This is a genomic window from Pseudomonas sp. PD9R (assembly GCF_019200975.1).
Taxonomy (GTDB): Bacteria; Pseudomonadota; Gammaproteobacteria; order Pseudomonadales; family Pseudomonadaceae; genus Aquipseudomonas.
The window spans coordinates 1-55824 of the sequence record NZ_JAHTMR010000002.1 but is presented as its reverse complement, the minus strand read 5'-3'; the positions used below and the strand labels follow the sequence as shown (position 1 = coordinate 55824).

Here is a 55824-nt window from a genome sequence, read left to right as displayed (position 1 = left end):
AGAGCGGTTTCGCCCAGTACGTATGGCAGTTCGAAGATGTCGTGGCCCGACGGGCCACCCGCTACGTTGTTAACCAGTACCGCGTACGCTGCGAAGATCGACGCAAACAAAATGCAGTCGGTCATCAGGTAGAGCCAGAAACCGAATACGGTCATCTCGCCCGAGTCGTGGTGATGGTCATCGTGCCCATGTCCATCGACATGGGTGTGTCCAGCATTGGTCACTAAGTTCGACATGATTTAAGCCTGTTCCAACGAGGTTTCAACACGGGTGGCAGTGGCTGGGACTTTCCCGGCTGCTACCAGACGCTTGTGCTGCTCGGCTTCGATGCGCTCGATCACGTCGACCGGCACCATATAGCCTTGATCATCACGAGCCGCGTGGATCACGAAGTAGATCACGGTGCCGGCAAGTCCAGCGATTGCCAGCCACCAGATGTGCCAGATCATCGCGAAACCGAACACGGTCAACAGAGCACCCATGACCAGACCGGTCGCGGTGTTGTTTGGCATGTGGATCGGTTCGTACTTGGCCGGGGCCTTGTACGCAGTACCGTTTTCTTTGGCTTCGGTGAACGGGTCGATACCGTCAGCTTTTGGCAGTACAGCGAAGTTGTAGAACGGTGGTGGCGACGAGGTCGACCATTCCAGGGTATGGGCATTCCACGGGTCGCCGTGTTCGCACATGTTTTCTGGCTTGTTGCGGTCACGCACGCTGACGTAGAGCTGGATCAGCTGGCAAGCGATACCCACGGCGATCATCACCGCACCGAACATGGCGACGTACAGGTACGGCACCCACTCAGGGTTGGTAGTGGCGTTCAGACGACGGGTCATGCCCATGAAGCCCAGTACGTAGAGCGGCATGAACGCGACGAAGAAGCCGGTGATCCAGAACCAGAACGCTGCCTTGCCCCAACCTTCGTGCAGCTTGAAGCCGAACGCTTTAGGGAAGTAGAAGCCGAAACCAGCGATGTAGCCGAATACCGCGCCGCCGATGATCACGTTGTGGAAGTGAGCGATCACGAACAGGCTGTTGTGCAGAACGAAGTCAGCACCCGGAATGGCCAGCAGTACGCCGGTCATGCCGCCGATGGCGAAGGTCACCATGAAGCCCAGGGTCCAAAGAACCTGGCTGGTGAAACGCAGACGGCCTTGGTAGATGGTGAACAGCCAGTTAAATAGCTTCACACCCGTCGGGATAGAAATCAGCATCGTCGCCAGACCGAAGAAGGCGTTGACGCTGGCACCCGAACCCATGGTGAAGAAGTGGTGCAGCCAAACCATGAAGCCCAGGATCGAGATTGCGCCCGATGCGTAGACCATCGAGTGGTGACCGAACAGACGCTTGCCAGTGAAGGTCGAGATGACTTCGGAGAAGATCCCGAACGCCGGCAGAATCAGGATGTAAACCTCGGGGTGACCCCAAGCCCAGAACAGGTTGACGTACATCATTGGATTGCCACCAAGTTCATTGGTGAAAATGTGGAAATCCATGTAACGGTCAAGCGTCAGCAAAGCCAGGGTAGCGGTCAGGATCGGGAACGAAGCCACGATCAGAACGTTTGCCCAGGTGCAAGTCCAGGTGAAGATCGGCATGTCCATCAGCTTCATGCCAGGGGTACGCATTTTCAGCACGGTGGCCAGGAAGTTGACCCCCGTCAGCGTCGTACCTAACCCGGATAGCTGCAGTGCCCAGATGTAGTAATCCATCCCCACGCCAGGGCTGTATTGCAGGCCCGACAGTGGTGGGTAGGCAACCCAACCGGTCTTGGCGAATTCGCCGACGCCCAGGGACAGGTTGATCAGTACCACGCCGGAAACCAGCAGCCAGAAGCTCAGGGAGTTCAGGAACGGGTAGGCAACGTCACGCGCGCCGATCTGCAGCGGCACTGCAAGGTTCATCAGGCCGGTGAAGAATGGCATCGCCATGAAGATGATCATGATCACACCGTGAGCGGTGAAGATCTGGTCATAGTGTTCAGGTGGCAGGTAGCCAGGCGAACCCTCGGTGGCCATGGCCAATTGGGTACGCATCATCATGGCGTCGGCAAAGCCGCGCAGCAGCATGACCATGGCGACGATGATGTACATCACGCCGATTTTCTTGTGGTCGACCGACGTCAGCCACTCGGTCCACAGGTAGGTCCACTTCTTGAAGTAGGTGATTGCAGCGAACAGCGCCAGACCACCCAGCGCGATCATGGCGATGGTCACCATCACGATCGGCTCGTGGAACGGGACCGCTTCCCAACTTAATTTACCAAACATCGTTTACTCCTCTGCCCCGGCAGCTGAATGCGAGTTCATGTCCGTAGCGGCCACTTCTTTCTCTTTCTTCTCGTGCTTCACCTTAGGACCCGGTTTCATGCCTTCGTACTTGTCGACGATGGTCTGGAACAGGTTCGGCGTAACCGAGGAGTAGAGCTCGACTGGGTTGTTCTGGCTCTGCTTGGCAAGGGCTGCGTATTCAGCTTGTTCAAGCTGTTTAGGTGCCTTTTTGACTTCACTTACCCAGGCGTCGAAATCTTCCTGGGAAGTTGCGATCGCTTTGAATTTCATACCGGTGAAACCGGCGCCGCTGTAGTTGGCGGAGATACCGTCCATTTCAGCGTTCTCGTTGGCGATCAGGTGCAGTCTGGTCTGCATGCCCGCCATCGCGTAGATCTGGCCGCCCAGCGCAGGGATGAAGAACGAGTTCATCACGGCGTCGGAGGTGATCTTGAAGTTGACCGGCGTGTGCGCCGGGAACACGATCTTGTTGACCGTGGCAATGCCTTGTTCCGGGTAGATGAACAGCCACTTCCAGTCCAGCGCGACCACTTCAATGGTGATTGGCTTGACGTCGGATTCCAGCGGCTTGTACGGGTCCAGGGCGTGGGTCGACTTGTAGGTGACGTAACCCAGGGCAATGATGATCAGCACTGGCACAGCCCAGACCGCGATTTCGATCTTGGTGGAGTGCGACCACTTCGGCGTGTAGGTGGCGTTAGTGTTGGACGCGCGGTACTTCCAGGCGAACAGGAAGGTCATGACGATGACCGGGATCACGACCAACAGCATCAGCAGCGTTGCGGTGATGATCAGGTTTCGCTCGTCCAGGCCAACCTGGCCCTTGGGATTGAGCAAGGTCATGTTGCAGCCTGACAGCAACAACGTGCCGATCAGGGGCAATAAGCCTAGTAGTCTGGGGTACCTGTTTTTACTCATCTCACGACCTCTAAAGCAGCTTGCGCAATGCAGTTGGGTTTTGATCGCCAACACTTCACCCTGCCAAGGGTTGGCATTTTTCTTGGATTGAATAAGGGCTGGCCCGTCGTGCGTCAGACGCGTTTCGACAAATCCTGGGCTAGCGTTGAGTTCTTATTCGAATACGTGGTCAAAGGCCTTGTTACAGACCAATTCCATTTGGTGCGGATAATTCGAGGCACCGACACCAGGGGGTCGCATGAAGCCACCCGGCCTCTCGACACCCGGTTTCTGCCCATGCACCTGAGTAAGCGCGAACAGAGTCGGGATTTCAGTGCGGCGATTGTAGATATGTAGCGTTTTTTAAACCATGTCTCATCCCGAAATAATTTATATCCCAACAAGTAACAATGCTTACCGGTTTTCGCAAAAGTGGCGCATCTTATCGAAATTAATTCTCAACAAAAACACCAAAAATAGTAGGTCTACCGCCCTCAATTCAGACAGTATCCGTGGCGTTCGAAGTGCTGCCGACCTGGCGTCAGCCCCGATATGACAAGGGCTCTGGCAAATTGCCAGGGCCTGTTAAAACTGCCTGTTCCTGCGTCAGTAGTCCAATATTGGCATTCTGTAAAACAGGCCAATTCCGTGGCTGCACCGCTTACCAATCCGGTGCCTTCGAACCTGCGGCGACACTCAAGATGTGACAACATGTCGCACACGTGCCGCACCTCGATTTCCGCCTGCTCCGGTGTTTTCAGATAGCTTCTGATATGCAAAAAAACGCCCCGATCCTCTCATCAAGGACCGGGGCGTTTTTATGGCTTCAGCGCAACGCTTTACGGTTACGGCTGATAAGCAGTGGCACCAACACCACCACCAGCACAAAAGCGACCAGCGCCCACTGTGCCAGCGACAAACCGAGGATCGGCGGGTATGGCGTGGAGCAAAAACCGTCGACCTGGAAGCCCAGCGGGAAGATCTTCGCCAGCGGCAAACCATCGACAATCGGCTGCAGTACATCGATGCCGCAACTGACCGATGGGTAGAATTGCGTGAAGACGTGATGCCCGGCTACGGCGACGCCTGCCAGCGCGGAGATCACCACCAGGGTTTCAAATATCGTGATGCTGCGACGGGTGCGCATGGCCGCGCCAATGAAGGCGAAGATCGCGATCAACAGCAAGGCATAACGTTGCAGGATGCAGAGCGGGCAAGGTGCCTCGTCCAGAACGACTTGCATGTACAGAGCGCCGCCGATCAGCGCCAGGCAGATGACGCCCAGCAATACCAGATAGCGTCGTTCACGCCCCAACCGCATTGTTTCCTCGCTCATCGCGTTTCCCTTCAAGATATCGATTGCCCGCCAGTCTACACGTTGATCCTGACCTTTGAGAGCCTGGCGCGTATTGCGGGATGTCGCAGGGAATAGACGATAAGCGGGTTAAGAAGGGATTAACTTTTGACGCGGATTTAGCAGATCACTCTTCAAAATCAAAAGATCGCAGCCTCCGGCAGCTCCTACATTGGAATGGAGTTCATCCTGTAGGAGCTGCCGAAGGCTGCGATCTTTTAGGGGGGTTACTCCAGCGCCGAAGCCGGCCCGAAGAACTCATAACGGCTTTGCTTCTCCGGCACACCCAAGGCTTTCAGGTGTCGCTTGATCGCCGCCATAAAGCCTTTCGGACCCAGGAAGTAAGCATCCAGGTCGCGCTCTTCCGGCAACCATTGGCCCAGTTGCTCCAGGCTCAACAGCCCGACCTTGTGCGCTGCCGGGCTGACACCATCGTCTTCGGCGTAGCAGTAGAAGCGCTGGAGTTGCGGGTGACGCTCGGCCAAACCATCAATCCAGTCGCGGAAAGCATGAACGCTGCCATTGCGCGCGCAGTGGATGAAGTGCACCGGGCGTTCGGTTTCCAGCGCCGCTTCGAGCATCGCCAGGGTCGGGGTGATGCCGACGCCGCCGCTGATCAGCACCAGCGGTTTTTCACTGGCGGTCAGGGTGAACTCACCCGATGGCGGGAACAGCTGGATGCTCGACCCCACATGCAGTTGATCGTGCAGGTGATTGGAAGCACGACCGCCGCTTTCACGCTTGACGCTGATGCGGTACTGGCCTTTGTTCGGCAGGGCTGACAGCGAATAGTTACGACGAATTTCTTCGCCATCGAGGATCAGTTTCATGCCAATGTACTGGCCTGGTTCCGCCGCCAGAATCGGACCTTTATCAGCAGGTTCGAAGTAGAACGAGATGATTTCCGCGCTTTCCTCGACCTTGCCCGCCACGATGAATTCCCGCGCCCCGCGCCAGCCGCCCAGCGCTTGTTCTTTCTGGTCGTAGATGCTGGTTTCGGCACCGATCAGGATGTCGGCCAATTGACCGTAAGCCGCGCCCCATGCCGCGATCACTTCCGGGGTGGCGATTTCGTCACCCAGTACTTCAGCGATCGCACGCAGCAGGCAGGTGCCGACAATCGGGTAGTGCTCCGGCAGAATCTGCAGGGCGACGTGCTTGTTGATGATCTTGGCCACCAGGTCGCCCAACTGGTCGAGTTGGTCGATGTGGCGGGCATACATCAATACGCCGTTAGCCAGCGCACGCGGCTGGTCACCGCTGGCCTGGTGAGCCTGATTGAACAGCGGGCGAACTTCCGGATATTCGGAGAGCAGCATGCGATAGAAGTGAGTGATCAGAGCCTCGCCACCGCTTTCCAGCAACGGCACAGTGGATTTGACGATGGCACGGTCTTGGACGCTAAGCATAAAGTGACTCCTGAGCAACGAGGGTTTATTAAGTAATGCTCTATGCTTATCAGTTTCCGTGCCAAGTAATAAACCTTTGAAAATCAACTAGTTAAAAACATGATAGTCATATCGACACAGGCTGATTTATAGTCACACCGACTACATGGAGTCACTATGACTGCAAAATCCCTGCTTACCGCTTTGTTGCCACTGGTCTCGGACCTGTCCCGCGAACTCCCCGAAGGCGAACGCTATCGGCGCCTGCTGGAAGCCATGCGCGCCTTGCTCCCCTGCGATGCCGCCGCCCTGCTGCGCCTCGATGGCGAGTGGCTGGTGCCGCTGGCCGTCGATGGCCTGAGCACCGATACCCTCGGCCGACGTTTCAAGGTCAGCGAACACCCGCGTTTCGAGGCGCTGCTGAGCAGCCAAGGCCCGACCCGATTCGCCGCCGACAGTGAGTTGCCCGACCCCTACGACGGCCTGGTCGATGGCCTCGATGACCACCTGGAAGTTCACGACTGCATGGGCTGCCCGCTGTTTATCGACGAGCGCCCATGGGGGTTGCTGACCCTCGACGCCCTCAATCCGGAGCAATTCGAACCGATCGAACTGGGCGCACTGGAGGCCTTTGCCAGCCTCGCCGCAGCCACAGTCAACGCGGCAGAACGCATCGAACGCCTGAACAACCGCGTCGAGGACGAGCACCAGCGCGCCGAGGTGTACCGTCAGGCCAGCGGCCAGCAGAATCGCGAGATGATCGGCCAGAGCAAAACCCACAAACGCCTGGTGGAAGAAATCAACCTGGTGGGCGGCAGCGACCTGACCGTGCTGATCACCGGGGAAACCGGGGTCGGCAAAGAGCTGGTGGCCCAGGCCATCCACGCCGCCTCGCCCCGCGCCGACAAACCGATCATCAGCCTTAACTGCGCCGCATTGCCGGACACGCTGGTAGAAAGCGAGTTGTTTGGCCACGTGCGTGGCGCCTTCACCGGCGCGATGAATGATCGGCGCGGCAAGTTTGAACTGGCCAACGGCGGCACGCTGTTTCTCGATGAAGTCGGCGAACTGTCACTGACGGTGCAGGCCAAATTGCTGCGCGTGCTGCAAAGCGGTCAGTTGCAGCGACTGGGTTCGGATAAAGAGCATCAAGTCGACGTGCGACTGATCGCGGCAACCAACCGCGACCTGGCCGAAGAAGTGCGCAGCGGCCGTTACCGCGCCGACTTCTATCACCGTCTCAGCGTCTATCCATTATTAGTACCGGCACTGCGTGATCGTGGGCGGGATGTGCTGTTGCTCAGCGGTTACTTCCTGGAACAGAACCGCTCGCGCATGGGCCTCAACAGCCTGCGCCTGAACGCCGATGCCCAGGCCGCATTACTGGCCTACGACTGGCCTGGCAATGTGCGGGAGCTGGAACACTTGATCGGCCGCAGCGCGCTGAAAGCGCTGGGTAATTGCAAAGAGCGACCGAAGATTCTCAGCCTGAGCGCCGCCGACCTGGATTTGCCCAATGGCAGCGTCGAGGTCAGCCCCGAGCAACCGGCCGCAGCCGCGGTGGCGTTGGTATCGGGCGACTTACGCGAGGCCACCGAGCGTTATCAACGCCTATTGATCAGTGCATGCCTGGAACGCCACCACAACAATTGGGCGAGTGCGGCGCGGGAACTGGGCCTGGATCGGGCGAACCTTGGCCGGATGGCCAAGCGATTGGGGATGAAATAAAGCAAAAAGATCGCAGCCTTCGGCAGCTCCTACACATAACGCGGCCCATGTAGGAGCTGCCGCAGGCTGCGATCTTTTGATCCACCTATTAAAGCCTGCACCCAACAAGTCGATAACCCGGCATTGATGCTATTGGCGACCCCACAATCGCCCACCACCTTTTTCAACAGAAGGTTTTTATGTCCACCACCAAAGCTCGCGCAGATTCACTTTCGCTTCTGCTGTTTACCTTGCGCAGCGGCAAGTTGATGGCGATCAACCTGCTCAAAGTCAGTGAAATCATCCCTTGCCCGCCGCTGACCAGACTCCCGGAGTCACACCCTCACGTCAAAGGTATCGCCACGTTGCGCGGCGCGTCGCTGTCGGTGATCGACCTCAGCCGCGCCATTGGCGAGCGTCCGCTGGAAGACCCGAACGGTGGCTGCCTGATCGTCACCGACGTCAGTCGCTCCAAGCAAGGCCTGCACGTTCAGGCGGTGAGCAAGATCGTGCACTGCCTGACCACCGACATCCGCCCTCCACCCTTTGGTTCCGGTGGCAAAAGCGCGTACATCACCGGCGTGACCTCGGTCGATGGCACCCTGGTGCAAGTGCTGGACATCGAAAAAGTCATCCACGGCATCGCCCCCGTCCAGATCGAAATGGCGCCGACCGAACTCAGCATGGAAGACGCTGAAATATTGGGCAACGCGCGGATTCTGGTGGTGGATGACAGTCAAGTCGCCTTGCATCAATCGGTCCACACGCTGCGCAATCTCGGCCTGCAATGCCACACGGCCCGCAGCGCCAAGGAAGCCATCGACTGCCTGCTGGATTTGCAAGGCACCGCCCAGCAGATCAATCTGATCGTCTCCGACATCGAGATGTCCGAGATGGACGGCTATGCCTTTACCCGCACTCTTCGCGAAACCCCGGACTTCGCGCACATCTACGTGCTGCTGCACACCTCGCTGGACAGCGTGATGAACAGCGAAAAGGCTCGTCTGGCCGGCGCGAACGCGGTGCTGACCAAGTTCTCTTCGCCAGAGTTGACCCAATGCCTGATCACCGCGGCCAAGGCGGTCGCCGAACAAGGTTATTAAACCTTGGCCGATGACTTTTGCTGGCTGATGCGGCGCAACCTCGCAGAGGTTGTGCCGGCCGTTAACTGGCCAACGGGCATTCAACTGACTCACTACCGGCCCGCACTCGCCGAAGCCGTGCACCGTTTGATGGAACTGGGTTACCGCGATGGCGGCGGCCGTGTGCCCGCGCTGGAACTGTGGCAACAACGGTTTGAAACCGACCCTGAATACGATCCCGGCCTGTGCTTCATTGCCCTGGATGCCGAAGGCGTGGTTGCCGTGTGCCAGTGCTGGACCAGCGCCTACATCAAAAACCTGGTGGTGCATCCACGGGCTCGGCGGCAAGGTTTGGGCCGGACATTGCTGCTGCAGACGTTCAAGGTGTTCCAGCAACGCCGGGAGGGATTCGTGGATTTGAAGGTACTGGAAGACAACCTGCGGGCGCAGCGGTTGTATGAAAGTGTCGGGATGTTTGTGGTCCGCCGGGAGTTGGTACCGAACTGATATCGCGAAAAGATCGCAGGCTGCGGCAGCTCCTACAGGTGCATGCCGATCCAATGTAGGAGCTGCCGCAGGCTGCGATCTTGGCGATGGCCCTCATGGCAAAACTCTTCAGGCATACTCCGAACCCTGGCCACACAAAGACCAAGGACGCCCAATCAATGAAATCCGCAGCCCTCACCCTCCTCTGCCTCACCGCTCTCGCCACCCAGGCCCAGGCCTCCAGCCCCGACGCCTGGGCTGCCTACGACAAAACCGTACTCGCCAGCTGCACCAAGGCCAGCGGCCTGAAAAACGCCACACCGGTCGGCAACGCCGCACAATTCGATGACCGGGTCGGTTACACCGCCCTCCTGCTGCAAGGCCAGTACCCGCAAAAACACATGAAAGGCGCGCAGGGCACCGAATTGTGTCTGTACAACAAACAAAGCAAAACCGCGTACGTCACCGAATGGGACTCGATTCGCCCGGCCGCCAAGGCGAAGTGAGTGGCGCATAACTTGCTTCGATAGCGGCATTCGCGGTGGCAATCTGTCGCCGCTTCATGCCCTCGGATGCGACTGACCGCACAATGAATACGACGTTTTCCTGCGTAGGCTGCGGCAAATGCTGCAACGACCACCATGTACCCCTGACCCTGCCCGAAGCCCGCATGTGGGCAGCCGACGGCGGTCAGGTGATCGTGCTGGTGGAGGCCTTCCTCAGCAACGGCCTGGGTCTGCCGGTGCAGCAGCGCGAACACGCCGAGCGCCGTTCGACACTGGTTCGAAGTGCCGACGCAGATGCCTACGTCGCCATCACTTTTGCCGCGTATAACGTCGGCCCCTGCCGGAATCTTGACGAAGACAACCTCTGCCGCATCTATGAACGCCGGCCGCTGGTGTGCCGCATCTATCCGATGGAAATCAATCCACACATTCCCCTCAACCCGGTGATCAAGGAGTGCCCGCCGGAGTCCTGGGAGAAAGGCCCGGAGCTGATTGTCGGCGGCGAGCTGGTGGACCGGGAGTTGGCGGAGCTGATCCAGCGTTCGCGTCAGTCGGATCGCGATGACATTCAGATGAAGGACGCGGTTTGCGCGTTATTGGGGATTCGGACGACGGCACTGAAGGGGGATGGATTTACCGCTTATCTGCCGGATATGGTCGAGTTTGCCGCAATCATCGACGACCTGGCTGGCCAGACGTTGCCGCAATGGGGGAGCGAATGGTTGTTTCATGTATCGGGGGATGATGTTGCCGAGCAGGTAATGGCGAGCGGCGCGCAGGTGGCGATGGGCACGCCGGAGAATTATTCGTTTATTTCGTTGCGGGTGGCTTGAGCCCGACATTTGAGTTGAATGTTCTGGCCTCTTCGCGAGCAAGCTCGCTCCTGCATTTGACCGAATTCGCTTAGGGGAACGCGATCGAAATGTGGGAGTGAGCCTGCTCGCGAAGACGGCGGCCGAAATCACCGCGCAATCTGAATCTTATCGCTTACCCATCGAACGCCGCGTGCCCGGAGGCGCCATGCCTGGCGTCTTGGTGTGGCCATTCTTGGCGCCGTTCTTGTACCACGGCTGATTGGAGTCTTTCGCTGCAGCGAGCTCGCCTGGTTTGAACGGGAACTTGAACGCCGGGATTGCGGCTTTGGTTTCGCTGTCGGCGCTGGAGTCGACGCTGTCTGGCAGCTCAGCCTGCTCGTCGATCAAGGTGTCGGCGACCGGCGGTTGTTTCGGGGATGTCATGAAAGCTCCGGGTGATGCTTAAAGTGTCGGGCCCGGTCAGCGAGCCACGAAAGGCCGACAGTATAACTGAGGGGGCGCTACAAGCTTCAAGCTTCGAGCGGCAAGTTAAAAGCGGTGGAAGTGGTTTTTGGACTTGCAGCTTGCCGCTTGAAACTTGTAGCTTGCTAAGCATTCCTGTCCGCCCGACGAGCTTGCCTCCATGAAAAAAACCGTCCTCGCCTTCAGCCGCGTCACGCCTGAAATGGTTGAACGCCTGCAACAAGACTTCGACGTCATCGTGCCGAATCCTAAAAACGGCGATATCAACGCCCAGTTCAATGAAGCCCTGCCCCATGCCCACGGCTTGATCGGCGTTGGTCGCAAACTTGGCCGTGCTCAGCTGGAAAACGCCGCGAAACTAGAAGTGGTGTCCAGCGTATCGGTGGGTTACGACAACTATGACGTGGCCTATTTGAACGAGCGCGGGATCATGTTGACCAACACGCCTGACGTGCTCACCGAAAGCACCGCCGACCTGGCTTTCGCCTTGTTGATGAGCAGCGCCCGCCGCGTGGCCGAACTGGATGCCTGGACCAAGGCCGGTCAATGGCAGGCCACTGTCGGCGCACCGCTGTTCGGTTGCGATGTTCATGGCAAGACCCTGGGCATCGTCGGCATGGGCAACATCGGTGCGGCCATCGCCCGCCGTGGTCGCTTGGGTTTCAACATGCCGATTCTCTACAGCGGCAACAGCCGCAAGAGCGCGCTGGAACAGGAGCTCGGTGCGCAGTTCCGCAGTCTCGATGAACTGCTGGCCGAAGCCGACTTCGTCTGCCTGGTGGTGCCGCTCAGCGAAAAAACCAAACACCTGATCAGCCATCGCGAACTGGCGCTGATGAAGCCGAGCGCCATCCTGGTGAACATTGCGCGCGGCCCGGTAGTGGACGAACCGGCGCTGATCGAAGCCCTGCAAAACAATCGGATTCGCGGCGCCGGGCTGGATGTGTACGAAAAGGAACCGCTGGCAGAATCGCCACTGTTTCAACTGAAAAATGCCGTGACCTTGCCGCATATCGGCTCGGCCACCCATGAAACCCGCGACGCGATGGCCAACCGCGCTCTGGTCAACTTGCGCAGTGCCTTGCTGGGTGAACGTCCGCAAGACCTGGTTAATCCACAAGTCTGGAAAAGCTAAATAAAAACGGGCAGGCGTTAACTATGTCTGCCCGCTTAATCTAATACGCACACACTCAACTTCCCAATACATACCTTGCAATTCACTTAATCACCAAACACATAAACAGCTCTATAAACTCCAGACTAACAAGCCCCCTATTCTGGAGAACAATAATCTTGAGCCAACTTACAACCAACCACGTCATTAAAATCAGCAAAGCCACACTGATGCTGTTTATATGTTTCTTTGGCTTACTGGTGATGTACAGCAACTTTACCGACTACGCCACCAACTATGAGTACCTTGCGCACATCCTCAGCATGGACACGACACACGAAGGCTATAAATACAGCTACCGGGCGATTACCTCGCCTATGCTCCATCATCGAATTTACTGGCTGATCATTACACTCGAAGTTATGTTCACCGTCTTCTGCATCATGGGCACCTACCAGCTGTACAAGAACATTAACACCACAAGTAAAAAATTCCATGAAGCCAAGAAGTTCGCGATCATTGGTTTGTTGATTGCGTTATTTCTCTATTACGTCTGTTTCCAGGTGATCGGTGTCGAGTGGTTCAATATGGATGAATCACAACACTGGAACTACAAAGACTGGGCTCGGCATATTGTAGGCTTCATATTGCCTTCACTGATTTATGTAGCGATCAGGATCGAGCGCTGAAAATTACTACACTCGATCCTGATGCGGCTTCAAGCCAGTTTGCCGTTGCCTTGCACCATCGGTGCCTTGGGCTTACGGAAGACCAACACATTACCCAGCATCACCAGCACCAAACCCATCAGGGCCGGCAAAGTCCATTGGTAACCCTCGGCAAACGCCGACACATTCAGCGCCACTACCGGGAACAGCACGGTGCAGTAGGCGGCGCGCTCCGGCCCCATGCGCCCGACCAGTGTCAGGTAGGCGGTGAAACCTATCACCGAGCCTGGAATGACCAGGTACATCAGCGAACCGATGTAACGGGCATTCCACTCGATATCGAACGGAATGCCTTTGACCAGACACCACACCGACAGCATCGCCGCGCCGTAGGCCATGCCCCAGGCGTTGGTAGTCAGCGGCTTCAGCCCGGCTTTCTGTTGCAGGCTCGACAGCATGTTGCCCGCCGAGAAGCATAAGGTGCCGCACAACGCCAGGCCCAGGCCGAGCAGGGTTTGCGGGCTGGCGGTATGACCGACCAGCTCCGGCCAGAACAACAGGCCCAGGCCGAGCAAGCCCAGCGCACCGCCCATCAGCACGTTGCGAGCGATTTTCTGGCCGAAAAACACCCGCGCATTCAGGGCGTTCCACAGCGTGGCGGTAGAAAACACGACCGCCACCAAACCGCTGGGAATCCATTGGCTGGCCGTCAGGAAGCACATGAAGTTGACGCAAAACAGGCACAAGCCCTGCGCCAGGCAAATCAGGTGCCCGCGACGGTTCATCACTTGCAAGCGACGGCTGAGCAGCAACATCACGAACAGCACCAGCGCGGCGAGGCCGAAGCGATAAACAATCGACACCGGAATCGCCACCACGCCCAATTGCCATTTCAAGGCAATCCAGGTGGTGCCCCAGATCAGCACGGTCAGTAAATACAACGACAGGTTCATGGCAAAGGCTCCTCAATAGGTCACCAGTGTCCTGCGTAGCACCTTGGTGCACTTGCATAAACTTGCGCTTTTGTCGCGCACCGGGCTGGCAGGTGAACGTCTACGGAGTAGGATGCAGGGCGTTGGATGCAAGTGTTATAGAGCAACGATCATGGCCGCACTGGATACCCTACAAGTCTTTCAAGCCCTCAACCGCTCGCCCAATGCTCGCCTCGAGCACAGCGCCGAGCTCGGTGACGGCATGGCTGCAGCCTTGTGGAGCAACCATCACGACGCCCAGGATTACGAAGCGCCGAGTCACCACACCCTGTCTTGCTACATCGCCGGTGGCACCGGCACCTTTCGCCGCGATCAGCCCGGCACCAAGGGCGGCCCGGACAAACTGTGCATCCTGCCCGCCGACCATCAGTCCGGCTGGGTGATCAACGGCGACATCCGCCTGGCCCATATTTATTTCAGCCCCGAACAATTCGCGCTCGGCTGCGTCACGCTGCTGGACCGCGAACCTCGCGAGTTGCAATTGCGAGAAGGCACGTTCCTTGACGATCCGCTGCAAGCCCGACGCTTTCGCCAGATGATTACCCTCAATTGGGATGAACCCGGCGAACGCCTGCTCACCAGTAGCCTGGCCCATGAAATGCTCAGCCACGTGTTGCTCGGCCAGGTCGGCCTGCGCGAAGGGCTGCGGCTCAAGGGTGGTTTGGCGGCGCATCAGCGGCGGCAGTTGGTGGAGTTCATCGACAGTCAGCTGGCCGAAGCCATCAGTCTCGGACAATTGGCCGCGTTGTGTGCGTTATCGGAATACCACTTTGCGCGGATGTTCCGCGAAAGCTTTGGCTTGCCACCGCATCAGTATGTGCTGGCGCGGCGGATGAGCCGGGCGCGGGAGTTGTTGCGGACCACGTCGCAGCCGTTGGGTGAGATTGCGTTGGCCTGCGGGTTTGCCAGTGCCAGTCATTTCACCAACCGGTTTCGTCAGGTGTTGAGTGGAACGCCTGGGGAATATCGGCAGGCGTTTTTGCGCTGAGGCAAGGTCAGAGGATCGCAGCCTCGTTTTACTCGACAGCTCCTACGCATCTCTATGTAGGAGCTGTCGAGTGAAACGAGGCTGCGATCTTTTCGTCTCAGGGCGCCAGCGTCATCACGCTGAACGTATCAGCGTGGAACAGCGGATCAAGCTTGGGTTCACCTTTCGCCGATGCTGGCTGGGTAAAGTCCATCGCCGGCAGATAAACCTTTTTGCTCTGTGGATCGAAGGCCATGTTGTACGCCATGGGCAGCGTGCTGATGTTCGCCTGTAATGCGTAATGATCGGCGTCCAACTGCTGGATGACCGTCAGGCTGGCATCGACGCCACTTGGAATGATCAAGCGTCGGCTGTCCGGATCATACGCCACGGCGTTGACGTCGCGCGTAATCGGCAGGCTGGTCTGCACTTCACCGGTCTCTCTATCGGCCACCACCAGCCGAGGATTGTCACCGCGACACGCCACGAATAACCGGTTCCGTTCGACATCCTGCGCCAACGCACTCGGGCGCGGGCATCCATCGAATTGCCAGGTGTCGAGGACCTCGAACGTCGTCGCAGAGAATCGCGCAACCTGGCCTTCATCACGCATCGGCAGGAAGAAACTGCCATCGCCTTTAAGCAGCAACGGGTCTATTTTCTTCACGTTCAGTTCATGGGCGGCGCTGATGCGCTCTGCTTTCGGATCGAACACAAACAAGGTCGAACGATCCGCACGCCGACCGCTGACGATGATGACCTGGCCGCTGCGCGGTTCATACACCGCGCTGTTGAGATTGCTCTGGGCCACCGGGATGCGCTTGAGCAGTTTGAGTGTGGATAACTCGACCACGCCCAGGCTGCCATCGGTATTGAGCACGAACACGCGGTCCAGCGAAGGGACAAACACCACGCCATTGGCGCCCTGCGAACCTTTGATGGTTTTGATCAAGCGTTGCTTACGGACATCGAGCACGCTCAGGCCGTTTTCGCGTCGGGCGAGAAACAGGTAGGGCCGCGTCGGGTCCAGCGCCGCGAAGCCCCAGCTGTCACCCGAGCCGGGCAGCGTGACCTGATCTTCGCGGTGATACACCCGCGCATCCGGCGCGGGAGCGGCGTAAACCGTGCTGCTAAGGAGCAGAAATAACAGGCTGAAGGCTTTCATCAGAACTCCAGCGTGCTCGAGAACGTCACCTGACGCGAATCACCCATCGAGACGAAGAACCGACTCACCGCCGAGGTGTAGTAGGTGCGGTCAAACAGGTTCTTCACGTTGAGCTGAAACTTGACCTTTTGCCCGTCGACTCTGGTGTCGTAAGTGGCGAAGGCATCGGCCACGGTATAACTCGGCAGGTCGAAATCATTCGCCGCGTCCCCCGCCCGCTCACCGACGTAACGCGCCCCGCCACCCACTCGCAACTGATCGCCACCGACGATGGTGCCAAAGTCATACACCGCCGACATCGAGCCGCTGTTCCTGGCGACGTTCTGCAGTTGTTTGCCTTTGTAGTCCGGGTCTTCGGTGACCTCGGCATCGGTGTAGGCGTAGCTGCCGATCACGCTCCAGCGCTCGGTGAGCTGACCGCTCAAATCCACTTCCAGACCACGGGAACGCACTTCGCCAGCGGCGCTGTAAATCGTCGTAGGTCCTTCGGCGTTGGCAATCAGTACGTTGCGTTTCTTGATGTCGAACAGCGCGACGTTGCCCGTCACGCGACCCGGCAGATCGAGCTTGGCGCCAATCTCCCAAGCCTTGGCTTCTTCCGGTGCAATGCTGCCATCGAGCACCACCGTGCTGCCGCTCAACGGCGCGATAGTCGAGTTCGGTTTGAACGACTCGGTGTAGCTGCCGTAGAACGACAGCTCATCGGTGTAGCGATAGACCAGGCCTGCGCGCGGAATCCACTTCTGACCGTTGCTGTCTGTGTTGGCCCGGAACGGCACGCCTTTGCCGGCGTACTGGTCGTATTCCTGGAAACGCCCGCCGCCTACCAGAATCCACTGATCGGTAAGGTGGATGGAGTCCTGGAGGAAGATCGAATCGCTGCGCAGCTCATCAGTCTGTGCACTGTCGGCGGGGCTGACCGTGGTGCCCGGCACTTCGCGGCCATACACCGGGTTGAGGTAGCTGAAGGTGGTCCTGCTTTTCTGCCGGATCAAATCCTCGCGGTAGATTTTGCGGTATTCGTCATCGACGCCGAACAGCAGGTCGTGCTGCATGCCCAGCACATTCACGTTGCCTTCCATGCTGGCGGTGGTGAACCGGTCGGTGCTGATCGCGTTCTGCGTGCCGTCCATGCTACGGGTCAGGGTGCCTTTTTGGGGATCGATGGCCGTCACGCGCACCTGACTGGCGTCGTAGGTTTCACGGTTCCAGCTGTAGCCGAAGTGGGCTTTCCAGTTGTCGTTGAGTTCATGGTCGGCCTCGAAGTGATAGAGGTCCGAACGCCCTTCCATGTTATTGAACGGCTCGTCGAGACGCTCCTTGCGCGAGATGTCCAACGGGTGGTTGGTGCGCGGGTCGATCAGCGTGCCACGGTCGAAAGGCGTGAGGAATTCGCGATGCTCATAGGCCAACAGCAACTTTGTGCTTTCACCGAACCAGGCCAGCGACGGCGCCACCAGGCTTTCGCGGTGAACGCCGAAGTTGCGCCAGTAATCTTCGTCTTCGTGGTCCAGCACCATGCGGTAGGCCAGTCCGGAAGTGCCGAGGGCGCCAGTGCTGTCGAGGGTGCCGCCGCTGCCGTTCTTGCCCTCGCCGTAAGTCGAGCCGCGCAACGTCAACGCGTTGTATCGCTCAAGCTCGGGTTTCTTGCTGACCATGTTGACCACGCCGCCCGGGTCCTGGATGCCATAGAGCAGCGAGGCCGGGCCTTTGAGCACTTCGATGCGGTCCACGCTTTCATTAAGTCCACGGCCCTGCACGATCGGCATGCCGTCGCGCATGATCGAACCATTGCGGTTGTCGCCGAAGCCGCGAGTCATCACCGAATCCTGGGTACTCCCCAGCGTGTTGCCCTGGGTGATGCCGCTGACATTGGCCAGGGCATCATCGAGATTGCGTGGAACCTGGTCGCGAATGACTTGGGCCGGAACCATGTTGATGGTCTGGGGAATTTCCTGGAGCGGTGTCGAGGAGCGCATCACCGAACTGGTGGGTGGCGGCTGGTAGCTCGTGGATTCATCCATCATCGATGTAATGGTGGTTGCGCCGAGGTTCAACGCGCCTTCACTGGGCATCGGTTCCAGGGCCATGGTGTGGCTGTCGGCACGCCGGAACGTCAAGCCCGAGCCGATGAGCAGGCGTTGCAAGGCTTGTTCGGCAGTCAACTGGCCGTTGAGTGCCGGGGCAGTAATGCCGTAAGGCGCTTCATCGGTGTAGACCACGCTGATGCCGGTGATGCGGCTGAAGTCGCTCAAGGCCTGGGGCAGCGGTTTGGCGGCCATCGAAAAACTGAATTGCGTGCGTTGCTGGGCACTGGTTTCCGCCGCCATCGCTACGCTCAGCGGCAGCAACGCCAGCGCCGAGAAGCTCAACGCAGAAACACTTAACCATTGTTTGACCGAACCGGATTTTGCCCTGGACTTCATGACTCATGACCTGTGTAGAACCGCAACGGATGCGAATGACTCGCAGTTTCAGTCACTACACGGATGGCGTTTGGTTTTACCTCAGCAGAAAGTTGAAAATATTTTTAAAGGTCAAAAGATCGCAGCCTTCGGCGGCTCCTTCAGGGGAACGCGCAGGTTGCGATCTTTTGATTTTCCTCACCGCAAAATAATCAGCTGGCCCCAAACCTGATGTTGCTCAAATCCCAACACCCCCTGCAACGAACTCAACACCGCCAGTGGGTCTTTGCTCGGAAAGCTGCCACTGACCCGGCGCCTGGCCAGCTCATCGTTGAGCAACACAATCCGTCCGGGGTAATAACGCCCCAGGTCCTGCACCACATCGGCAAGGGTCGCCTTGTAGTAATTGAGCCAACCCTGGCGCCACGCCAACTGCGCCTCGCTGTCCACAGCATGCAGCGGTTGCGCCGAGCCTTCGCCGAAAGCCACTTGCTGGCCGGCGGTCAGGATTTGCTGTTCAGCCTGTTTGTCCGGCGTGACACCGACCCGACCGGACAACACCGTGACCTGCGCGCCACGGGGTTGCAGGCGAACTTCAAACTGCGTGCCGAGTACACGCGCCTGGCCCTTTTCCGCATCAACCACGAACGGTTCACCCGTGTGCGTCACGCTGAAAAAACCGGCACCGCGACGCAACTGGACATGCCGCTCACCGCCACTGAAATCCACGGCGATAGCGCTGTCGGCATCGAGGGTGACTTGCGATTTATCGGCCAGGGTGACGGTACGGATTTCCCCCGGCGCCGACACATAATCGGCGCCCAGGTCATCGATCCAGCGCGATGGCTGCCAACCGCTGCCGAGGCTGATCATCAGCAGCAGGCACGCCGCCATGGCCAGCGCCCCGGACCAACGCATAACGCTGCTGCGCCGCGAGCGATTCATCGCGTTGAGGTAACGCTGCAGCGCTAATGCATCTTCATCTGCCAGCGTGCGCGCCGGCACTTCGCTCAACTCCCACAACACTTGCGCTTGGGCATAGGCCTCGGCATGGGCCGGATCGGCCTGCAACCACTGGCTGAATGTGACCTGATCGCCACTGCTCGGCTGGTCGTGCAGCAAACTCAGCCAGGCCAGTGCCGCTTGTTCCTGAGCGGGTGTCGGGGTGACGTGTTCGACGTTGTTCACGGTGCTTTCCCTGGCATACGCGGCTTGGGTTCTCGCAGGCTGGCCTTGCAGGCCTCGAGCGCGCGCATCATATGTTTTTCCACGGCACTTTGGGACAACCCCATGGCCTTGGCGATCTCGGCGTACTTGCGGCCATGTATGCGGTTGAGCAAGAAGATCTGCCGCGTGCGTTCCGGCAATGCGCGCAACGCCGCCTCGACATGACGCAAATCGTTACCCGCCTCCAGCGCCGCCTGCGGTTCGCTGCCGGCGCTGTCCAACGGCTCCGCCATCAAGCCTTCGCTCACCCGGACCCGCGAGCCCTCACTGCGCAAATGATCGATGGCGATGTTGCCGGCGCAACGCAGCAGATAGGTGCTGAGTTCTTCGACCTGAACCAGTGGTCGTCGCCAAAAACGCAGGAACAAGTCCTGCACCAGGTCCGCAGCGGTAGCCCGGCAACCGACACGACGATTCACCAGCGCTTCCATTTGCGAGCGTTGCGAGAGAAATACCTGGAGAAAATGCGCACGTTCGCCGCGCGGGTCATCGCGCTCGAAATCATGAGGTTCGGGGGGACGGGTGATCATTGATTGAGCACTACGAAATCGCGGCAGTGGGCTGGCCAGCAGGCTCAAACGCCTTTTGGTAAGGACGTGCGTGCTGATTTTTGCGCAATACTAATGATAAATATTCTCATACGCAAAAGTACTTCATCCGCGTTTCTGTGAAATGAGTGATCTCTGAAAAAAAAACGGGCCTGCAATGCAGGCCCGTTTCAATTGGGGAGGTTAAAGGTGAATCAGGTGTCAGCCGTTAAGCGCTGCCTGTTCGTTTTCCAGAAATTCCTCTTCCAGCAGCGTATCGGCATGGGCGCCACTTTCGATGGGCACCACATTGGCTCGTTTGCCGCGTAATTTGCCGAACATGTGCTCCAGCGCATGTTCAAGTTTGGTGGCCGCACCGTCGATGGCCTGCTCCAGGGTATCGGCTTTGTGGGTCACGGAAATCGGTTGGTGGCCTTTTGGCCGCGCTTCAAGCTGGCAGCGCAAATCGTGGGGACCAGGCTTGTCGCCGTTCTCGTCCCGCAGGTGAACCTCGACTCGGGTCAGGTCTTCCTCATAACGTTCAAGCGTGCTCTCAATGGTAGTACGTACCCACTCCTCCAGTCGGATGCTGCTTTGAATATGGTTATCGCTATTGACTTGGATTTGCATAGTTCATCCCTTATTTCAGCTAGCTCGCGAGAGGCCGGTCAGCTAAGCCCTTGGGCGTCATCACCGTGACCTCTTACTTACACAATCGGTCTGTAAGCTGAACAATTCAACCCCTAAAAAAAGATAATTTTTAATCGCAGAAAAAGCCGGACAACCGGCAAAAGCGCTGTTAAGGTCGGGAGTTGAGTCGCCCCGCTTCTTTGTCACAATTACTCACATTTTCTGGTCCGCCAGTGGGTGCAACCCACGGAAAATCCCCGCCTCTTCCACCAGCCAGTCATGCACCGCACGCACTCCCGGATGGCTCAGTGCACCCGGTGCATAGAGCAGCATGTAACGCTTGTGATTGGGCACCGCCAGGCCAAACGGCACGATCAATGCGCCGCGCTCCAGTTCATCGTTGAGCAGCGTGCGCCGCGCAATCGCCACCCCCATCCCGGCGATGGCCGCCTCGATGGTCAGGTGATTGCGATTGAAGGTGTGTCCGCGCCGTACATCAGCACCTTCGAAACCGATGGCATTGAGATAGAACTCCCATTCCGCATATTCATAACTGCCACGCCAGGCAGTGATGTCGTGCAGCAGCGGAAAATGCATCAGGTCCGCCGGCCCGTGCAGCGGCGGACGCCCACGCAACAGGCTCGGGGCGCACACCGGGAAAATCTGCTCATCGAGTAGGGCTGTGGATAACAAACCTGGATAGCTGCCGTCGTTCAGGTCGATGGCCAGATCGAAGTCGCCCTCGTGCAATGGCACACTGCTGTCCTCGGCCACCAGACGCAATTGAATGTCCGGAAAACGCTGCTGCAAGCGCGGCAGACGTGGGGTCAGCCACTTGCTCAGGAACGACGGAATCGAGCGCACCCGCAGCGTGCCGCTGATCATGCCCGCGTCCAGCCGACGCAACTCCGCATCAATGCTGCCGTAGGCCTCGTTAACGGTGATGGCCAGTCGCTGGCCTTCGGCACTCAACTCCACACCTCGGGCTCGCCGATGGAACAGACGAAAACCCAGGCGCTCTTCCAGTTGGCGAATCTGCTGACTCACCGCCCCCGGAGTGATGTGCAGTTCTTCGGCGCAGCGGGTGAACGACAAGTGCCGGGCGGCACAGGAAAACACCTGCAGCCACACATAAGTCTGGGCATGCAATTGACGACTCATCGTTTAGTCCTGCTAAAGGCTGTCTTAGGAGGTTTCGTTGGTCACGTAGGACCGAGAGAGGCAGTATCGCTGAAAGTGCGCTTGTCCTACAAAAATGGCAGCGATTGATCTTCCATTGCAGGAATAGGCTTTAGCATGGCTATCAGTGTTTTCGATCTCTTCAAAGTCGGCATCGGTCCGTCCAGCTCCCATACGGTAGGGCCGATGCGCGCCGCCGCCACCTTCGCCCAGATGTTGGTCGACCAAGGTTTTCTGGCCGACGTGCGGCGAGTAGAAATCAGACTCTATGGCTCTTTGTCAGCCACCGGTATCGGTCACGCCACTGACCGGGCCTGTGTCATGGGCTTGATGGGCGAATGGCCAGACCGCATCGATCCAACCTCCATCGACAGCCGAATCCACACCCTGCGTGAAACGGGCAAGCTGTCTCTGGCAGGCCAAGCAACCATTGCCTTCGACTGGTCGCGCGATCTCCTGTTGCTCGACGAGAGCTTGCCTTATCACCCCAACGCGATGTCTCTTACAGCGTTCGGCGAAACCGGTGAACTGCTCGAGCAAACGTACTACTCGGTAGGCGGCGGTTTCATCATCGAAGCGGCTGAGGCAGAGTCCGGCATCGCACCCGCCAGCGACGTCGTCCTGCCATACGATTTTTCCAGCGCCGTCGAATTGCTTCAGCTCTGTAACCAGCATGGTTTGCGGGTTTCCGAATTGATGATGGCCAATGAACGAGCCTGGCGCAGTGACGAGGAAATCCGCCAGGGCCTGCTGCACATCTGGTCGGTCATGCGCGAGTGCGTGGAACAAGGATTGAGCCACGAAGGCATCTTGCCCGGCGGTTTGAATGTTCCGCGCCGCGCCGCGAAGTTGCACCGCAGCCTGCTGGAAATTGGCAAGCCGAATGTCATCACTTCAACCCTTTCGGCTATGGAATGGGTCAACCTGTTTGCCCTCGCCGTGAACGAAGAAAACGCCGCTGGCGGACGCATGGTCACCGCACCTACCAACGGCGCGGCGGGGATCATTCCGGCGGTGCTGCACTACTACATGAAATTCAACCCTGATGCGTCGGACGACGACGTTGTGGCGTTCTTTCTGGGCGCGGCAGCGGTCGGCATTCTCTGCAAGAAAAATGCTTCGATCTCCGGCGCCGAAGTTGGCTGCCAAGGCGAAGTGGGTTCGGCTTGCGCCATGGCCGCCGCCGGTCTGGCCGATGTGCTCGGCGCCACCCCGGAGCAATTGGAAAACGCAGCCGAAATCGGCCTGGAGCACAACCTCGGCCTGACCTGCGACCCTGTCGGCGGACTGGTCCAAGTGCCGTGCATCGAGCGCAACGCGATCGCGGCCGTCAAGGCGATCAACGCCACGCAAATGGCTTTGCGCGGTGACGGCAAACACTTCATTTCCCTGGATCGAGTGATCCGCACCATGCGCGACACCGGCGCCGACATGCACGACAAATACAAAGAGACTTCACGCGGCGGCCTGGCGGTGAGCTGGGTGGAGTGCTGACCGATTAGGTGGCAGCGAGGCGAAAATTGCCCTGAAACGGGCAGATAAAAAGAAGGCGGGCCACAGTGCCCGCCTTCTTTTTGGCGTGATTATTGTCCGACAAACTATCCGGCATGCCCCTTGCTACAACCCTGTCGGCGCTACCGCAGGCTGCGATCTTTTGATCTTTCAACGGGCAACGTCAAAAGATCGCAGCCTGCGGCAACTCCTACATGAAGGCAATTTGGCCAATGGTCTGGTGTTGCGAACTAATCCCGATCACGACCGGTCAACAACTGCACGTTCAATCAGGCGGTGACGCATCATGGACAACCCCTTTCAGCTCATTACCGATGCTTTTGCAGCGGATTATCAGATCAACCTGAGCATTCAGGGTCTCGATGGCAGCATCATGCTGACCCTGTCCAACAGTGGCCACGTAGTAGCCAAACGCATGATCAGTTGCGAACAACGCAATGACCCCGAGCGCCTTAAACGCCTGGTGCAAAGCATTCAGTTCGGCATCGCCATCGAACAGGGCCACAGCGCCGTGGCGATTCTCGAAGCCATGACCGATGGCGACACGCGCAACCTGCCGCCACCTGCGGTCAAAGGCCGGCCTCGACCTGCCATCGGTTTTTAAAGCTCGCCCTTCTCCACTTCTGGATGTTCACTCGACCCCGCACCTGTTTTACGGTGCGGGTGTTCAATCTTCACCGAAGGAAACTGCGACGAAGCGTAACGCACCACCAGAATCGCAAACGCCAACAGCAGAATCCCGCCACACAGATAGATGATCCCCACGTCTGGCGGGTTGTGGTGCGACACGTTGGAAATCAGCAGACGCGTCAGTGCGGTGATCGCCACGTAGATCAGGAAGCGCACCGGCATGTGGTTGGTCTTGAAGTAAATCCCGACCATTGCCCCCAATTCGAGGTAGATGAACAGCAGCAAGATGTCATCGATCTTGATGTGTCCCTGCTCGATCATCCCGAGAAATTCCATCACCGCCGCCCACGCGGTCACCGCACCAATGGCGAACAGCGCCATGTAGTGGAAGGTCTCGACGAACAGATTGCCGAGGGACTCGGCCAGTTCATGCACGTTCTGCCGCAGGTTTTCGGCCCAGTTGATTTTCACGATGATGCTTCCTTAGGTCGGCTCGACCGAATAATGCGGGTTGGACGTGACGGTTGTTCTGCATGCAGAAAGAAGGCCACGCCATGATGGCGAGGAGCACTGAAACACGCTCCGTGGCGTTTGGTCGCACCTCTTCCGGCGTTTCACGAATCCTGTAGGATCGAACCTGCTCGCGAAGGGAGCACCGTGGTACAACTGACAAACGCCCAATCCGGTCTACATTAAAAAGCCACTACCCAAACCCCGGCGATTCGCTTATCCTTTTCGCTGTATATAAATACAGTAGTCGAATCCGACAACCAAATGTGAAGGCATGTGAGGTGGTGAATGGCCGTCGAAGTGGTATACCGCAGCAGCCGAGATCTGGAGCGCTTGTTCATGGATAAAGCCGAAGCTGACCGTCATGACAAAATGCTCGAACTGGCCGAGTTGCTGGCTGAAGTGTTGCACAAAGCCGTTCCGTCCCTGACCGAGCAGCAGGTGGAAGAAGCCGGTATCTACATGGCGAAGAATCGCGATGTGTTTGCCAAGGCGTTCAAGAGCCAGCCGGACGCGTTGTCCGAGTTGCTCAGCGCCCCTGCCGAAGTCGTGGAGCCGGTTGAGGTGGTTGAAGTCACTGAGGCCGCTGAGCCGATTGCCCCGGCCAAGCCAGCCAAGGCCGCCAAAGCAGCAAAGTAAGCAAGGCCCGAATTGAATAGGCCCTGAGTCAAATGGCTCAGGGCCTTTTTCATGCATTGGAAACCAGAAAATCAAAAGATCGCAGCCTTCGGCAGCTCCTACACAGATCGTGTGGAGCTGCCGAAGGCTGCGATCTTTTGATCTTTTTATCGGTACAACGCCTTCTCCGCCAACTCGTCCGCGACTCGCGCCGGCGAGCGTTTTTCCGCCTGGGCGTGGGCAAAGACTTCGGTCAGGCGCGAGCTGATTTTCGACAAGTGCGCAGTGATGGTCGACAATTCTTCGCCACGATGCTTGAGCGAAACGTAGATCAGTCCACCGGCATTGATCACATAATCCGGCGCATAAAGAATGCCCCGCCGCTCCAGCTGATCGGCGACGTCCAGATGAGTCAGCTGATTGTTAGCTGAACCCGCCACTGCTGAACAACGCAGTTGCGTCACGCTATGGCTGTTGAGCACGCCGCCCAGGCCACATGGCGCAAGAATGTCACACGGCGTGCTGAGCAGTGCGTCGTTGGCGATGGGGTGCGCGCCGAGTTGCTCCATCGCCAGTTGCACCTTGCCGTGGTCGATGTCGCTGACCAGTAGCTCGGCACCAGCAGCATGCAGCTGTTCTGCCAGCGCATACCCGACGTTGCCCAGGCCTTGAATAGCAACGCGCAGGCCTTCGAGGTTGTCGCTGCCCAACCGGGCCATGGCGGTGCTGCGAATGCCGGTGAACACGCCCATCGCCGCGTGGGGCGCTGGGTCGCCGGCCGAGGTGGTGCTGGTGACATGTTGGGTCTGCTGGGCGATGCAGTCCATGTCCGCCACCGACGTGCCGCTGTCGATGGCGGTGATGTAGCGACCGTCGAGCTGGTTGATGCAGCGGCCGAAGGCTTCAAACAGCGCGCCACGGTTTGCTACATGGATCGGGCGAATGATCACCGCGACGCCGCCGCCCTGGGCCAACCCGGCCAGCGCTGCCTTGTAACTCATGCCTTGAGCGAGGCGCACCGCATCCTCGACCGCAGACTCGTCGCTGGGATAGGCAAGGTAACGACAACCGCCCAAGGCAGGGCCCAGTCGGCTGTTATGAATGGCAATGACCGCCTTCAACCCGGTGGCCGGGTCAACGCTCAGATGCAGCGATTCAAGGCGAGTGCTTTGCATGAGAGCGAACATCGTCGGGCTCCCGAATCACTTCTTGTAGTCGCCAGTATAGGCTTGCGCCCAAAAATTGCAGAAGCGCACCGGAATAAGCGAAGCCGCGATGCAAGCTTTCGGAAATAACCTGTTTCGGCCCTTGCACGCCACTGGACGAATGCCAGAGACAAGGCTAAAACGAGGCATTGCCCGGAGATTTTGATGACACCGCGTCAATCGTTTTTCGCCTGTCTGCAACGTTCCCCGCCCGCGCTGTTCGAGGCGGCGCTATGGATTGCCGCCGAACATGACAGCGAGGTGCAACCCGAGGTCCTGCTCAAAGACTTGAAGGAGCTGCAACAGCGAGTCAGTTATGGCTTGCCAATGTTGCCGGTGAGCGAACTGGCGCAACCCTTGTTACGACGCATGAATGACCTGGGATTCGCCCAGGACGATTTCACTCCGCTGCGCCCACAAGTGGCCTTGCTCAACAAAGTGCTGGAGCTGCGTCGCGGGCAACCGCTGGCCTTGGGATTGATTGCGCTGGAGCTGGCCAGGGGCCTGGAAATCCCCTTGGTCGGGGTCAACTTCCCGGGGCATTTCCTGTTGCGCGTGCCGGGCGCCGATCACCTGCTCGACCCGTGCGGCGGTCGTCGGCTTTATCCCAACGATTGCCGGGAACTGCTGCAACGCCAGTACGGCCCCAACATGAAACTCAGCGCTGAACACCTGGTCACCGCCGAGCCCGTGCAAATGCTCCAGCGCCTGTCGCGCAACCTGCGCCAGTTGCACCTCTCCCACGACGATTACATCGGCGCATTGATCGACGCTGAACGCGTGCTGGAACTGGGCAACGGCAATGTCGCCGACTATCTGGCCAGGGCCAGTCTGTATCAACGGCTGGACTGCCCGAACGCCGAGCGATTCGACCTCGAACATGCCCTCTTGCTCAGTGACGACCCGATCCAGCGGATTCGCCTGACCGAACGACTGGGGCATTTGCCGCCTAATTCCATCGTTCATTAAAAGCAAAAGATCGCAGCCTTCGGCAGCGCCTACAGGAGTTCGTATTCCCCTGTAGGCGCTGCCGAAGGCTGCGATCTTTTGATCTTGCTGCTGCGTCAAGGCGTATCAGGCTGATTCGCCGGATGCGCCTTGATGAACGCCGGATGCGTAGCTGCCAACGCTGCCACGCGCCGGATACGCGGATACGCCTCCAGGGAAATGTTGAACCGTTCGGCCGCATACAGCTGCGGAATCAGGTAGGCGTCCGCCAACCCCGGTTGCGGGCCAAAGCAGTAACCTTCATCACCGATCAACTGCTCCACCGTCGCCAGCCCTTGACTGATCCAGTGCCCGATCCACTCCATCACCTGTGGCTCGTCGTGGCCCAACTGGCGTAGCCGATTGAGCACGCTGACGTTGTGCAGCGGATGCACATCACAGCCGATCACCGCCGCAACACCACGTTCACGAGCGCGGGCCGCGAGGTCTTTCGACAGCAGCTGCACCTGTGGATAACGTTCTTCCAGGTACTCGATGATCGCCGGCGACTGGATCAGCAATTCGCCCTCATCGGTGCGCAAGGCCGGCACGCGGCCCTGCGGGTTGATGGCCAGGTACGGCGGCTGGCGATGTTCACCGCCGGGCGGAGCAATCAGGTTGATCGGCAGCGCCTGGTAATCCAGCCCCTTCAGCGCCAACGCGATGCGCACCCGATAGGACGAGGTCGAACGGTAGTAGGTATAGAGTTCCATGCCTCGTTCCTCTTAGCGCGCCGGCACTACTTTGCCACGGCATTCGCCGAAGCCAATGGACGCAAAACCTTCGCGGCTGCAACGACCACGCAGAATGATTTCATCGCCGTCTTCGAGGAATTTACGCACTTCGCCCGAGGCCAGTTCGATCGGCTTTTTGCCGCCTTCGGTGATTTCCAGCAAGCTGCCAAATTGACCGTTTTCCGGCCCTGACAGGGTGCCCGAACCGAACAGGTCGCCGGCCTGCAATTGGCAACCGTTGACACTGTGGTGCGCGACCATTTGCGCCACGGTCCAGTACATGTGTTTGGCGTTGCTCAGGGTCAGGCGATGGGCCGGCAGGTTCTGTTCGCGCATGGTTTCGGTGATCAGCAGCACTTCCAGTTCGATGTCGAAACCGCCTGCAGCCTGATCGCGTTGATCGAACAGATACGGCAGCGGTTGCGGATCACCCTGCGGCCGCTCGGCCTGGGCGCGACGGAACGGCTCCAGCGCTTCGGCGGTCACCACCCACGGCGAGATGCTGGTGATGAAACTCTTCGACAGGAACGGCCCCAGTGGCTGGTATTCCCAGGCCTGGATGTCCCGCGCCGACCAGTCGTTGAGCAGGCAGAAACCGGCGATGTGATTGGCGGCATCACCAATGGCGATGGAGTCGCCCATGTCATTGCCCTGGCCGATCCAGATGCCCAGTTCCAGTTCGTAGTCCAGGCGTGCGCATGGACCAAAAGTCGGTTCGGTCTGACCGGCCGGCAAGGTCTGGCCTTTCGGACGACGAACGTCGGTGCCGGATGGGCGAATGGTCGAGGCGCGACCGTGGTAACCGATTGGCACGTACTTGTAGTTTGGCAGCAACGGATTGTCCGGGCGAAACAGTTTGCCGACATTTTGCGCGTGCTCGATGCCTACGTAGAAATCGGTGTAGTCATTGATTTTCGCTGGCAGGTGCATCTCGCAATCCGCCGCCAGCGGCAGCAGTTTTGCGCCTTGGGCTTCGATCTTGCCGTGCAGGGTGCTGCCTTCGGTCAACAGTTCCAGCAGACGTTCGCGCAGGGCAACCCGCGCCTCGCGCCCCAACTCGAAGAACGCATTCAGTTGGCCACTGCGGGTGGCTTCGGCGGCGGCTTTTGCAGCACCTTCAAACAGACCGGCATCCAGTGCTGCTTGCAGATCGAAAATATGCTCGCCAATGGCCACGCCACTGCGCGGCGCCGAACCCTTGACGCTGAATACGCCCAGCGGCAGGTTTTGCAGCGGGAAATCAGCATGGCCGTTGGCGGAAGCAACCCAGCTGCGAGTGGTGGAAGTCTGCGTCATGGGTTATCTCCGGGTTGGGTCGAAAGTGGCGGGCAGCGTGGCCCAGCAAGCATCGTAGTTGGTTTGCAGTTGCGGGCAATCGAGGGCGAACCGGGTCGGGCGCAACACTTGGCTGGTCTCGAACATGAAGGCCATGGTGTTGTCGATTTTCACCGGTTTGAGATCCGCGTTGATCGCTTTGGTGCAGGTTTCGCCGTCCGGACCATGGGCACTCATGCAGCTGTGCAAGGATGCGCCACCGGGCACGAAACCTACGGCTTTGGCGTCGTACTCGCCCTTGATCAGCCCCATGAATTCGTTCATCAAATTACGGTGGAACCAAGGTGGACGGAACGTATTCTCGGCCACCATCCAGCGCGGCGGGAAGATCACGAAGTCAAGGTTGGCCAGGCCGTGGACGCTGGTTGGCGATGTGAGGACGGTGAAGATCGACGGGTCCGGGTGATCGAAACTGACCGTGCCGATGGTATTGAAGCGGCGCAGGTCATATTTGTACGGCACGTTGTTGCCGTGCCAGGCGACCACGTTCAAAGGTGAGTGATCGAGTTCGCAACCCCACAACTGGCCGAGGAATTTCTGCACCAGTGTCGTCGGTTGCTTGAGGTTTTCGTAATGGGCGACCGGGGTCAGGAAGTCCCGCGGATTGGCCAGACCGTTGCTGCCAATCGGCCCCAGATCCGGCAGACGCAGTGGCGCGCCATGATTCTCGGCAATGTAGCCGCGCGCTTGCGGGTCGAGCAGTTCGACGCGGAATTTCAAACCGCGCGGCAGTACGGCGATTTCCAGCGGCTCCAGCTCCAGCACGCCCAGTTCCGTAGCAATGCGCAGGCGACCCTGTTCCGGCACCAACAGCATTTCACCATCGGCGTTGAAGAACACACGCTCCATGGAACGGTTAGCGCGATAGCTGTAGATGCTGATCCCGGCCGGTTTATCCGCGCCGGAGTTGGCCGCCATGCTCACCAGACCGTCAATGAAATCAGTTGGCTCGGCGGGGATCTCCAGCGGGTTCCAGCGCAGGCGATTGGGGGTCACTTCACCCAATGGACCGCCGGCCAGTTGCCGATCGAGTTTGACGAACGCCGGGTGATTGGCCGACGGCTGAATGCGATACAGCCAGGTCCGCCGCGCTTCGCTGCGGGCCATGGTGAACGCGGTGCCAGAGAACAGCTCAGTGTAAAGACCGTACGGAGCTTTTTGCGGGGCGTTCTGGCCGACTGGCAGCGCGCCGGGCAACGCTTCACTGCTGAATTCGTTACCGAAGCCTGACTGATAAGCTAGCGCTGGCGCCGTTGAATCGAGGTTCATGGAGCCTCCTGAACAGGGAGTTGGCCGTGTCCTGTCACTCCGTTGCAGAGGTTTGGGCACGCCGGGGTTATTTTTATCGTAATCGAATTACGCATAACGTAATTTGATTGGTATTGACCGTCAAGCTATAAAGACGCCCATTCGTCCCGGGATCAAACTGCCTCCATGGAAAAGCCTGACAGCAACGGTAAACAGAAAGTCCGCTCAGCTGAGGTGGGGACTGACATCCTCAAGGCCCTGGCCGAGTTGTCCCCCTCGACGTCGCTCTCGCGCCTGGCCGAGCACGTGCAAATGCCGGCGAGCAAGGTTCACCGATATTTGCAGGCGTTGATTGCCAGCGGCTTTGCCGAACAGAACGCCGCAACCAACCATTACGGTCTGGGCCGTGAAGCACTGCGCGTCGGGTTGGCCGCACTCAACAGTATGGACGTGCTGAAAGTCGGTGCTTTGCCATTGGCCGAGTTGCGCGATGACTTGAACGAAACCTGCTTTTTGGCGGTATGGGGCAACCTGGGCGCGACTGTCGTACACATCGAACCGGCCGTGCGCGCGGTGACGGTGGTGACGCAACTGGGTTCGGTTTTACCGCTACTCAGTTCGTCGACGGGGCTAGTGTTTGGCGCTTACCTGCCCAAACGCGAAACCGTGGACTTGCGCGAGCAAGAGCTCCAGGGCAACGCGGCCCATGCACTCGCGGACGATCAGTCCTATGCGGCCATGTGCGAGCAGATCCGCGCGCGCGGCCTGCATCATGTGCATGGCTTGCTGATGCCCGGCGTAGATGCCTTGTCGGCCCCCGTATTCAATGCGATGGGCAACGTAGTGGCCGTGCTGACGGTGGTGGGCCCGACGTCATTGTTTCATGCCGATGAAAATGGCCCGGCGGCGCAGCGTTTGCTGGCGGCGACTCGGGCCATCAGTTGGCGAATGGGGTATGAAGCGCGTTGAAAATCAGGTCAGGAATTCGGGAAGAATATCGATCACTGCGTTGCTGATATCGCCGATCGTGAGTTGCGCATGGCGGTGGTTTTCCTGCGCACTGTAAGCGACCGAATAAACACCTATTTGTTCGCCATGGTAAAAAGGAATTTCATCGTGCTGGAGATAGCTGTACACATCTTCAGCCAAACTCCGCGACTGCAGGATTATGTGCTCGCCAGGCACTTGTGAAAAAGCAGTTATATAGGCCCCATCAATATTCACGTCGGGCAATCGATATTTCAACGCCTCATGAACCTCTTCAAAATCCAGTGACTTTACCGACCGTTTGAAAAGGTTAACCGAAGGCGCATGCGCCATCACCATCACGACATCAATTACCATTTGCTCGAACGCTAACAAGTCCAGACTTTCAACCCTGTCTTTCGATGCGAATGAATACTGCCGACTGAAAACACCAGTGATGCCTTGCACGTAATTTGGCAGTTGTTCTTTTTCCACCCAGCTCAGTGTTTCGTCAAACAATGTATTTGAAGAAACCACAGCCTCATCGACACTATCGCTTGCTGTATTCAAATAGGTTTTGAATGGGTTAATCCCCAATTCATGCAGGCGCTCGGTCAGCAACACTGCCACCGCAAAACTCGCGCGAATTTTTTTCAACGCTACAATTCTTGGATCACTGTAAGAATAATAATTACTGCTCATAAAAACTTCCTGTCATATTATTATGTCCGAACATCCTGTTCGACCATGGGTCATTTAAACTTTTTACCAATGAACTTTCGACCCCTAAAAATATACAACAGAACAACCAATCACCCCCACAACAAACCTGTATGAATTCGTAAGTACTGATCCACACACCTTCTATATAAATCTAACTAACAAATCCCATTTCCTTCGCCTTGGCTACCGCTTGCGTGCGACGCTCCACCCCCAACTTGCTATGAATTCGCCGCGCATGGGTTTTAACCGTGTGCAAGGAAATAAACAGTTGTTCGGCGATTTGCTGATTGGAATTACCGCGAGCAATCAGGCTGAGCACTTCCAGTTCTCGCCCACTCAGCGGATTGGCTTCCAGAGCCGGCGTCCTCATGGGGTCATCTTCACCCAAGCGATTGAGTAACGTCGGCTGCCGCAGGCGCAGATCGCACAAGGCCTGCTGCAAATGGCAACGCTTCACCAGGCAGAGGCCCGCCTGCAACGCCGACTTAGCCAGTGCAGGCTCACCGGTCAGGTCCGCGACTTCGCAAATGGCCAACTGCAGCTCTGTTTCCAGCGCCAGCATCGCGTGCTGTTGCGCGTGTTCGAGTAAAGCCTTGAGTCGCTCCAGTGGTTGTTTCGCCTGTTGCAGATACGTTTCTGCCAGCACCAGCAGGTATTCGATCCGAGCGATCAGCTCCACCGTGGCCGGCGGTGCCTGACGCGCATTCGGTCCGCGATAATGGCGAAGTACGCGAGTCAATGCGTCACAGGCCAATTGGGGCCGGCCTTGCTGCAACCAGAAGTGACTGCTGACTTGCAACAGCACCCCGCGATAAACCGTGTCCGGAATCTGCCGCTGTTGCATCAAGCGCTCGGCATCGCGCAGGCGATCAAATGCATGGGCGTAGTCGCGCTGATTAGCGGCTACCTGCGCCTGTCCAAGAAAGCCGTACAACGCGCGTTTGTCCTGGCTGTGCAAACAGTCCTGAAGGCCGCTATGAAAAAATTCGGCGGCCACCTCGTCTTGCCCCTGACAAAGCGCCAGGCGCCCGCGCCGCAACGCAATGCGCCCCAGCAGCGGCGTGGGACGATCCGCCTGTCGACACAACAATTCATGGATATCAGCCAGCAAGCTTTCGGCGCGCTGGGGAGCGCCGCGCTGCTCCAGCAACTGAGCGTGATCGAGTTCGAGCAATCCTTCGAATAGCAACGAACCTTGTGCACGCGCCCGACACAATGCCTCGCGATTGAGGGCCTGCGCGGCATCAAGCCTGGCACCAAGCAGTGCTTGCTGGGTCAGCCCGGACAAGCACAACAATTGTGCAGCCCAGGCGTTCGCGCCCAGTCCGGCCAGTGCCTCGACAAAGTGCGCCCGTGCCGCTTCCATGCGTCCCTGCAAATGCAGTAGCCAACCTTGCTGCGCCTGCCAGCGTGCCAGCAATTGCCGTTGCAGGGTTGCCGTCGGTTGCGGCATAAACCGCGCCAGTTGATCGATGCACACGGCGGCCTGGTCGAAGCGTCCGGCAAACAACAACGCGGCGGTGATCAGGCCGACCAATTGCGGCGACCCCAGCGTCAATTCATCACCTTGGCGCTCATGCAGATCCAGCAGCAAACGTACGTTCTCTCGGCGGAACAAATGCTCAAAACTGAAGTGCTGCAACAGACTGACCGCGACCTCGAACTCTTCCGCCAGCAACGCTTGCTCGAAAGCGCCCTGCCAGTCCTCCTCGGCGGTAAACCATTGGCACGCGCGCCGATGCCAGGATCGCCCCGCCGAACCTTGTTCGTCACGGATGGCCCGGGCCAGTGGCACAAAGACTCGAAGCCAGTCGGCAGAGTCCTCCCACGGCTCGATGAAACAGCCCATGTCCTGCAAGGTGTGCAACCACTGTGCGCCTTCACCGGCGCCGAAAAGATGCTCACACAGGCTCGCGTTGAAGCGCGGCAGATGAGCCAGTACCTGCCAGGCTGCAACCAGTTCCGGCGGTAAGGTGTTGAACAGCTCATGCTGCAAGTAGTCGAGCAATGTCGTCGATCGCCCCTGCTTGTCCTGCTCGGTTGCCCACGGACAACCGCCCAGCAAGGCTATGCGCGTGCCAGCGCACCAACCACCGCTGCGCTGAATGATTCGCCGGGCCATACTCGCCGTGAGTGGCGGCGCGACATGGACGAGCAAGTGCTCGATCTCGCCCTCACTGAATGCCAGGGCAGGTCCCTCGCACTCGTACAATTCATCATCGAGCAACAACCGGGGCCAATTGCATAACGGACGCCGGCGCGAGCCCAACCACCAATTCAACATCGGGTTTCTGACCGCCAGTAGACGGTCGAGCAAACGGTCAAGCTCAGGGTCGGGCACGCGACAGTAATCATCGAGAAACAGCCAGGTCGGCGTCTGCAACCTCGCCAGAAAACCCAGTAAGGCAGGCTCATCCGCCGCAGCCAACCCGAGTGTTTGTGCCAGGCGTTGCCGGAAATCGACAACCCCCAGGGACTCCCCCGCCAACGCCACCCAATACACACAACAGTGCTGCGGTGCCCGCTGCAGGCACTCGGTGAGCAGCGCACTCTTGCCACTGCCCGCGGGCGCACAAAGCAACTTCACCCGCGCCGTAGAGGCCAGCAACGGATCGATCAACCGTTCGCGAGAAAGGTGGTGGGACGACAAGCGAGGCAGGGGTCCAGGACGGTCCAGACTCAGCGTCATGGCAGTCATAGTGATGCGCCTTTTTATAGTTGTGGCGCCACCCTAGCCCTCTCCCGAGCGCTTGTTGAAGAAGTATTCAGCAGACTGATTTGCAGCCATAAAAAAGGTGACCGCGAAGTCACCTTTTTGTGTAAGACCCCGTAGGAAAACTACCGAACCCCCGTACTCCGCAGGGCCGCCGGCGTGTAGTCCCCAGCTTTTGCCGCGATGTTGAATTCGAAGCTGCGCTTCTCCTCGTTCTTCATCCCAAGGGCGATATAGCGACCGGCGATCAGGTCATACAGCGCTTCAACGGTATAGGCCGGCACCTGATGATCGTAGTAGAACTGTGCATGCCCTTCAGCAACACGCCAGAGTTGGCCGCGACCGTCATAGTGATCAGCCAGTGCCACCTGCCAGGTGTCTTCGTCGATATACATGTGGCGCTTGGCATACACGTGCCGCTCGTTGGGCTTGACCGTGGCGACAACCTCCCAGACCCGGTGCAGTTCATAGCGGGTCAGGTCCTGATTGATGTGCCCGGCCTTGATCACATCGGTGTACTTCAGGTCAGGCGAATCGAGTTTGTAGCTGTTGTACGGGATGTACATTTCTTTCTTGCCGACCAGCTTCCAGTCGTAGCGATCCGGCGCACCGGAAAACATGTCGAAGTTGTCGGTGGTGCGCAGCCCGTCGGACGAGGTGCCCACGCCGTCATAGGCCACTTGTGGAGCCCGCCGCACACGGCGCTGGCCAGCGTTGTAGATCCAGGCCTTGCGCGGCTCCTGAACCTGATCGAGGGTTTCGTGTACCAGCAACACGTTCCCCGCCAGTCGTGCCGGCGCGGTCACTTCCTGTTTGAAGTAGTTCAGAACGTTTTCGTCGCTGCCTGGTTTCAAATCACCCAACAACGAGGGTACGGCCACTTCGTCCTTGAAGCGGATGACGGTGAAATCGCCATTCGACTGAGGCGTTGCCTGGGTAATCGTGCGGCGTATATTGCCGCCGTGATAGCGGGTGATGTGGTTCCAGATCACCTCCACACCATTCTTCGGAATCGGAAAAGCGTAGTAGCGATTACCGGTAAAGTTGGCCAGACCATTGCCATCGTTGATTGATGTCACATTCAACGCGCTACGCTTGGCCGACTCATAGATTTCCGGTGGCAGGGCAGCTGTGCGATGGGTTGGATAAACCGGAATTCTGTAAGTCTCGGGGTAGCGTTTGAACATCGCTACTTGTCCATCTGAGAGCTTGTCCTTGTACTTGTCGACCGTCGCCGCCGTGATGATAAACAGCGGTTTTTCATTGGCGAACGGATCGGCAAGGAAACCCTTGCTGTCCACCGCGCCGGCGTTTTTCGGGATACCGCCGGTCCACGCCGGAATCGAGCCGTCGGCATTGCCGGCCTTTTCCGCACCCAGCGGGGTGAGGCTGGTGCCAAGCTTGTTCGCTTCCTCCGGCGTCACCGCCGCCATCACGTTGGCGGCCAGCAGACCGAGGGCCAGGGCACCGCATTGCAGAATCATCTTGCGCATTGAAATCATCCTTCTCAGCCAGATCAGAAGTTCACGCCAAAGCTCAACGCCACGAAGTCGCGGTCTTCGAGCACGTTGTAGTCACCCCCGAAGAAGTCGGTGTAACTGAGGCTTGCGGTATAGGTGTTGCGGTAGTCCGCATCGACACCAAGGCTGATCGCCTTGGCGCCTTCGTTGAACAGGCCGTTGGGGCCGTAACCGGCGACGTCGTGGGACCACGACAGGTTGGGTTTGAAGTTGATCCCGGCGATGACATTGCTGTAATCGAGAATGGCGCGGGTGCGATAACCCCAGGAGGTCGAGGTCACGAAACCGTCGGTATCACCGCCGAACCCGTATTGCCCGTACACCGAGTCACGGCCGTAACGCAGCTTGCTGCGGGACTCCAGGCCACCGACCCGCACCACGCCCGCTTCACCCACCAGCGTCAGGCGATCCGCACCCATCACCTGATCGAAGAAATGCGTCAGGGTGCTCTGGATCTGGGTCACCTCTTTGCGCCGATAGCCTTTGTTGTCAGCGCCCGGCCGGGTTGCGATGGGCGATGCCGTACCGCCAGCGATCGGGTTGAGCAAGGCCAGGGTCAGGTCGTTGCTGTTGACCTGCACCGGTGCGTTAGGCCGATAACTGATCTCGCCGGTCCATGCGGTGCCGGTGGGCAACGTGGTGGAGAAACTCGCGCCGTAAAGGCGAATGTCCTCCGGGTAATCGAGGTAATACTGACCGCGCCCGAGCATGACGCTTTGCGCGAGGGACGAGCCGGTACCAGGGGCAATTCGGTTGGCTGTGGTGACAATCCCCGGAATGCTCGCCAGCGTACTGGCACCAGCGGTAACGGTGCCTACCGTCGGCGTGCGACTGTGGTAGTTCATGAAGTACAGACCGTACTCCGTATCGTCGCCAAGCCAGCGCAGCGCCGTGCCCCATTGCCCGGAATCGCGGGCATCACGGTCACCGCCACGGGGGACGATCACGCCTTCCTTGCCGACTTCAAACCCCTGGCCGAATGCGGCGGCAATCGGTTGCAACGGGGCAATTGCCGGGCTGGCAACGGTGTAATTCTTGTTGCAACCATCCGCCGCCACGTCGACGCCGAAGAAAGTGCCGCAGTTATCCAGAACGGTCTGGTCCCATTCAAGTTGATAGAAGCCTTCCACCGTCAACTTGTCCGTCAGCCCCTGGGAAGCGAACAGCATATTCACCGGGATCAGGCCTTCCTTGATTTCGGCACCAGGACGGCGGAATGCGGAAACGTCGACCGGGTTGATGCTGTTGATCGAGTTGCCGATGAACGTACTCTCACCCCAACTGACCACCTGCTTGCCGGCCCGCACGTTGCCTGGCAGATCGGCGATGGAATAGTTGTGATAGACAAAGGCATCGAGGATTTGCCCACCGGAAGACTTGGCGCCCTCCTTGCGGCCGTGATCGCTGATGGGTTTGAACTCGCGGGTTTCGTCCTGCAACTCGAAGTCGTACCAGTACTTGCCACGGACAAACACACCGGTGTCGCCGTACTTCAATTCGAGGTCGTGAATGCCTTTGAAAATCTTCGAGAAGGTCTCGCCCTTTTTGAAGTTCAGACGTCCATCATCACCGGTAGAAGACTGGCCGGAACCACCGTTGACGACGCCCACGAGCGAATCGTCGGCATCACGCATCCCCCAACTCGCACCGACGGACAGCGCCGAGTCGAACGAGCCTTCGATCTCGCCGATATGGAATGAAATGGCCTGCGCCTGGGCGCAGCAACCCAAGGCCACCGCAGCGGCTAATGCTTGCGGTGTGAAGATGGCGCGCATTGTTGTTTTTGTCATGCGTCTTCCCCGGTGAGTGACAGAAGGCCCCACCCTACTGCCGCGCTCCGGGGGTGATAAGCGCACCAAGGAGGTATTCGTGGTGTACCTCGAAAGGATGAGTGCCTGCCTGGCGCGGGGATTGCGATGAGCATGGATAGGCTGGATAGAGCGCCATCAGCCACGCGCATGAAGTTCGGAGGTGGATATCAGAACTGTTGCGCGCCCTGTAACAGTGCATGTCATGAATCGCTATTTTTCCCTGGCTAACAAAACCCTATTCTTGCCTGGCTTTCACGGAAAGACCGCTGGAAGCACAAAGCCACGGCGCGTGCCCCCACCACGCCGTTCGCGACAGATTTGGATGAATTGAATATTTCGACTCATCAGCCCGTGTTCACTGACGTTGATTTGTAGCTCCTTGATCCAACGTCTTACCTTGGCCGCTGCGTTTGCAGCGGCCTTTTTTATGGGCGGTTTTCCTGATCATGGCAGCTCTAGATCGAACAAGCTTTGCCGACAAACTTGAGATTTTTCTTATATGTGTTCCCAGTTGAGTCGGGGATTGCGCCTCAATATGTGGTGCTTAGCACCCCATACGATGGTGCTACCGATACGGGAAAATACAGCGGGCGCAAATTCAACCCAGAACACGCCGGAGGTCCGATACTTGATTTGGACTGGAGGATTGCAACAATTAATCAACAAGGAATTGATTCAGTAAAATTGCATATTGCTCGACTCGATCAATCTGATGCCAACGAAATCATGATCCAGCGACTTGAAAACATATTGAAAGGCAATTTGGATATTACTGACTCGGATCGCCGCTACTACACTCATGAAACTCGGGAACTGGAAAGATTCAGGGCCATGGGGCTCAGTGACAAATTTATGCCTGAGGAGGGGTCACCTGAATGGAATAACGCTTATACAGCCACACTGGAAGACTTTAAGCTTGGTGCCAGTGAATCACTCCTATATTCCGAAGAGGCACTTGACGCCGGTAATGAACAAATTCGCCGAATCTACGAAAATCTTCTTAAAGGAGACTTCCAGTGAACACTATCGAGCACATTGTAAAAAACGAGCCTATTGCGGATATTGTGACAGCATTCGGTGTCGGCCTCGGCTATCCCTCGCTCGACAGAATGTTCAGTAAATATAGCTTTGAAGTCATAGCGAATGGAGAGCTTCTGCGAACTTATACACAACTTTTCAATGAGGGCGTTCTTGCTAACGGTGAAGGTCCAGTAGCGGTTAAAGGCCCCAACTGGAAAGCCCCTCCGTTCGTAATAGAAAAACGCTACGGCGAGTAAAAACCGCCCCCAAGCCGCACCCTGCGGCTTGGGGGTGCACAACCCTTAAAGCGAATACTTCTGCAAATTCCCCATCATTTCCTTCAGCGCTTCAATATTGTCCTTCGGATGCGCCGCACCTTCGAAATCACAAATCTGCTGCCAGTGCGCCGCCACATCTTCCGGGGAGAAACCAACACGAGGGTCGAACCCGGCGCCAAGGCTGCGTTCCCAGCGCACTTTGCCCATCCAGCCGCCGCCGACCTCAAACAGGCCGGAGGTTTCCTGGCAGTTTTCGCTGGCCAGGTACACCACTAGCGGGCTGACCAGTTCCGGTTTGAGCTGTTCGAACACTTGTGGCGGGATCAGGCCTTCGGTCATGCGGGTGCCGCCGGTGGGAGCGATAGCGTTGACCAGGATGTTGTTCTTGCGACCCTCGATGGCCAGGGTGCGGGTCAGGCCGTAGAGGCCGAGTTTGGCCATGCCGTAATTGGACTGGCCGAAGTTGCCGTAGATGCCCGAGGTGGATGCGGTGAAGATCACCCGGCCGTAGTTTTGCTCACGCATGTGTGGCCATGCAGCGCGGGTGACTTTGTAGGCACCTTCGACGTGGACGCGATAAACCAGATCCCAGTCAGCGTCTTCCATTTTGTGGAAGGTTTTGTCCCGCAGGATCCCGGCATTGTTGACCACTACATCGACGCGACCGAAGGCGTCGAGCGCGTGCTGAACGATTTTATCGCCATCGGTGACCGAGTCGTGGTTGGCCACGGCAGTGCCACCGGCATCACGAATTTCTGCCACTACGCGGTCTGCGGCTGATGCGTTGGCGCCTTCGCCCTGGGCCGAACCACCCAGATCGTTGACCAGCACCTTCGCGCCCTGCTTGGCGAATAACAGTGCATGCGCCCGTCCCAGTCCGCCACCTGCACCGGTGATGATCACGACTTTATCTTCGAAGCGCACAGACTCATTCATGGGGGGAAACTCCAGCAGGCCAGGGACATTACCTTGGAGTTTCAGGCACGGCGCTGCGGGTCACAATGAACACGGGGAGGCTGAATGGTGTGCGATAAGGCAGGGGGATGATGCGTTCAGAATCAGGAGAACATCAAAAGATCGCAGCCTTCGGCAGCTCCCACAGGAGAAACGCAAGGCTGCGATCTTTTTCAGGAACACGCCATCTTCAGCGGCGGCAATATTTGCTGATCCCGAAACGCCAGGTAGTGCTTGAGCACCTGGCACGGCGCTTCGATCTGGGGGTAATGACCGATGCCGGTCAAAAGAACTGCATCAGCGTTGGGAATCAACTCTTGATAACGCGTGACCATGTGCGCACCGGAGATCGGATCGACCTCGCCATCGATCACTCGCAGCGGAACTTCACCGCGCTGCATGGCACCGACCCAACGCTCGCGCTGTACTCGCCGCTCGGGAATGTAGCCAATCAACTTGTGCATGACCCGTGGTCCGTGATTGCTTTCGATCAGGCTCCAGAAATCATCCATTTCACTTTCGGTAGGGCTAGTTTGCGGGCCGAAAATCTGCCGAAAACTCTTCACCAGACCATCACGGCTGAACGCGCGACCAATCATCCAGCCCAACGGGCTGAGCAGGAGTTTTTGCATCAGCACCGGGCGATGGGTTTCCGGAAACAGACCGCCGTTGAGGAATACACAACTGGCGACATGAATCAGCGATTCGTAGTGCCGGGCCAGCAGTTCCTGGGCCACGCTGTCGCCATAGTCGTGCGCCAGCAGGTGCACCGGCTGCTCGACATTCAAATGGGCCAGCAACGCCTGTTGCAGATCGGCCTGCTCCAGCAAGCTGTACTCGTGGTTGACCGGTTTTGCCGAGTCGCCAAAACCGAGCATGTCGCAGGCAATCACCCGATAGCGCTGAGCCAGTGGCTGCCACAGGTAATGCCAGTCCCAACTGGCGCTCGGGAAGCCGTGAATGAGCAGCAGCGGCTCACCCTGCCCCGCCGTCCAGTAACGGATGCTCTGGCCACGGAAGACGAACGTCTGGCTGCGTTTGCGCCAGATGCACAGAGGAATCTCGGCGAGGGCCATTAGAGTTTGTAACCCGGGTCTTGTTTATCGAGTTTGCGCAGCAGCGCTGGCCAGGCCAACACTCCGCCCATGCCTTGAGCACTTTTGGTGACACCGGCGATCATCGCCTTGGCACCCGCCAGAATCTGCGGCTCGATGGCGATCAGCTCGGCACCACCGTTCTGCGCCATGACCTGGATGTCGCAGGCGCGCTGGAAGGTAAACATCATCAGGAACGTATCGGCGATGGTGCTGCCGCAGGTCAGCAGACCGTGGTTGTGCAGCATCAGGAAATTGTTTTCCCCAAGGTCGGCTTGCAGTCGCGCTTTCTCTTCGTGGTTGAGCGCCACGCCTTCGTAGGCGTGATAGGCCAGGCTGGAGAGGACAAACAACGACTGTTGGCTGATCGGCAAAATGCCCTGTTTCTGCGCCGATACCGCCACACCCGAGACCGTGTGGGTATGCAGCACGCAGACGACATCGTGACGAACCTCGTGCACCGCACTGTGGATGGTGTAGCCCGCTGGATTGATCTCGTAAGGGCTGTCCATCAACTTGTTACCGGCCTGATCGACCTTGACCAGGCTCGACGCAGTGATCTCATGAAACATCAGCCCGAACGGGTTGATCAGGAAGTCTTCGGTACCCGGCACCTTGGCCGATATGTGGGTAAAAATCAGATCATCCCAGCCATGCAGGGCGACCAGACGGTAACAGGCTGCCAGGTCGACACGGGTCTGCCACTCGGCGGCACTGACCTGTTCTTTGACACTGTTGGGTGATTGGACAGGGGCTACGCTCACGGAAAGGAACCTCTGGTTTTTATTATTGGGGTTTCTATTGATTACCGAGTCTAGTCACCCCCCGAGGTTCGCGTAGTTGCATTGGCAGCCAGCTTGATGGCCGAACGAGTCAGTGGCTGGAATAGATTGGATCCATGTCAATGAATCGCCGCCAGGTATGGCGGGGCAGACACTTTCAGCCGCCCCGTCAGAACCATGACAGACGCTTTCAGTCAGCCTCGCAGAGCACCCACCAACTCTGCCAGCCACGGCTCGGCGTCGGTTTCCGGGGTTACGCTTTCACTGGCGTCCAGACGCAGCATCGGCAGGACTTCGCGAATGCCCAGTTCACCGAACAACTCACACATCTGCTCGCCGCCGCCACAGAACGTATCGCCGTAGCTCGCATCGCCCAGACCGATCACGGCGCCCGGCAAGCCACGCCAGGCGGCGGGCAATTGATCACGAATCGTGAAATACAACGGTTGCAGATTGTCCGGCAACTCACCCATGCCGGTGGTCGACGTCACTGCCAGGAAGGCTTCGGGGCCGAAGGCCTGGACATCAGCCAACGTTGCACGGGGGTTGTGCCAGGTTTCGAAACCGGCGGCTTTCAAAATGTTCGCGGCGTGACGGGCGACTTCTTCAGCCGTGCCGTACACCGAGCCGGAAATGATGGCGACTTTCATCAAACTGATCCTGAAGCGGAATAAAGACCGGGATGTTAACAGCACGGTCTTCATTGTTCTTTTAGAATGCTCCAGACAACCAACAAGGAAGGGTTTCACCAATGATCAACGCGAAACTGCTGCAACTCGCCATCAACGCCTCCAACGACGGTATCGTGATTGCTGAAAAAGAAGGCGATCTGGACAAGATCCTGATTTACGTCAACCCGGCATTCGAACGCCTGACCGGTTATACCAGCGAAGAAATCCTCTATCAGGATTGCCGTTTCCTTCAATCCGGTGATCGCGATCAGGACGCCCTGCCGAAAATTCGGGACGCGCTGAACAGCGAAGGTGCGTGCCGGGAAATTTTGCGTAACTACCGAAAGGACGGCACGCCGTTCTGGAACGAGCTGTCCATTTCAACGGTGAAAAATCCCAACGACGGCCAGGTTTATTTCATCGGAGTGCAGAAGGATGTGACTGTGCAGGTCAAGGCACAACAGCGTGTTCTGCAGCTTGAAGCGCAATTGGCTGAAGTCCAGGCGGAGCTCGCCGCACTGAAAGCGACGAACGGTTAAAACAAAATCGCGAATCAAGTGTCATTAACTACAATCACCAAACACTTTGTAACTATATCTTACGAGCCTGCCATGCATCGCGACGCGCTCCTGACCCAGGATGAGCTGGATTTTATCCAGACCATGCAGCACAACCCGCAACTCAATGTGCGGGATGCGACGTCGAGCCTGCTGGTAAACGGTGGATCGCAAATCCGTGACTTGCTCACTCGCCTCGCTGCGCATGAGCAAGTCACCATCCAGGCGAACTTCGAAAACCAGCAAATGACCTTCCCGCTGCACCTGGTGGAAGACGAGTTTCACGCGCTGCATTTACGCCTCGGCGTTCCCAGTATCTTTGATGAAGACGGGCCTTCGATCCGGCCGTGGCGTTTGGTACTGGACGAACCGGTGGCACTGGAAAATGCCCAAGGCCAACCGGGCACGATGTTTGTGCATGAAGTGTCGTTCAAGGGTGTTTTGCTGGAGGTCCGCAACAAGACCAAGGCGCCAAAGCATTTCGCTTTGTGGTTCAGCCCATCAGGCTATGAGCGAATCGCACTGCGCGGCACTTTCGAGAAAGAAACCGAACAGGGCTTCTATGCCTACCAACTGAGCCAGAGCGACACGGATGAAACCGAGCGCCTGCGCCAGTACATCCTGCAGCAGCATCGGTTGACCCACCCTTCGCTGCATCTCTGAACTTCAAGTATCCAGGCTACCCGCCAGGAACTGCTTCAGGCGCTGACGCATCACCATACCCTCATTACCCAGGCATCCGATCGATGATCCGGCCAGGCTCTCTTGCGCCAGATCGGACGCATCCCCGGCCAGCATCAACGTGCAATCCAGACTCATCGCCAGGCGGTTCAAACGCCGTGGCAAATCGGGGGCGGGTACGTGATTGGAAAACAACACCAGCGCCTGGGGTTTGATTCTTTCGCAAACCAGGGACAACTCGTCAAATGGCTGGCCGGTAGTCAGTACCCGCACGCCCGTTTGCCCACTGCTCAGGAACAGCGCGGCAATCAACAACTCCAGCTCCCGACACTGGCCTGCCAGAGCACTGACGATGACCCGTCTTGGCTGCTTGTCTCGGATCAGCAGCAGGCGCTGCAGCACCCGTGAACGCAAAAAACCATCCAGGAACAGCCACTCGCTTGTGCCACCGAAAGAATCCTGGCGTTGCAGCAATTGCTTCCAGAGCGGGACAAGGATGTCCTGGAACACGACTGCCTGAGAGTAGGTGGAAAAGATCTGCCCGTAGATCTGCTCCAACCTGAGATCGTCAAACGCACTGACGGCGGCCTGTACCTGTTCCTGCCATTGCGCGTAATCGGCTAAAACGAGGTCATTGGGGATAATGTGCGACAGCCCCTGGAGTGGTGCAGCCTTGGCCAGAATCTTGCCGATCTTGCTGACCGCGACACCGCGATCAATCCAGTCGAGGATGCTGCGCACCCGCTCAATATCGGTCATCGAATACAGGCGATGCCCACTTTCGGTGCGAACAGGAACGATCAGGCCGTACCGCCGCTCCCAGGCACGCAGTGTGACCGGATTGACACCGGTCAGACGCGATACCTCGCGAATAGGAAAAAGCTCTTCCTCTTCGAGAGAAACCGCATTCGAAAGACCCGGGGCGATATCAGACAGGACAGGCATCTGGAGTTCTACGTCCATGTGTAGGTTTGGATCCCATTCTACCTCTCCTGCCCCATCACCATTCAAGACGTTGTCGCTAGGACAGACGCTGACGTCGCAGATAGAATCAGGAATAATCCTTGCTTGTTCCAAGACGCAGCCCACTACCCCGGTGCTGCGCCTGGCGAAACTCCTACCCGGAGCGACGCATAAGTCATACGGAGATACAAAATGTCTACCTCACCCGTCACGCTGATGGTTGCGCGCCGCGTCGCCGATGGACGTTATCAGGACCTGATCGCCTGGTTGCGCGAAGGCGAACAACTGGCCACCGACTTCCCCGGTTATCTTGGCTCTGGCGTGCTCGCTCCGCCGCCCGACGATAATGAATTCCAGATTATTTTCCGCTTCGCCAACGAACAGACCTTGCATGCCTGGGAGCATTCCGCCTCGCGCACTGCCTGGCTGGCACGCGGCAGCGACTTGTTCGCCCATCCGAAGGAACATCGGGTCAGCGGCATTGAAGGCTGGTTCGGCGCTGTTGGCCAACGTCCTCCACGCTGGAAACAGGCCGTGGCGATCTGGCTGGCGTTCTTTCCGGTTTCGCTGCTGTTCAACTTTGCGCTGGGGCCATTGCTTGGCGAGATGGCGCTGCTGCCTCGGGTATTCCTCAGCACCCTGTGCCTGACGCCGTTGATGGTCTATTTCTTTATTCCGCTGTCGACCCGGATGTTGGCTGGCTGGTTGAACAACGTGCCGGCACGACGATTGCCCGCCGAGGCTTCCACTCTAAACCGCTAAAAGATCGCAGGCTTCGGCAGTTCCTACAAAAGCGGGACCGTATCGCATCCTGTAGGAGCTGCCGCAGGCTGCGATCTTTTCAGGGGCAAGACACCTCTCGTCGCTGGTATAGTTTTGCTCTCACCGCGATGCGAGCCGTCCATGACCTCTTCCGCAGCCCCAATCCTCATCACCGGCGCCGGCCAACGTATCGGCCTGCACTGCGCGCAGCGATTGCTTGAAGATGGCCATCGGGTGATTTTCAGCTACCGCAGCGAGCGTCCTGGCGTGCAAGCCCTGCGTGATCTGGGAGCGATTGCGGTGTTCGCCGACTTCGCCAGCGAAGCCGGGATCTTCACCTTTATCAGCGAACTGAAAACCCATACCGACAGCTTGCGGGCGATCGTCCATAACGCCTCCGAATGGCTGCCGGAAACCACGGATACCGACGCTGAGGCGTTCACTCGCATGTTCAGCGTGCACATGCTGGCGCCCTACCTGATCAACCTGCATTGTGCCGACTTGCTCCAACGTTCAAGCCCCGCCGACATCGTGCACATCAGCGATGACGTGACCCGCAAGGGCAGCAGCAAGCACATCGGCTACTGCGCCAGCAAAGCCGGGCTGGACAGCCTGACCTTGTCGTTCGCCGCGAAATACGCGCCCGGCATCAAGGTCAACGGGATTGCGCCAGCCCTGCTACTGTTCAACCCTGACGACGACGCGGCTTACCGCGCCAAAGCGCTGGCCAAATCCGCGCTGGGCATCGAGCCCGGCAGCGAAGTGATCTACCAAAGCCTGCGCTATTTGCTCGACAACCCTTATGTCACCGGCACGACCCTGACCGTCAACGGCGGAAGGCACATCAAATAAGTGTCCCGCGAGGATTTTCCATGACGTTATCCCTGCCCCAGAACGCCCTGTCCCAGAGCTATCGCGAGATCCTCATAGGCCTTGGCGAAAACCCCGACCGCGAAGGTCTGCTCGATACTCCGTTGCGCGCGGCCAAAGCCATGCAGTACCTCTGCCATGGCTACGAGCAAAGTGTCGAAGCAATCGTCAACGGCGCGCTGTTCGCCTCCGACAACGATGAAATGGTGATCGTCGACAACATCGAGCTGTACTCGCTCTGCGAACATCATCTGTTGCCCTTCATCGGCAAGGCGCATGTGGCTTATATTCCAACGGGCAAGGTGCTGGGCCTGTCGAAGATTGCTCGGCTGGTGGACATGTTCGCCCGGCGCCTGCAAATCCAGGAAAACCTCACCCGGCAAATCGCCGACGCGGTGCAGCAAGTGACTGGCGCGGCAGGTGTCGCGGTGGTCATTGAAGCCCAGCACATGTGCATGATGATGCGCGGCGTCGAGAAACAGAATTCGACCATGAACACCTCGGTGATGCTCGGCGCCTTCCGCGAATCGAGCAATACCCGCCAGGAGTTCCTGCAATTGATCGGACGGAGCAAGTAGTAATGCCACAACTTCAACCAGGCATGGCACGCATCCGGGTCAAGGACCTGTGCCTGCGCACCTTTATCGGAATCAACGAGGATGAAATCCTCAACAAGCAGGATGTGTTGATCAACCTGACCATTCTCTACGCGGCGCAGGAAGCGGTGCGTGACAATGACATCGATCACGCGCTGAACTACCGGACCATCACCAAGGCAATCATCGCGCACGTGGAGGGCAATCGCTTTGCCTTGCTCGAACGCCTGACCCAGGAGTTGCTGGACCTGGTCATGGCCAACCAGTCGGTGCTGTATGCCGAGGTCGAGGTCGACAAGCCCCATGCGCTGCGATTCGCCGAGTCGGTGTCGATTACGCTTGCAGCGAGCCGCTAGCTACAAGCTTCAAGCGGCAAGCTGTAAACTTCGACTCACCGCAATCCATCTTGCAGCTTGTAGCTTGTCGCTTGCAGCTGTCTCGCAGAGACCTCTTATGACTCCCCAACAACGCCTGGAACTCGAAGCCGCCGCCTTTCGCCGGCTGGTGGCCCATCTGGACAGCCGCAAGGATGTGCAGAACATCGACCTGATGAACCTCTCGGGTTTCTGCCGCAACTGCCTGTCCAAGTGGTACAAGGCCGCCGCCGATGAACGCCAGATCGAGGTCAGCCTCGATGACGCCCGTGAAGTGGTTTACGGCATGCCGTACGCCGAATGGAAAGCCCAATACCAGCAAGAAGCCAGCGCCGAACAACAAGCGGCGTTCGCCAAAGGAAAACCCAATGAGTGATTTGAACACCCTGCGCGCCAGCCTCAAAAGCGGCGAACACGCCTTCGCCGATACCCTGGCGTTTATTGCCGCCGGTTACGATTACCAGCCTCAAGCTTTCAACAATGGCGGCGTGGAAAACGCTGCCGGACAGAACGAAGGTTCGTGCAAGACCTTGGGTCTGGCGCTGCTGGAAGGCCTGAGCGACGAAGAAGCGCTGCTGGCGTTCGGCGAGCATTATCGTTCGGTACTGGCGACGCCTGAAGGCAGCGATCACGGCAATATTCGTGCGTTGATTGTCCATGGCCTGGCCGGCGTGAAATTTTCGCAGCAACCGCTGACTCGTCGCTGATTCACGAAAGATCAAAATCAAAAGATCGCTACCTTCGGCAGCTCCTACATGTACAGGTTCACCGCCAATTTCGTGGACCTGCAGGAGCTGCCGCAGGCTGCGATCTTTTGATCTTCCCCGCACATTCCGACTTTTAAGATTGACCCGGCGACTTTATTTCGTTTGCCCGAAACCGCTGCTCGCGGCTTACATAAAAGGAAGCCTCCTTTCTTTCGAGTCAGTCATCCATGAGCAGTGAAAGCATCAGTCAGTCGATCAACATCGTTCACCCCGTCACCCTCAGCCACGGCAAAAACGCTGAGGTCTGGGACACCGACGGCAAGCGCTACATCGACTTCGTCGGCGGCATCGGCGTACTGAATCTCGGCCACTGCCACCCGCGTATCGTCGAAGCCATTCGCGAACAAGCCACCCGGCTGACTCACTACGCGTTCAACGCCGCGCCTCATGTGCCTTACATCGAATTGATGGACCGCCTCAGTGCGTTTATCCCAGTGGATTACCCGGTCAGCGGCATGCTCACTAACAGCGGCGCCGAAGCGGCCGAGAACGCGCTGAAGATCGTGCGCGGCGCTACCGGACGCACAGCCGTCATCGCCTTCGACGGTGCCTTCCACGGCCGAACTCTGGCGACGCTCAACCTCAACGGCAAAGTCGCGCCTTACAAGCAGAAAGTCGGTGTGCTGCCGGGGCCGGTGTATCACCTGCCCTTTCCCAGCCCGGACAACGGCGTGACCTGCGCCGAGGCGTTGAAGGCCATGGAGCGCTTGTTCAGCGTGGAGATCGACGTCGAGGATGTGGCGTGTTTTATCGTCGAGCCGGTGCAGGGCGAAGCCGGGTTCCTGGCCATGGACATCGAGTTCGCGCAAACGCTGCGACGCTTCTGCGATGAAAAAGGCATCGTGCTGATCGCCGATGAAATCCAGTCCGGCTTCGGCCGCACTGGCCAACGCTTTGCGTTCTCGCGACTGGGCATCGAGCCGGACCTGATCCTGCTGGGCAAAAGCATCGCCGGCGGCGTGCCGCTCGGTGCAGTGGTCGGGCGCAAGGCGCTGCTCGACAACTTGCCCAAGGGCGGCCTCGGTGGCACCTACTCCGGCAACCCCATTGCCTGTGCCGCTGCATTGGCGACGCTGGATGAAATGACCGACGCCAACCTGCACACCTGGGGTGCGCAACAGGAAGAGGCGATTGTCAGCCGCTACGAGGCGTGGCGCGTAGACAACCTCTCACCGTATCTGGGCCGCCTGACTGGCGTGGGGGCGATGCGCGGTATCGAGCTGATCAAACCCGATGGCACACCGGCTGCGGCGCAGCTGACGCAGTTGCTGGCCCTGGCGCGCGATGCCGGCTTGCTGCTGATGCCCAGCGGCAAATCGCGGCACATCATTCGACTGCTGGCGCCGTTGACCACCGAGGCTGCCGTGCTTGAAGAGGGCTTGGATATCCTTGAAGCGTGCCTTGCCAAACTGACCTGAACATGTAGGAGCTGCCGAAGGCTGCGATCTTTTGATCTCGGTGTTAAAAAACAAGATCAAAAGATCGCAGCCTTCGGCAGCTCCTACACGGGGGTAACCGTATTTTTCGTGAGCACAAAAAAACCGGCCGAAGCCGGTTTTTTTACGCGTGCAGAATCAAGCGTTCTGCAGGTCGTCGAGGTAGCGCTCGGCATCGAGTGCCGCCATGCAACCGGCACCGGCCGAGGTGATGGCCTGGCGGTAAACGTGGTCAGCCACGTCACCGGCGGCGAAGATACCTTCGAGGTTGGTGGCAGTGGCGTTGCCATCACGGCCGCCGTGTACCACCAGGTAGCCGTCTTTCAGGGTCAACTGGCCTTCGAACAGCGAGGTGTTCGGGGTGTGGCCGATGGCGATGAACACGCCATCGACTGTCACTTCGTCGAAGCTGCCGTCGTTGTTCTTCAGGCGGGCACCGGTCACGCCCATGTTGTCGCCCAGCACTTCGTCCAGCGTCGCGTTCAGCTTCAGGATGATCTTGCCTTCGGCAACCCGGGCGTTCAGCTTGTCGATCAGGATCTTCTCGGCACGGAAGGTTTCGCGACGGTGAATCAGCGTCACAGTGCTGGCGATGTTGGCCAGATACAGCGCTTCTTCAACGGCGGTGTTGCCACCACCAACCACTGCCACTGGCTTGTTGCGATAGAAGAAACCGTCGCAGGTTGCGCAGGCCGAAACGCCTTTGCCCATGAAGGTTTCTTCGGACGGCAGGCCAAGGTAACGAGCGCTGGCACCGGTGGCGATGATCAGGGCATCGCAGGTGTAGGTCGCGCTGTCGCCGATCAGGGTGTACGGCTTGGAAGCGAAGTCTACAGCGTTGATGTGATCGAAAACGATCTCGGTTTCAAAACGCTCGGCGTGCTCTTTCATGCGTTCCATCAACGCCGGGCCGGTCAGGCCGTGGACGTCCCCCGGCCAGTTGTCGACTTCGGTGGTGGTGGTCAGTTGACCACCGGCCTGCATGCCGGTGATCAGCAACGGCTTGAGGTTTGCACGGGCGGCATAGACCGCAGCGCTGTAACCGGCAGGGCCGGAACCAAGAATAATCACACGCGAATGACGGACTTCAGACATGACCTGCTCCTGTTGACCGGCCCGGAACACCTGGCGCGGAACGCCGGATTGCCGGCGGGAATAAAAAGAACCGTTGAAAGCACTTGGGGAAGGCTTGAGCTCGACGGTCCTGTAAAAGAATGGGTGCAGCGTATCGAGGGGGCGAAGATTAAGGAAATACGGTTTAACAATCCAGCTCATAGGTGGTCTCTATCCCGTCAGCGTGATTATCGGGACGCCTTTGTTACAGTTAATGTCGATATCGCTACCGCGCTTTCGCCCGTCCGGCAAAGCCGGTAAGGTCGGCGCGTTTTCCCTCTGCTCGGAGCACGTTATGCCCGCCCCTGTTCTGTCCGGCCCGCAATACCTGCGTGAAGGCCTCAAGTTGGTCCTGAGTCCGGGCCTGCGCTTATTCGTGCTGCTGCCCCTGATGATCAACCTGGTGCTGTTCGTCGGATTGATCTATCTGGCCGGTCATCAATTCAGCCTGTGGGTCGACACGTTGATGCCATCCCTGCCCGACTGGCTAAGTTTCCTCAGTTATGTTTTGTGGCCGCTGTTCGTGGTGCTGGTGCTGTTGATGGTGTTCTTCACCTTTACCATGCTCGCCAACGTTATCGCCGCGCCCTTCAATGGCTTTCTGGCGGAGAAAGTCGAAGTGGTGGTGCGCGGCACCGACGACTTCCCGGCCTTCAGCTGGGGCGAGTTGATCGCCATGATCCCCCGCACCCTGGCCCGGGAAATGCGCAAACTCGGCTACTTCCTGCCCCGGGCGATTGGCCTGTTCATTCTTTCGTTTATCCCGGTGGTGAACATCGTCGCTGCACCGCTGTGGCTGTTGTTCGGGGTGTGGATGATGGCGATCCAGTACATCGACTACCCGGCGGACAACCACAAACTGGGCTGGAACGAAATGCTCGCCTGGCTGCGGCAGAAGCGCTGGCAGAGCATGAGTTTCGGCGGGATTGTTTATCTGGTGTTGCTGATTCCGGTGGTCAACATCCTGATGATGCCGGCCGCTGTCGCCGGAGCGACATTGTTCTGGGTACGGGAGCGAGGGGCCGAAGCCATCGTGGCGGAGAAACGCTGAAAGGGGTCCTCCGCCACGGCTGTTATTTCAGGTAGATAACCCATGCGCCGAACAGCGACAGGCCCCAGAATAACGCTCCCGGCACCATGAATAGGTAGTTCAACGCAGTGAAGCGTGAATTGCTCAGCCCCTCTGGATCATTGGCAGCGAAGTTGATCATCGGTTGTGTTTTGCTCAGCACAAAGGCTCGCAGTGGAACGATCAACAGCAACCAGCCTACCAAGAACTCAAACCCGTCGACGCGTTTAGCCACGGCATCGAGCAGATTGGCAGCGACAGTCAATACAACGAAAACTGTCGCCCACTGCTCGAAGTCCCAGTCAAATATGCGACCGCTGCCACGAATCTTTTCGTTCGCTCGACGGTACAACTGATGAATGAAAAAAATGCAAAACATGCCACGTGCCCACGGCGCGATATCAGCCTGTGTGGCGCGCTTGTACAGGCTCCAGTTTTTGTATGACCAGTAATAGAAATACAAACCGAACGTGAGCGTCCCCAGCACCATGAGCTTTTTAGGCGATACAACATAAAACTCGTAAGGCTGCTCAACGGCAGGATCCAGTTGTGCCAATGGCGGTGCATAAACATTTTCGGACACGATAGCTTCCCTGATTGATGTGTTCAGATAAGGCTAACGACCTGCCAGCCAGAATATTGAGCGCACTGCTCTCAATTCACCGTCACAAATCCATCATGGAATCGCCACATCGACGACATGGCCTAAGCCGACACTGGGGTCATGACGACAGCTCTGCATATCACCCTGATCACCGAAACCTATCCTCCCGAAATTAACGGCGTGGCCAATACTCTTGGTCGCTTGTGCGACGGTTTGCGCGCGCGCGGGCATCAGGTGGAGTTGGTGCGGCCGCGTCAGGGTTGCGATCAGTCGGTGGGTAGCGATGATGAACTGCTGCTGTGTCGGGGTTGGCCGCTGCCGGGCTATCCCGGTTTGCAGTGGGGCCAGTCGTCGATGCACAAACTGATGCGCCGCTGGAAACGTCATCGCCCGGACGTGCTGTACATCGCCACCGAAGGGCCATTGGGATTGTCAGCATTGCGCGCGGCTCGGCGCCTGGGGATTTCCGTGGTCAGCGGGTTTCACACCAATTTCCAGCAATACTCCAGTCAATATGGGCTTGGGCTGCTGACGCGTTTGCTGACCCACTATCTGCGCTGGTTCCACAATCGTTCGACGCTGACGCTGGTGCCGAGCGTCAGCCAGAGAATGGAACTGGAACGTCGGCATTTCGAACGCTTGGCCTTGCTTTCTCGCGGGGTCGACAGCCAGTTGTTTCACCCGACCAAGCGCTTGAATGCGCTGCGTGAACACTGGGGCCTGGCTGAAGGCGACATCGCCGTCATCCATGTCGGTCGCTTGGCACCGGAGAAAAACCTAGGTTTGCTCAAGCGCTGTTTCGACACATTGAAATCGACTTATCCACAGCGAACCCTAAAGCTGATTGTGATCGGTGACGGCCCACAACGCGCGCTGCTGGAAAAAGAACTGCCTGACGCAATCTTCTGCGGTTCACAACGAGGCGAGGCCTTGGCCAGTCACTACGCGTCGGGGGATGTGTTCCTGTTTCCGAGCCTGACTGAAACCTTTGGCAATGTGGTGCTGGAGGCGCTGGCTTCGGGGCTGGGTGTGGTGGCTTACGATCAGGCTGCTGCGGCGCAGCATATCCGCCACGGCTACAACGGCGTGCTGGCGATGCCGGGGGATGAAGAGGCGTTCTGTGATGCGGCGGCGTGGCTGCTGGAGGAACGCGAGACCTTGCGTTGTGTACGGCTCAATGCGCGTCAGCATGCGAGCCGGCAGGGTTGGTCGACGATTATCGAGCAGTTTGAGGGGCAGTTGCGGGGGGCTTGTGTGCAGGGGCAGGTCCTGACCGATGCGGCGTTGTTGCCTTAAAAGCTTCGCGGGCAAGCCTCGCTCCAACAGGATCAACATCGCGCTGAAACTGTAGGAGCGAGGCTTGCCCGCGAAATGGCCCTTCCGGATGTCGCTTAAACCAGCGTCATCAACGCCTCACGACTGAACGGCAGGATGTCTTCCTCACGACCGTCACGCACTTTCTGCGCCCAGTCCGGGTCCACCAACAGCGCACGACCGACCGCCACCAGGTCGAACTCATCGTTGTTCAAACGCTCCAGCAGTTTTTCCAGGCTGGCCGGTTGTGCGACTTTGTCGGTATTGACCATGAACTGAAGGAACTCGCCGTCCAGGCCAACGCTGCCGACGGTGATGGTCGGTTTGCCGGTCAGTTTGCGCGTCCAGCCTGCCAGGTTCAGTTCGGAACCGTCGAATTCCGGCTCCCAGAAACGGCGCGTCGAGCAGTGGAAAATATCCACGCCGGCGTCGGACAATGGCTTGAGGAACTCACCCAAGGCTTCGGGGGTTTGCACCAGGCGCGCGGTGTAATCCTGCTGCTTCCACTGCGAGAAGCGGAAGATGATCGGGAAACCTTCGCCGACCGCTGCACGCACAGCCTGAATCAATTCGATGGCGAAACGCGAACGGTTGGCCAGGTCACCGCCGTATTCGTCAGTGCGCTGGTTGCTGCCTTCCCAGAAGAACTGGTCGACCAGATAACCGTGGGCACCATGGATCTCCACGCCGTCCATGCCGATGCTCTGGGCATCCTTGGCGGCCTGGGCGAACGCTGCAATCACGTCCTGGATATCTTGTTTAGTCATGCCGTGAACCACGACCTGACCATCTTTCAATTTTTCGGTTGGGCCGTAACCCGGCACGCTGGCATCCGGCTCGGTGCCGATGCGTCGCACGCTGCCCACGTGCCACAACTGTGGAACGATCTTGCCACCTTCGGCGTGTACGGCGTCGACGACTTTTTTCCAGCCTGCCAGCGCTGCCTCACCGTAGAAATGCGGCACGTTCGGGTAGCCGTTGGAAGCCAGGTGACCGACGGTGGTGCCTTCGGTGATGATCAGGCCAACGCCGGCCGCCGCGCGGCGACGGTAATATTCAATCACTTTGGAGTTAGGTACCCCGCCCGGCGAAAAGGAGCGGGTCATTGGCGCCATGACGACGCGGGTCGGCAGTTCGAGGGTGCCGAGGTGGAACGGTTTGAACAGGGCTCTAACGGGCATGAGGACGCTCCACGGAGAATAACTTTATGACGGCGATAATATGGAGAGTGAAGCGCCTTGAACAGCATTATTGATTTTGGTGATTAAGAGTCAAAAGACAGATAGCAAAAGATCGCAGCCTTCGGCAGCTCCTTGTATCTCGACTATCGCTCCGTCAGGAGCGATAGTTCTCGACTGATCATCGAGGGAGGGACCTGGAAGCCGCGCAGCTCCTTAGGCTTTTTGCCTGCAATGTAGATCGTGCTCCTACCCTCCACACTCACTCGTATAGTTCGAACGGTATCTTGGGCCCGTCCTTGGCGAGAGCCCGCATTTGCAAGGTTGGACAGAGTGCAGTGATGATCGCAATTGATCTGATTGGGAG

Annotated in this window: 55 protein-coding genes and 1 pseudogene (1 of these 56 only partly in view); 26 read left to right on the top strand and 30 right to left on the bottom strand. The window is 58.2% G+C overall.

Annotated elements, in window-relative coordinates; translation table 11 throughout:
- The 5 genes from KUF73_RS04755 to hmpA all read right to left on the bottom strand — a co-directional run.
- Positions 1-236 carry the beginning of a cytochrome o ubiquinol oxidase subunit III gene (locus tag KUF73_RS04755; protein ID WP_218436919.1) on the bottom strand. Its footprint begins 391 nt before the window's first position, so only the first 236 of its 627 coding nucleotides appear in the window; its start codon is at positions 234-236; its stop codon lies beyond the left edge, outside the window.
- A gap of 3 nt (positions 237-239) precedes the next feature.
- Positions 240-2270: a cytochrome o ubiquinol oxidase subunit I gene (gene cyoB / locus KUF73_RS04750; RefSeq protein WP_218436918.1), complete on the bottom strand. Its 2031-nt coding sequence runs from the start codon at positions 2268-2270 to the stop codon at positions 240-242.
- Between the two features lie 3 nt (positions 2271-2273).
- Positions 2274-3209 (bottom strand): ubiquinol oxidase subunit II, encoded by a 936-nt coding sequence (gene cyoA / locus KUF73_RS04745; protein ID WP_218436917.1) that lies wholly within the window; start codon positions 3207-3209, stop codon positions 2274-2276.
- An 805-nt stretch (positions 3210-4014) separates the two neighbouring features.
- Positions 4015-4524, bottom strand: a complete 510-nt coding sequence (locus KUF73_RS04740) for a disulfide bond formation protein B (RefSeq protein ID WP_218436916.1) — start codon at positions 4522-4524, stop codon at positions 4015-4017.
- Positions 4525-4769: 245 nt separating this feature from the next.
- A complete protein-coding gene (hmpA, locus tag KUF73_RS04735) occupies positions 4770-5951 on the bottom strand; it encodes an NO-inducible flavohemoprotein (RefSeq protein ID WP_218436915.1) in 1182 nt (393 codons plus the stop codon).
- Between the two features lie 156 nt (positions 5952-6107).
- Between hmpA and norR the strand changes: the two genes are divergently transcribed.
- From norR to KUF73_RS04710, 5 genes are all read left to right on the top strand, one after another.
- Entirely contained in the window at positions 6108-7658 is a 1551-nt protein-coding gene (gene norR, locus KUF73_RS04730; protein ID WP_218436914.1) for a nitric oxide reductase transcriptional regulator NorR, read from the top strand.
- A gap of 179 nt (positions 7659-7837) precedes the next feature.
- Positions 7838-8740 (top strand): chemotaxis protein, encoded by a 903-nt coding sequence (locus tag KUF73_RS04725; protein WP_218436913.1) that lies wholly within the window; start codon positions 7838-7840, stop codon positions 8738-8740.
- Between the two features lie 27 nt (positions 8741-8767).
- Positions 8768-9226 (top strand): GNAT family N-acetyltransferase, encoded by a 459-nt coding sequence (locus KUF73_RS04720; protein ID WP_218437431.1) that lies wholly within the window; start codon positions 8768-8770, stop codon positions 9224-9226.
- A gap of 158 nt (positions 9227-9384) precedes the next feature.
- Positions 9385-9711: a hypothetical protein gene (locus tag KUF73_RS04715; protein ID WP_218436912.1), complete on the top strand. Its 327-nt coding sequence runs from the start codon at positions 9385-9387 to the stop codon at positions 9709-9711.
- 83 nt (positions 9712-9794) lie between these two features.
- Complete coding sequence (locus KUF73_RS04710) at positions 9795-10544, top strand: YkgJ family cysteine cluster protein (protein ID WP_218436911.1); 750 nt, start codon at positions 9795-9797, stop codon at positions 10542-10544.
- Between the two features lie 147 nt (positions 10545-10691).
- Here the strand turns inward: KUF73_RS04710 and KUF73_RS04705 are convergent, their stop codons facing one another.
- Positions 10692-10949, bottom strand: a complete 258-nt coding sequence (locus KUF73_RS04705; RefSeq protein WP_218436910.1) for a hypothetical protein — start codon at positions 10947-10949, stop codon at positions 10692-10694.
- A 199-nt stretch (positions 10950-11148) separates the two neighbouring features.
- Between KUF73_RS04705 and KUF73_RS04700 the strand changes: the two genes are divergently transcribed.
- Together KUF73_RS04700 and KUF73_RS04695 are read left to right on the top strand one after the other, a co-directional pair.
- Positions 11149-12123, top strand: a complete 975-nt coding sequence (locus KUF73_RS04700) for a D-glycerate dehydrogenase (protein WP_218436909.1) — start codon at positions 11149-11151, stop codon at positions 12121-12123.
- A gap of 158 nt (positions 12124-12281) precedes the next feature.
- Positions 12282-12791, top strand: coding sequence for a DUF2165 family protein (locus tag KUF73_RS04695; RefSeq protein WP_218436908.1), 510 nt, complete (start codon positions 12282-12284; stop codon positions 12789-12791).
- Positions 12792-12820: 29 nt separating this feature from the next.
- Here KUF73_RS04695 and KUF73_RS04690 read toward each other — a convergent pair whose 3' ends face one another.
- The gene (locus tag KUF73_RS04690) at positions 12821-13723 is read right to left on the bottom strand and encodes a DMT family transporter (RefSeq protein WP_218436907.1); all 903 of its coding nucleotides are present in this window, start codon (positions 13721-13723) and stop codon (positions 12821-12823) included.
- 151 nt (positions 13724-13874) lie between these two features.
- On the opposite strand from KUF73_RS04690, the gene KUF73_RS04685 reads away from it, so the two are divergent.
- Positions 13875-14750 (top strand): AraC family transcriptional regulator, encoded by an 876-nt coding sequence (locus KUF73_RS04685; protein ID WP_218436906.1) that lies wholly within the window; start codon positions 13875-13877, stop codon positions 14748-14750.
- A gap of 97 nt (positions 14751-14847) precedes the next feature.
- Here the strand turns inward: KUF73_RS04685 and KUF73_RS04680 are convergent, their stop codons facing one another.
- The 6 genes from KUF73_RS04680 to KUF73_RS04655 form a co-directional block, all read right to left on the bottom strand.
- The gene (locus KUF73_RS04680; protein WP_218436905.1) at positions 14848-15894 is read right to left on the bottom strand and encodes a YncE family protein; all 1047 of its coding nucleotides are present in this window, start codon (positions 15892-15894) and stop codon (positions 14848-14850) included.
- Positions 15894-18320: a TonB-dependent receptor gene (locus KUF73_RS04675; RefSeq protein WP_218436904.1), complete on the bottom strand. Its 2427-nt coding sequence runs from the start codon at positions 18318-18320 to the stop codon at positions 15894-15896. The genes KUF73_RS04680 and KUF73_RS04675 overlap by 1 nt, the downstream gene beginning before the upstream one ends.
- A gap of 177 nt (positions 18321-18497) precedes the next feature.
- A complete protein-coding gene (locus tag KUF73_RS04670) occupies positions 18498-19487 on the bottom strand; it encodes a FecR family protein (RefSeq protein WP_218436903.1) in 990 nt (329 codons plus the stop codon).
- Positions 19484-20056 carry an RNA polymerase sigma factor gene (locus tag KUF73_RS04665; protein ID WP_218436902.1) on the bottom strand — a complete coding sequence of 191 codons (573 nt, stop codon included), beginning with the start codon at positions 20054-20056 and terminating at the stop codon, positions 19484-19486. The genes KUF73_RS04670 and KUF73_RS04665 overlap by 4 nt, the downstream gene beginning before the upstream one ends.
- A 219-nt stretch (positions 20057-20275) precedes the next feature.
- The gene (locus KUF73_RS04660) at positions 20276-20683 is read right to left on the bottom strand and encodes an HPF/RaiA family ribosome-associated protein (protein ID WP_218436901.1); all 408 of its coding nucleotides are present in this window, start codon (positions 20681-20683) and stop codon (positions 20276-20278) included.
- Between the two features lie 213 nt (positions 20684-20896).
- Positions 20897-21844, bottom strand: a complete 948-nt coding sequence (locus KUF73_RS04655; protein ID WP_218436900.1) for a LysR substrate-binding domain-containing protein — start codon at positions 21842-21844, stop codon at positions 20897-20899.
- A gap of 135 nt (positions 21845-21979) precedes the next feature.
- Between KUF73_RS04655 and KUF73_RS04650 the strand changes: the two genes are divergently transcribed.
- On the top strand, positions 21980-23356 hold the full coding sequence (locus tag KUF73_RS04650; protein WP_218436899.1) for an L-serine ammonia-lyase: 1377 nt from the start codon (positions 21980-21982) through the stop codon (positions 23354-23356).
- 304 nt (positions 23357-23660) lie between these two features.
- Positions 23661-23978 carry a DUF3509 domain-containing protein gene (locus KUF73_RS04645; RefSeq protein ID WP_218436898.1) on the top strand — a complete coding sequence of 106 codons (318 nt, stop codon included), beginning with the start codon at positions 23661-23663 and terminating at the stop codon, positions 23976-23978.
- Here KUF73_RS04645 and KUF73_RS04640 read toward each other — a convergent pair.
- Positions 23975-24475, bottom strand: coding sequence for a phosphate-starvation-inducible protein PsiE (locus tag KUF73_RS04640; RefSeq protein WP_218436896.1), 501 nt, complete (start codon positions 24473-24475; stop codon positions 23975-23977). The genes KUF73_RS04645 and KUF73_RS04640 overlap by 4 nt on opposite strands.
- Positions 24476-24802: 327 nt before the next feature.
- Between KUF73_RS04640 and KUF73_RS04635 the strand changes: the two are divergent.
- A pseudogene (locus KUF73_RS04635) lies at positions 24803-25057 on the top strand (YebG family protein); the annotation flags it as partial.
- 242 nt (positions 25058-25299) lie between these two features.
- Here KUF73_RS04635 and KUF73_RS04630 read toward each other — a convergent pair.
- Positions 25300-26319: a Glu/Leu/Phe/Val dehydrogenase dimerization domain-containing protein gene (locus KUF73_RS04630; RefSeq protein WP_218436892.1), complete on the bottom strand. Its 1020-nt coding sequence runs from the start codon at positions 26317-26319 to the stop codon at positions 25300-25302.
- A gap of 183 nt (positions 26320-26502) precedes the next feature.
- On the opposite strand from KUF73_RS04630, the gene KUF73_RS04625 reads away from it, so the two are divergent.
- Positions 26503-27306, top strand: a complete 804-nt coding sequence (locus KUF73_RS04625; RefSeq protein ID WP_218436890.1) for a SirB1 family protein — start codon at positions 26503-26505, stop codon at positions 27304-27306.
- Between the two features lie 95 nt (positions 27307-27401).
- Here the strand turns inward: KUF73_RS04625 and maiA are convergent, their stop codons facing one another.
- Genes maiA through hmgA form a run of 3 tightly spaced genes read right to left on the bottom strand, consistent with a single transcriptional unit; the run spans position 27402 to position 30662 of the window.
- A complete protein-coding gene (gene maiA, locus KUF73_RS04620) occupies positions 27402-28037 on the bottom strand; it encodes a maleylacetoacetate isomerase (RefSeq protein WP_218436889.1) in 636 nt (211 codons plus the stop codon).
- A gap of 12 nt (positions 28038-28049) precedes the next feature.
- A complete protein-coding gene (gene fahA, locus KUF73_RS04615; protein WP_218436888.1) occupies positions 28050-29354 on the bottom strand; it encodes a fumarylacetoacetase in 1305 nt (434 codons plus the stop codon).
- A gap of 3 nt (positions 29355-29357) precedes the next feature.
- Complete coding sequence (gene hmgA, locus KUF73_RS04610; RefSeq protein WP_218436886.1) at positions 29358-30662, bottom strand: homogentisate 1,2-dioxygenase; 1305 nt, start codon at positions 30660-30662, stop codon at positions 29358-29360.
- Positions 30663-30827: 165 nt separating this feature from the next.
- Here hmgA and KUF73_RS04605 point away from each other — a divergent pair, with 165 nt between their 5' ends.
- Positions 30828-31610: an IclR family transcriptional regulator gene (locus tag KUF73_RS04605; protein WP_218436885.1), complete on the top strand. Its 783-nt coding sequence runs from the start codon at positions 30828-30830 to the stop codon at positions 31608-31610.
- 3 nt (positions 31611-31613) lie between these two features.
- Here KUF73_RS04605 and KUF73_RS04600 read toward each other — a convergent pair whose 3' ends face one another.
- From KUF73_RS04600 to KUF73_RS04585, 4 genes are all read right to left on the bottom strand, one after another.
- Positions 31614-32309 carry a hypothetical protein gene (locus KUF73_RS04600; RefSeq protein WP_218436884.1) on the bottom strand — a complete coding sequence of 232 codons (696 nt, stop codon included), beginning with the start codon at positions 32307-32309 and terminating at the stop codon, positions 31614-31616.
- Positions 32310-32481: 172 nt separating this feature from the next.
- Positions 32482-35028 (bottom strand): LuxR C-terminal-related transcriptional regulator, encoded by a 2547-nt coding sequence (locus KUF73_RS04595; RefSeq protein ID WP_218436883.1) that lies wholly within the window; start codon positions 35026-35028, stop codon positions 32482-32484.
- A 140-nt stretch (positions 35029-35168) separates the two neighbouring features.
- A complete protein-coding gene (locus KUF73_RS04590) occupies positions 35169-36536 on the bottom strand; it encodes a DUF1329 domain-containing protein (protein ID WP_218436882.1) in 1368 nt (455 codons plus the stop codon).
- A 23-nt stretch (positions 36537-36559) separates the two neighbouring features.
- A complete protein-coding gene (locus KUF73_RS04585; RefSeq protein WP_218436881.1) occupies positions 36560-38353 on the bottom strand; it encodes a DUF1302 domain-containing protein in 1794 nt (597 codons plus the stop codon).
- 492 nt (positions 38354-38845) lie between these two features.
- On the opposite strand from KUF73_RS04585, the gene KUF73_RS04580 reads away from it, so the two are divergent.
- Entirely contained in the window at positions 38846-39394 is a 549-nt protein-coding gene (locus KUF73_RS04580) for a hypothetical protein (protein ID WP_218436880.1), read from the top strand.
- Positions 39391-39651, top strand: a complete 261-nt coding sequence (locus KUF73_RS04575) for an immunity protein (RefSeq protein ID WP_218436878.1) — start codon at positions 39391-39393, stop codon at positions 39649-39651. The genes KUF73_RS04580 and KUF73_RS04575 overlap by 4 nt, the downstream gene beginning before the upstream one ends.
- Before the next feature lie 45 nt (positions 39652-39696).
- Here KUF73_RS04575 and KUF73_RS04570 read toward each other — a convergent pair whose 3' ends face one another.
- The 4 genes from KUF73_RS04570 to KUF73_RS04555 all read right to left on the bottom strand — a co-directional run bounded on the left by KUF73_RS04570 (position 39697) and on the right by KUF73_RS04555 (position 43152).
- Positions 39697-40608 carry an SDR family oxidoreductase gene (locus tag KUF73_RS04570; RefSeq protein WP_218436877.1) on the bottom strand — a complete coding sequence of 304 codons (912 nt, stop codon included), beginning with the start codon at positions 40606-40608 and terminating at the stop codon, positions 39697-39699.
- Between the two features lie 191 nt (positions 40609-40799).
- Positions 40800-41702 (bottom strand): alpha/beta fold hydrolase, encoded by a 903-nt coding sequence (locus tag KUF73_RS04565; protein ID WP_218436876.1) that lies wholly within the window; start codon positions 41700-41702, stop codon positions 40800-40802.
- Positions 41702-42484: a class II aldolase/adducin family protein gene (locus KUF73_RS04560; protein ID WP_218436875.1), complete on the bottom strand. Its 783-nt coding sequence runs from the start codon at positions 42482-42484 to the stop codon at positions 41702-41704. Before KUF73_RS04560 ends, KUF73_RS04565 begins: the two co-directional genes overlap by 1 nt.
- A gap of 212 nt (positions 42485-42696) precedes the next feature.
- Positions 42697-43152, bottom strand: coding sequence for a flavodoxin (locus tag KUF73_RS04555; RefSeq protein WP_218436874.1), 456 nt, complete (start codon positions 43150-43152; stop codon positions 42697-42699).
- Positions 43153-43253: 101 nt separating this feature from the next.
- Between KUF73_RS04555 and KUF73_RS04550 the strand changes: the two genes are divergently transcribed.
- Both KUF73_RS04550 and KUF73_RS04545 read left to right on the top strand, forming a co-directional pair.
- Positions 43254-43712, top strand: a complete 459-nt coding sequence (locus KUF73_RS04550) for a PAS domain-containing protein (RefSeq protein WP_218436872.1) — start codon at positions 43254-43256, stop codon at positions 43710-43712.
- A gap of 72 nt (positions 43713-43784) precedes the next feature.
- The gene (locus KUF73_RS04545) at positions 43785-44393 is read left to right on the top strand and encodes a hypothetical protein (RefSeq protein ID WP_218436871.1); all 609 of its coding nucleotides are present in this window, start codon (positions 43785-43787) and stop codon (positions 44391-44393) included.
- A gap of 3 nt (positions 44394-44396) precedes the next feature.
- On the opposite strand, the gene KUF73_RS04540 is transcribed toward KUF73_RS04545, so the two are convergent.
- Entirely contained in the window at positions 44397-45356 is a 960-nt protein-coding gene (locus tag KUF73_RS04540) for a MerR family transcriptional regulator (protein ID WP_218436870.1), read from the bottom strand.
- 210 nt (positions 45357-45566) lie between these two features.
- Here KUF73_RS04540 and KUF73_RS04535 point away from each other — a divergent pair, with 210 nt between their 5' ends.
- The 7 genes from KUF73_RS04535 (at position 45567) to KUF73_RS04505 (ending at position 50161) form a co-directional block, all read left to right on the top strand.
- Positions 45567-46136, top strand: coding sequence for an antibiotic biosynthesis monooxygenase (locus tag KUF73_RS04535; protein WP_218436869.1), 570 nt, complete (start codon positions 45567-45569; stop codon positions 46134-46136).
- 141 nt (positions 46137-46277) lie between these two features.
- Entirely contained in the window at positions 46278-46988 is a 711-nt protein-coding gene (folM, locus tag KUF73_RS04530) for a dihydromonapterin reductase (RefSeq protein WP_218436868.1), read from the top strand.
- Positions 46989-47008: 20 nt separating this feature from the next.
- Positions 47009-47584, top strand: a complete 576-nt coding sequence (gene folE / locus KUF73_RS04525) for a GTP cyclohydrolase I FolE (protein WP_218436866.1) — start codon at positions 47009-47011, stop codon at positions 47582-47584.
- Between the two features lie 2 nt (positions 47585-47586).
- Complete coding sequence (folX, locus tag KUF73_RS04520; protein WP_218436865.1) at positions 47587-47958, top strand: dihydroneopterin triphosphate 2'-epimerase; 372 nt, start codon at positions 47587-47589, stop codon at positions 47956-47958.
- 97 nt (positions 47959-48055) lie between these two features.
- On the top strand, positions 48056-48352 hold the full coding sequence (locus KUF73_RS04515) for a DUF1244 domain-containing protein (protein WP_218436863.1): 297 nt from the start codon (positions 48056-48058) through the stop codon (positions 48350-48352).
- Positions 48345-48683 carry a HopJ type III effector protein gene (locus tag KUF73_RS04510; protein ID WP_218436862.1) on the top strand — a complete coding sequence of 113 codons (339 nt, stop codon included), beginning with the start codon at positions 48345-48347 and terminating at the stop codon, positions 48681-48683. Before KUF73_RS04515 ends, KUF73_RS04510 begins: the two co-directional genes overlap by 8 nt.
- Positions 48684-48910: 227 nt before the next feature.
- On the top strand, positions 48911-50161 hold the full coding sequence (locus KUF73_RS04505; protein WP_218436861.1) for an aspartate aminotransferase family protein: 1251 nt from the start codon (positions 48911-48913) through the stop codon (positions 50159-50161).
- A gap of 156 nt (positions 50162-50317) precedes the next feature.
- Here KUF73_RS04505 and trxB read toward each other — a convergent pair whose 3' ends face one another.
- Positions 50318-51274, bottom strand: coding sequence for a thioredoxin-disulfide reductase (gene trxB, locus KUF73_RS04500; RefSeq protein WP_218436860.1), 957 nt, complete (start codon positions 51272-51274; stop codon positions 50318-50320).
- A gap of 313 nt (positions 51275-51587) precedes the next feature.
- Between trxB and cysZ the strand changes: the two genes are divergently transcribed.
- Entirely contained in the window at positions 51588-52343 is a 756-nt protein-coding gene (gene cysZ, locus KUF73_RS04495) for a sulfate transporter CysZ (protein WP_218436859.1), read from the top strand.
- 22 nt (positions 52344-52365) lie between these two features.
- Here the strand turns inward: cysZ and KUF73_RS04490 are convergent, their stop codons facing one another.
- Positions 52366-52944 carry a hypothetical protein gene (locus tag KUF73_RS04490; protein ID WP_218436858.1) on the bottom strand — a complete coding sequence of 193 codons (579 nt, stop codon included), beginning with the start codon at positions 52942-52944 and terminating at the stop codon, positions 52366-52368.
- A gap of 141 nt (positions 52945-53085) precedes the next feature.
- Between KUF73_RS04490 and KUF73_RS04485 the strand changes: the two genes are divergently transcribed.
- Positions 53086-54261: a glycosyltransferase family 1 protein gene (locus tag KUF73_RS04485; protein ID WP_218436857.1), complete on the top strand. Its 1176-nt coding sequence runs from the start codon at positions 53086-53088 to the stop codon at positions 54259-54261.
- A gap of 95 nt (positions 54262-54356) precedes the next feature.
- Here the strand turns inward: KUF73_RS04485 and KUF73_RS04480 are convergent, their stop codons facing one another.
- Positions 54357-55460: an NADH:flavin oxidoreductase gene (locus KUF73_RS04480; protein ID WP_218436856.1), complete on the bottom strand. Its 1104-nt coding sequence runs from the start codon at positions 55458-55460 to the stop codon at positions 54357-54359.
- Between the last annotated feature and the right edge of the window lie 364 nt (positions 55461-55824).

What these genes read in the sequence shown, in the direction of transcription:
- cyoB (WP_218436918.1), bottom strand. Translation starts at nt 2,270, where the DNA reads ATGTTTGGTAAATTAAGTTGGGAAGCGGTCCCGTTCCACGAGCCGATC.
- cyoA (WP_218436917.1), bottom strand. Translation starts at nt 3,209, where the DNA reads ATGAGTAAAAACAGGTACCCCAGACTACTAGGCTTATTGCCCCTGATC.
- KUF73_RS04740 (WP_218436916.1), bottom strand. Translation starts at nt 4,524, where the DNA reads ATGAGCGAGGAAACAATGCGGTTGGGGCGTGAACGACGCTATCTGGTA.
- hmpA (WP_218436915.1), bottom strand. Translation starts at nt 5,951, where the DNA reads ATGCTTAGCGTCCAAGACCGTGCCATCGTCAAATCCACTGTGCCGTTG.
- norR (WP_218436914.1), top strand. Translation starts at nt 6,108, where the DNA reads ATGACTGCAAAATCCCTGCTTACCGCTTTGTTGCCACTGGTCTCGGAC.
- KUF73_RS04725 (WP_218436913.1), top strand. Translation starts at nt 7,838, where the DNA reads ATGTCCACCACCAAAGCTCGCGCAGATTCACTTTCGCTTCTGCTGTTT.
- KUF73_RS04720 (WP_218437431.1), top strand. Translation starts at nt 8,768, where the DNA reads ATGCGGCGCAACCTCGCAGAGGTTGTGCCGGCCGTTAACTGGCCAACG.
- KUF73_RS04715 (WP_218436912.1), top strand. Translation starts at nt 9,385, where the DNA reads ATGAAATCCGCAGCCCTCACCCTCCTCTGCCTCACCGCTCTCGCCACC.
- KUF73_RS04710 (WP_218436911.1), top strand. Translation starts at nt 9,795, where the DNA reads ATGAATACGACGTTTTCCTGCGTAGGCTGCGGCAAATGCTGCAACGAC.
- KUF73_RS04705 (WP_218436910.1), bottom strand. Translation starts at nt 10,949, where the DNA reads ATGACATCCCCGAAACAACCGCCGGTCGCCGACACCTTGATCGACGAG.
- KUF73_RS04700 (WP_218436909.1), top strand. Translation starts at nt 11,149, where the DNA reads ATGAAAAAAACCGTCCTCGCCTTCAGCCGCGTCACGCCTGAAATGGTT.
- KUF73_RS04690 (WP_218436907.1), bottom strand. Translation starts at nt 13,723, where the DNA reads ATGAACCTGTCGTTGTATTTACTGACCGTGCTGATCTGGGGCACCACC.
- KUF73_RS04685 (WP_218436906.1), top strand. Translation starts at nt 13,875, where the DNA reads ATGGCCGCACTGGATACCCTACAAGTCTTTCAAGCCCTCAACCGCTCG.
- KUF73_RS04680 (WP_218436905.1), bottom strand. Translation starts at nt 15,894, where the DNA reads ATGAAAGCCTTCAGCCTGTTATTTCTGCTCCTTAGCAGCACGGTTTAC.
- KUF73_RS04675 (WP_218436904.1), bottom strand. Translation starts at nt 18,320, where the DNA reads ATGAAGTCCAGGGCAAAATCCGGTTCGGTCAAACAATGGTTAAGTGTT.
- KUF73_RS04665 (WP_218436902.1), bottom strand. Translation starts at nt 20,056, where the DNA reads ATGATCACCCGTCCCCCCGAACCTCATGATTTCGAGCGCGATGACCCG.
- KUF73_RS04660 (WP_218436901.1), bottom strand. Translation starts at nt 20,683, where the DNA reads ATGCAAATCCAAGTCAATAGCGATAACCATATTCAAAGCAGCATCCGA.
- KUF73_RS04655 (WP_218436900.1), bottom strand. Translation starts at nt 21,844, where the DNA reads ATGAGTCGTCAATTGCATGCCCAGACTTATGTGTGGCTGCAGGTGTTT.
- KUF73_RS04650 (WP_218436899.1), top strand. Translation starts at nt 21,980, where the DNA reads ATGGCTATCAGTGTTTTCGATCTCTTCAAAGTCGGCATCGGTCCGTCC.
- KUF73_RS04645 (WP_218436898.1), top strand. Translation starts at nt 23,661, where the DNA reads ATGGACAACCCCTTTCAGCTCATTACCGATGCTTTTGCAGCGGATTAT.
- KUF73_RS04630 (WP_218436892.1), bottom strand. Translation starts at nt 26,319, where the DNA reads ATGTTCGCTCTCATGCAAAGCACTCGCCTTGAATCGCTGCATCTGAGC.
- KUF73_RS04625 (WP_218436890.1), top strand. Translation starts at nt 26,503, where the DNA reads ATGACACCGCGTCAATCGTTTTTCGCCTGTCTGCAACGTTCCCCGCCC.
- maiA (WP_218436889.1), bottom strand. Translation starts at nt 28,037, where the DNA reads ATGGAACTCTATACCTACTACCGTTCGACCTCGTCCTATCGGGTGCGC.
- fahA (WP_218436888.1), bottom strand. Translation starts at nt 29,354, where the DNA reads ATGACGCAGACTTCCACCACTCGCAGCTGGGTTGCTTCCGCCAACGGC.
- hmgA (WP_218436886.1), bottom strand. Translation starts at nt 30,662, where the DNA reads ATGAACCTCGATTCAACGGCGCCAGCGCTAGCTTATCAGTCAGGCTTC.
- KUF73_RS04605 (WP_218436885.1), top strand. Translation starts at nt 30,828, where the DNA reads ATGGAAAAGCCTGACAGCAACGGTAAACAGAAAGTCCGCTCAGCTGAG.
- KUF73_RS04600 (WP_218436884.1), bottom strand. Translation starts at nt 32,309, where the DNA reads ATGAGCAGTAATTATTATTCTTACAGTGATCCAAGAATTGTAGCGTTG.
- KUF73_RS04595 (WP_218436883.1), bottom strand. Translation starts at nt 35,028, where the DNA reads ATGACTGCCATGACGCTGAGTCTGGACCGTCCTGGACCCCTGCCTCGC.
- KUF73_RS04590 (WP_218436882.1), bottom strand. Translation starts at nt 36,536, where the DNA reads ATGCGCAAGATGATTCTGCAATGCGGTGCCCTGGCCCTCGGTCTGCTG.
- KUF73_RS04585 (WP_218436881.1), bottom strand. Translation starts at nt 38,353, where the DNA reads ATGACAAAAACAACAATGCGCGCCATCTTCACACCGCAAGCATTAGCC.
- KUF73_RS04570 (WP_218436877.1), bottom strand. Translation starts at nt 40,608, where the DNA reads ATGAATGAGTCTGTGCGCTTCGAAGATAAAGTCGTGATCATCACCGGT.
- KUF73_RS04565 (WP_218436876.1), bottom strand. Translation starts at nt 41,702, where the DNA reads ATGGCCCTCGCCGAGATTCCTCTGTGCATCTGGCGCAAACGCAGCCAG.
- KUF73_RS04555 (WP_218436874.1), bottom strand. Translation starts at nt 43,152, where the DNA reads ATGAAAGTCGCCATCATTTCCGGCTCGGTGTACGGCACGGCTGAAGAA.
- KUF73_RS04550 (WP_218436872.1), top strand. Translation starts at nt 43,254, where the DNA reads ATGATCAACGCGAAACTGCTGCAACTCGCCATCAACGCCTCCAACGAC.
- KUF73_RS04545 (WP_218436871.1), top strand. Translation starts at nt 43,785, where the DNA reads ATGCATCGCGACGCGCTCCTGACCCAGGATGAGCTGGATTTTATCCAG.
- KUF73_RS04540 (WP_218436870.1), bottom strand. Translation starts at nt 45,356, where the DNA reads ATGCCTGTCCTGTCTGATATCGCCCCGGGTCTTTCGAATGCGGTTTCT.
- KUF73_RS04535 (WP_218436869.1), top strand. Translation starts at nt 45,567, where the DNA reads ATGTCTACCTCACCCGTCACGCTGATGGTTGCGCGCCGCGTCGCCGAT.
- folM (WP_218436868.1), top strand. Translation starts at nt 46,278, where the DNA reads ATGACCTCTTCCGCAGCCCCAATCCTCATCACCGGCGCCGGCCAACGT.
- folE (WP_218436866.1), top strand. Translation starts at nt 47,009, where the DNA reads ATGACGTTATCCCTGCCCCAGAACGCCCTGTCCCAGAGCTATCGCGAG.
- folX (WP_218436865.1), top strand. Translation starts at nt 47,587, where the DNA reads ATGCCACAACTTCAACCAGGCATGGCACGCATCCGGGTCAAGGACCTG.
- KUF73_RS04515 (WP_218436863.1), top strand. Translation starts at nt 48,056, where the DNA reads ATGACTCCCCAACAACGCCTGGAACTCGAAGCCGCCGCCTTTCGCCGG.
- KUF73_RS04510 (WP_218436862.1), top strand. Translation starts at nt 48,345, where the DNA reads ATGAGTGATTTGAACACCCTGCGCGCCAGCCTCAAAAGCGGCGAACAC.
- KUF73_RS04505 (WP_218436861.1), top strand. Translation starts at nt 48,911, where the DNA reads ATGAGCAGTGAAAGCATCAGTCAGTCGATCAACATCGTTCACCCCGTC.
- trxB (WP_218436860.1), bottom strand. Translation starts at nt 51,274, where the DNA reads ATGTCTGAAGTCCGTCATTCGCGTGTGATTATTCTTGGTTCCGGCCCT.
- cysZ (WP_218436859.1), top strand. Translation starts at nt 51,588, where the DNA reads ATGCCCGCCCCTGTTCTGTCCGGCCCGCAATACCTGCGTGAAGGCCTC.
- KUF73_RS04485 (WP_218436857.1), top strand. Translation starts at nt 53,086, where the DNA reads ATGACGACAGCTCTGCATATCACCCTGATCACCGAAACCTATCCTCCC.
- KUF73_RS04480 (WP_218436856.1), bottom strand. Translation starts at nt 55,460, where the DNA reads ATGCCCGTTAGAGCCCTGTTCAAACCGTTCCACCTCGGCACCCTCGAA.